49 protein-coding genes and 2 pseudogenes (1 of these 51 running past the window's edge) are annotated in these 55,907 nt (G+C 65.5%); 23 read left to right on the forward strand and 28 right to left on the reverse strand.

Going from position 1 to position 55,907, the window contains the following annotated elements; translation table 11 throughout:
* Nucleotides 1-163 precede the first annotated feature (163 nt).
* Nucleotides 164-1,222, reverse strand: coding sequence for a porin (locus tag ACLHZ1_RS15370; protein ID WP_427262788.1), 1,059 nt, complete (start codon nucleotides 1,220-1,222; stop codon nucleotides 164-166).
* Between the two features lie 248 nt (nucleotides 1,223-1,470).
* Between ACLHZ1_RS15370 and glpX the strand changes: the two genes are divergently transcribed.
* Together glpX and ACLHZ1_RS15380 are read left to right on the forward strand one after the other, a co-directional pair.
* Nucleotides 1,471-2,481 (forward strand): class II fructose-bisphosphatase, encoded by a 1,011-nt coding sequence (gene glpX, locus ACLHZ1_RS15375; RefSeq protein ID WP_427262789.1) that lies wholly within the window; start codon nucleotides 1,471-1,473, stop codon nucleotides 2,479-2,481.
* A 234-nt stretch (nucleotides 2,482-2,715) separates the two neighbouring features.
* Nucleotides 2,716-2,967: a YkgJ family cysteine cluster protein gene (locus ACLHZ1_RS15380; RefSeq protein WP_408796287.1), complete on the forward strand. Its 252-nt coding sequence runs from the start codon at nucleotides 2,716-2,718 to the stop codon at nucleotides 2,965-2,967.
* An 88-nt stretch (nucleotides 2,968-3,055) separates the two neighbouring features.
* Here the strand turns inward: ACLHZ1_RS15380 and ACLHZ1_RS15385 are convergent, their stop codons facing one another.
* The 4 genes from ACLHZ1_RS15385 to hemC are packed head-to-tail and all read right to left on the reverse strand — an operon-like array spanning nucleotide 3,056 to nucleotide 7,031.
* On the reverse strand, nucleotides 3,056-4,219 hold the full coding sequence (locus ACLHZ1_RS15385; RefSeq protein WP_427262790.1) for a heme biosynthesis HemY N-terminal domain-containing protein: 1,164 nt from the start codon (nucleotides 4,217-4,219) through the stop codon (nucleotides 3,056-3,058).
* A gap of 10 nt (nucleotides 4,220-4,229) precedes the next feature.
* A complete protein-coding gene (locus ACLHZ1_RS15390) occupies nucleotides 4,230-5,333 on the reverse strand; it encodes a uroporphyrinogen-III C-methyltransferase (protein ID WP_427262791.1) in 1,104 nt (367 codons plus the stop codon).
* Nucleotides 5,330-6,064, reverse strand: a complete 735-nt coding sequence (locus ACLHZ1_RS15395; protein WP_427262792.1) for a uroporphyrinogen-III synthase — start codon at nucleotides 6,062-6,064, stop codon at nucleotides 5,330-5,332. The genes ACLHZ1_RS15390 and ACLHZ1_RS15395 overlap by 4 nt, the downstream gene beginning before the upstream one ends.
* Before the next feature lie 37 nt (nucleotides 6,065-6,101).
* Nucleotides 6,102-7,031 carry a hydroxymethylbilane synthase gene (gene hemC / locus ACLHZ1_RS15400; protein WP_427262793.1) on the reverse strand — a complete coding sequence of 310 codons (930 nt, stop codon included), beginning with the start codon at nucleotides 7,029-7,031 and terminating at the stop codon, nucleotides 6,102-6,104.
* A 323-nt stretch (nucleotides 7,032-7,354) separates the two neighbouring features.
* On the opposite strand from hemC, the gene ACLHZ1_RS15405 reads away from it, so the two are divergent.
* On the forward strand, nucleotides 7,355-9,874 hold the full coding sequence (locus ACLHZ1_RS15405; RefSeq protein WP_427262794.1) for a class I adenylate cyclase: 2,520 nt from the start codon (nucleotides 7,355-7,357) through the stop codon (nucleotides 9,872-9,874).
* Nucleotides 9,875-9,940: 66 nt separating this feature from the next.
* Here ACLHZ1_RS15405 and ACLHZ1_RS15410 read toward each other — a convergent pair whose 3' ends face one another.
* Together ACLHZ1_RS15410 and cyaY are read right to left on the reverse strand one after the other, a co-directional pair.
* Nucleotides 9,941-10,594, reverse strand: a complete 654-nt coding sequence (locus tag ACLHZ1_RS15410) for an alpha/beta hydrolase (RefSeq protein WP_427262795.1) — start codon at nucleotides 10,592-10,594, stop codon at nucleotides 9,941-9,943.
* Nucleotides 10,591-10,905 (reverse strand): iron donor protein CyaY, encoded by a 315-nt coding sequence (gene cyaY, locus ACLHZ1_RS15415; RefSeq protein ID WP_042000644.1) that lies wholly within the window; start codon nucleotides 10,903-10,905, stop codon nucleotides 10,591-10,593. Before cyaY ends, ACLHZ1_RS15410 begins: the two co-directional genes overlap by 4 nt.
* Nucleotides 10,906-10,978: 73 nt before the next feature.
* On the opposite strand from cyaY, the gene lptM reads away from it, so the two are divergent.
* From lptM to ACLHZ1_RS15450, 7 genes are all read left to right on the forward strand, one after another.
* Entirely contained in the window at nucleotides 10,979-11,197 is a 219-nt protein-coding gene (gene lptM, locus ACLHZ1_RS15420; protein ID WP_408796269.1) for an LPS translocon maturation chaperone LptM, read from the forward strand.
* 18 nt (nucleotides 11,198-11,215) lie between these two features.
* A complete protein-coding gene (lysA, locus tag ACLHZ1_RS15425) occupies nucleotides 11,216-12,466 on the forward strand; it encodes a diaminopimelate decarboxylase (RefSeq protein ID WP_427262796.1) in 1,251 nt (416 codons plus the stop codon).
* Nucleotides 12,467-12,718: 252 nt separating this feature from the next.
* Nucleotides 12,719-13,549, forward strand: coding sequence for a diaminopimelate epimerase (dapF, locus tag ACLHZ1_RS15430; RefSeq protein WP_427262797.1), 831 nt, complete (start codon nucleotides 12,719-12,721; stop codon nucleotides 13,547-13,549).
* 175 nt (nucleotides 13,550-13,724) lie between these two features.
* Nucleotides 13,725-14,414 carry a DUF484 family protein gene (locus tag ACLHZ1_RS15435; RefSeq protein WP_427262798.1) on the forward strand — a complete coding sequence of 230 codons (690 nt, stop codon included), beginning with the start codon at nucleotides 13,725-13,727 and terminating at the stop codon, nucleotides 14,412-14,414.
* Nucleotides 14,398-15,357: a tyrosine recombinase XerC gene (gene xerC, locus ACLHZ1_RS15440; protein ID WP_427262799.1), complete on the forward strand. Its 960-nt coding sequence runs from the start codon at nucleotides 14,398-14,400 to the stop codon at nucleotides 15,355-15,357. The genes ACLHZ1_RS15435 and xerC overlap by 17 nt, the downstream gene beginning before the upstream one ends.
* A 2-nt stretch (nucleotides 15,358-15,359) precedes the next feature.
* On the forward strand, nucleotides 15,360-16,091 hold the full coding sequence (locus ACLHZ1_RS15445) for an HAD-IA family hydrolase (protein WP_427262800.1): 732 nt from the start codon (nucleotides 15,360-15,362) through the stop codon (nucleotides 16,089-16,091).
* A 61-nt stretch (nucleotides 16,092-16,152) separates the two neighbouring features.
* Nucleotides 16,153-16,566 carry a hypothetical protein gene (locus ACLHZ1_RS15450; RefSeq protein ID WP_427262801.1) on the forward strand — a complete coding sequence of 138 codons (414 nt, stop codon included), beginning with the start codon at nucleotides 16,153-16,155 and terminating at the stop codon, nucleotides 16,564-16,566.
* Between the two features lie 80 nt (nucleotides 16,567-16,646).
* On the opposite strand, the gene ACLHZ1_RS15455 is transcribed toward ACLHZ1_RS15450, so the two are convergent.
* The 5 genes from ACLHZ1_RS15455 to ACLHZ1_RS15475 all read right to left on the reverse strand — a co-directional run bounded on the left by ACLHZ1_RS15455 (nucleotide 16,647) and on the right by ACLHZ1_RS15475 (nucleotide 23,045).
* Nucleotides 16,647-17,423 (reverse strand): gamma-glutamyl-gamma-aminobutyrate hydrolase family protein, encoded by a 777-nt coding sequence (locus tag ACLHZ1_RS15455; protein WP_427262802.1) that lies wholly within the window; start codon nucleotides 17,421-17,423, stop codon nucleotides 16,647-16,649.
* Between the two features lie 350 nt (nucleotides 17,424-17,773).
* On the reverse strand, nucleotides 17,774-18,580 hold the full coding sequence (gene yidA, locus ACLHZ1_RS15460; RefSeq protein WP_408796253.1) for a sugar-phosphatase: 807 nt from the start codon (nucleotides 18,578-18,580) through the stop codon (nucleotides 17,774-17,776).
* A gap of 167 nt (nucleotides 18,581-18,747) precedes the next feature.
* Nucleotides 18,748-20,415 (reverse strand): DUF342 domain-containing protein, encoded by a 1,668-nt coding sequence (locus ACLHZ1_RS15465; protein WP_427262803.1) that lies wholly within the window; start codon nucleotides 20,413-20,415, stop codon nucleotides 18,748-18,750.
* A 238-nt stretch (nucleotides 20,416-20,653) separates the two neighbouring features.
* Nucleotides 20,654-21,799: a molybdopterin-binding protein gene (locus tag ACLHZ1_RS15470; protein ID WP_427262804.1), complete on the reverse strand. Its 1,146-nt coding sequence runs from the start codon at nucleotides 21,797-21,799 to the stop codon at nucleotides 20,654-20,656.
* Between the two features lie 16 nt (nucleotides 21,800-21,815).
* Nucleotides 21,816-23,045, reverse strand: a complete 1,230-nt coding sequence (locus tag ACLHZ1_RS15475; RefSeq protein WP_427262805.1) for an HD-GYP domain-containing protein — start codon at nucleotides 23,043-23,045, stop codon at nucleotides 21,816-21,818.
* Between the two features lie 142 nt (nucleotides 23,046-23,187).
* Between ACLHZ1_RS15475 and metA the strand changes: the two genes are divergently transcribed.
* Nucleotides 23,188-24,135 carry a homoserine O-succinyltransferase MetA gene (metA, locus tag ACLHZ1_RS15480; protein ID WP_427262806.1) on the forward strand — a complete coding sequence of 316 codons (948 nt, stop codon included), beginning with the start codon at nucleotides 23,188-23,190 and terminating at the stop codon, nucleotides 24,133-24,135.
* Between the two features lie 72 nt (nucleotides 24,136-24,207).
* On the opposite strand, the gene ACLHZ1_RS15485 is transcribed toward metA, so the two are convergent.
* On the reverse strand, nucleotides 24,208-25,485 hold the full coding sequence (locus ACLHZ1_RS15485) for a cation:proton antiporter (RefSeq protein WP_408796244.1): 1,278 nt from the start codon (nucleotides 25,483-25,485) through the stop codon (nucleotides 24,208-24,210).
* A 201-nt stretch (nucleotides 25,486-25,686) separates the two neighbouring features.
* Here ACLHZ1_RS15485 and metH point away from each other — a divergent pair, with 201 nt between their 5' ends.
* Both metH and rimK read left to right on the forward strand, forming a co-directional pair.
* Nucleotides 25,687-29,358, forward strand: a complete 3,672-nt coding sequence (metH, locus tag ACLHZ1_RS15490; protein ID WP_427262807.1) for a methionine synthase — start codon at nucleotides 25,687-25,689, stop codon at nucleotides 29,356-29,358.
* A 277-nt stretch (nucleotides 29,359-29,635) separates the two neighbouring features.
* Nucleotides 29,636-30,532, forward strand: coding sequence for a 30S ribosomal protein S6--L-glutamate ligase (gene rimK, locus ACLHZ1_RS15495; protein ID WP_042000693.1), 897 nt, complete (start codon nucleotides 29,636-29,638; stop codon nucleotides 30,530-30,532).
* 86 nt (nucleotides 30,533-30,618) lie between these two features.
* Here rimK and ACLHZ1_RS15500 read toward each other — a convergent pair whose 3' ends face one another.
* Nucleotides 30,619-32,058, reverse strand: coding sequence for a RimK family protein (locus ACLHZ1_RS15500; protein WP_427262808.1), 1,440 nt, complete (start codon nucleotides 32,056-32,058; stop codon nucleotides 30,619-30,621).
* Nucleotides 32,059-32,244: 186 nt separating this feature from the next.
* Between ACLHZ1_RS15500 and ACLHZ1_RS15505 the strand changes: the two genes are divergently transcribed.
* From ACLHZ1_RS15505 to ACLHZ1_RS15515, 3 genes are read left to right on the forward strand one after another with little or no spacing between them, the layout of a single operon-like run.
* On the forward strand, nucleotides 32,245-32,739 hold the full coding sequence (locus ACLHZ1_RS15505; RefSeq protein ID WP_427262809.1) for a GNAT family N-acetyltransferase: 495 nt from the start codon (nucleotides 32,245-32,247) through the stop codon (nucleotides 32,737-32,739).
* 32 nt (nucleotides 32,740-32,771) lie between these two features.
* A complete protein-coding gene (locus ACLHZ1_RS15510) occupies nucleotides 32,772-33,011 on the forward strand; it encodes a DUF3624 domain-containing protein (RefSeq protein ID WP_427262810.1) in 240 nt (79 codons plus the stop codon).
* 57 nt (nucleotides 33,012-33,068) lie between these two features.
* Nucleotides 33,069-33,815, forward strand: coding sequence for an SDR family oxidoreductase (locus ACLHZ1_RS15515; RefSeq protein ID WP_427262811.1), 747 nt, complete (start codon nucleotides 33,069-33,071; stop codon nucleotides 33,813-33,815).
* An 89-nt stretch (nucleotides 33,816-33,904) separates the two neighbouring features.
* On the opposite strand, the gene ACLHZ1_RS15520 is transcribed toward ACLHZ1_RS15515, so the two are convergent.
* The 4 genes and pseudogenes from ACLHZ1_RS15520 to ACLHZ1_RS15535 all read right to left on the reverse strand — a co-directional run bounded on the left by ACLHZ1_RS15520 (nucleotide 33,905) and on the right by ACLHZ1_RS15535 (nucleotide 36,983).
* Nucleotides 33,905-34,486, reverse strand: a complete 582-nt coding sequence (locus ACLHZ1_RS15520; protein WP_427262812.1) for a hypothetical protein — start codon at nucleotides 34,484-34,486, stop codon at nucleotides 33,905-33,907.
* Between the two features lie 197 nt (nucleotides 34,487-34,683).
* Nucleotides 34,684-35,310: a glutathione S-transferase family protein gene (locus ACLHZ1_RS15525; RefSeq protein ID WP_427262813.1), complete on the reverse strand. Its 627-nt coding sequence runs from the start codon at nucleotides 35,308-35,310 to the stop codon at nucleotides 34,684-34,686.
* Between the two features lie 102 nt (nucleotides 35,311-35,412).
* Nucleotides 35,413-36,668: pseudogene (locus ACLHZ1_RS15530) on the reverse strand (O-acetylhomoserine aminocarboxypropyltransferase/cysteine synthase family protein).
* 138 nt (nucleotides 36,669-36,806) lie between these two features.
* Complete coding sequence (locus ACLHZ1_RS15535) at nucleotides 36,807-36,983, reverse strand: hypothetical protein (protein ID WP_427262814.1); 177 nt, start codon at nucleotides 36,981-36,983, stop codon at nucleotides 36,807-36,809.
* Between the two features lie 100 nt (nucleotides 36,984-37,083).
* Here ACLHZ1_RS15535 and sgrR point away from each other — a divergent pair, with 100 nt between their 5' ends.
* From sgrR to ACLHZ1_RS15555, 4 genes are all read left to right on the forward strand, one after another.
* Nucleotides 37,084-38,778, forward strand: a complete 1,695-nt coding sequence (gene sgrR, locus ACLHZ1_RS15540; protein WP_427262815.1) for an HTH-type transcriptional regulator SgrR — start codon at nucleotides 37,084-37,086, stop codon at nucleotides 38,776-38,778.
* 153 nt (nucleotides 38,779-38,931) lie between these two features.
* Nucleotides 38,932-41,109: a catalase/peroxidase HPI gene (gene katG, locus ACLHZ1_RS15545; RefSeq protein WP_427262816.1), complete on the forward strand. Its 2,178-nt coding sequence runs from the start codon at nucleotides 38,932-38,934 to the stop codon at nucleotides 41,107-41,109.
* A gap of 161 nt (nucleotides 41,110-41,270) precedes the next feature.
* On the forward strand, nucleotides 41,271-41,666 hold the full coding sequence (locus ACLHZ1_RS15550) for an acyl-CoA thioesterase (protein WP_408796221.1): 396 nt from the start codon (nucleotides 41,271-41,273) through the stop codon (nucleotides 41,664-41,666).
* 33 nt (nucleotides 41,667-41,699) lie between these two features.
* Nucleotides 41,700-42,401, forward strand: a complete 702-nt coding sequence (locus ACLHZ1_RS15555; protein ID WP_427262817.1) for a hypothetical protein — start codon at nucleotides 41,700-41,702, stop codon at nucleotides 42,399-42,401.
* A gap of 265 nt (nucleotides 42,402-42,666) precedes the next feature.
* Here ACLHZ1_RS15555 and ACLHZ1_RS15560 read toward each other — a convergent pair whose 3' ends face one another.
* Nucleotides 42,667-43,413 (reverse strand): lipase secretion chaperone, encoded by a 747-nt coding sequence (locus ACLHZ1_RS15560; protein ID WP_427262818.1) that lies wholly within the window; start codon nucleotides 43,411-43,413, stop codon nucleotides 42,667-42,669.
* Nucleotides 43,410-44,321 (reverse strand): lipase family alpha/beta hydrolase, encoded by a 912-nt coding sequence (locus ACLHZ1_RS15565; protein WP_427262819.1) that lies wholly within the window; start codon nucleotides 44,319-44,321, stop codon nucleotides 43,410-43,412. The genes ACLHZ1_RS15560 and ACLHZ1_RS15565 overlap by 4 nt, the downstream gene beginning before the upstream one ends.
* A 214-nt stretch (nucleotides 44,322-44,535) precedes the next feature.
* Between ACLHZ1_RS15565 and ACLHZ1_RS15570 the strand changes: the two genes are divergently transcribed.
* Complete coding sequence (locus ACLHZ1_RS15570) at nucleotides 44,536-44,979, forward strand: DUF2753 family protein (protein ID WP_427262820.1); 444 nt, start codon at nucleotides 44,536-44,538, stop codon at nucleotides 44,977-44,979.
* Between the two features lie 17 nt (nucleotides 44,980-44,996).
* On the forward strand, nucleotides 44,997-45,614 hold the full coding sequence (locus ACLHZ1_RS15575) for a superoxide dismutase (RefSeq protein ID WP_427262821.1): 618 nt from the start codon (nucleotides 44,997-44,999) through the stop codon (nucleotides 45,612-45,614).
* A 72-nt stretch (nucleotides 45,615-45,686) separates the two neighbouring features.
* Here the strand turns inward: ACLHZ1_RS15575 and ACLHZ1_RS15580 are convergent.
* The 7 genes and pseudogenes from ACLHZ1_RS15580 to ACLHZ1_RS15610 form a co-directional block, all read right to left on the reverse strand.
* Nucleotides 45,687-46,451 (reverse strand): annotated as a pseudogene (locus ACLHZ1_RS15580) (SanA/YdcF family protein); the annotation flags it as partial.
* Nucleotides 46,452-46,659: 208 nt separating this feature from the next.
* Complete coding sequence (locus ACLHZ1_RS15585) at nucleotides 46,660-48,054, reverse strand: AMP-binding protein (RefSeq protein ID WP_427262822.1); 1,395 nt, start codon at nucleotides 48,052-48,054, stop codon at nucleotides 46,660-46,662.
* Nucleotides 48,047-48,976, reverse strand: a complete 930-nt coding sequence (gene menC, locus ACLHZ1_RS15590; protein ID WP_427262823.1) for an o-succinylbenzoate synthase — start codon at nucleotides 48,974-48,976, stop codon at nucleotides 48,047-48,049. Before menC ends, ACLHZ1_RS15585 begins: the two co-directional genes overlap by 8 nt.
* On the reverse strand, nucleotides 48,976-49,836 hold the full coding sequence (gene menB, locus ACLHZ1_RS15595) for a 1,4-dihydroxy-2-naphthoyl-CoA synthase (RefSeq protein WP_427262824.1): 861 nt from the start codon (nucleotides 49,834-49,836) through the stop codon (nucleotides 48,976-48,978). Before menB ends, menC begins: the two co-directional genes overlap by 1 nt.
* A gap of 84 nt (nucleotides 49,837-49,920) precedes the next feature.
* Nucleotides 49,921-50,673, reverse strand: coding sequence for a 2-succinyl-6-hydroxy-2,4-cyclohexadiene-1-carboxylate synthase (gene menH / locus ACLHZ1_RS15600; RefSeq protein ID WP_427262825.1), 753 nt, complete (start codon nucleotides 50,671-50,673; stop codon nucleotides 49,921-49,923).
* A gap of 183 nt (nucleotides 50,674-50,856) precedes the next feature.
* A complete protein-coding gene (gene menD, locus ACLHZ1_RS15605; protein WP_427262826.1) occupies nucleotides 50,857-52,587 on the reverse strand; it encodes a 2-succinyl-5-enolpyruvyl-6-hydroxy-3-cyclohexene-1-carboxylic-acid synthase in 1,731 nt (576 codons plus the stop codon).
* 30 nt (nucleotides 52,588-52,617) lie between these two features.
* Complete coding sequence (locus ACLHZ1_RS15610; RefSeq protein WP_427262827.1) at nucleotides 52,618-53,949, reverse strand: isochorismate synthase; 1,332 nt, start codon at nucleotides 53,947-53,949, stop codon at nucleotides 52,618-52,620.
* 209 nt (nucleotides 53,950-54,158) lie between these two features.
* On the opposite strand from ACLHZ1_RS15610, the gene ACLHZ1_RS15615 reads away from it, so the two are divergent.
* Nucleotides 54,159-55,064: a 1,4-dihydroxy-2-naphthoate polyprenyltransferase gene (locus tag ACLHZ1_RS15615; RefSeq protein WP_427262828.1), complete on the forward strand. Its 906-nt coding sequence runs from the start codon at nucleotides 54,159-54,161 to the stop codon at nucleotides 55,062-55,064.
* A 72-nt stretch (nucleotides 55,065-55,136) separates the two neighbouring features.
* Here the strand turns inward: ACLHZ1_RS15615 and ACLHZ1_RS15620 are convergent, their stop codons facing one another.
* On the reverse strand, nucleotides 55,137-55,907 hold the 3' portion of the coding sequence (locus ACLHZ1_RS15620; protein WP_427262829.1) for a sensor histidine kinase. The gene runs 462 nt beyond the window's last position; the window shows 771 of its 1,233 coding nt (coding positions 463-1,233); its start codon lies beyond the right edge, outside the window — the gene reads right to left on this strand; the stop codon is at nucleotides 55,137-55,139.

Genomic DNA, 55,907 nt, shown 5'->3' on the forward strand with positions numbered 1-55,907 from the left:
GCACCGTCATGACCGTTGAGATAGTGAAGAACGACCTGACGTTTGAAGTCGGTCGAGTATTTTTGCTTTCCCATAGAAACGAAGAACCCCTACTCGTTGGGTGTCCAACTTTCGGGGTTCACTTCACGATGGGCGGTCTTGTCGTTTCTGGGCCGGGTCTGACTTAGAAGTCGTAGCGGGCGGCCAGTTGGAAGTCGTCCTTGTTGGCGACGGCCTGGTCCGACTGGCTGTCCAGGTTGTTGATGCGGTACTCGCCGATCACCCGGAAGTTGCTGTTGAACTTGTACTGGGCGCCCAGGGTGTAGTAGTCGATGGAGTCGACGTCATCCTTGCCCTTCTGCTCGATCTCCTGCTTGTTCCACAGGGCCATCAGGCCGATGCCGTTGCTAAAGTTGTAACCCAGGGCGGCTTCCCAACCCGTGTGGTCCTTGTCGGTCCCCAGGAAGTCGCTGCCGTCGGCATAACTCAGGGCGGCGTAGACGGCCTTGTCGTCATACTTGGCGGAGATGAGCCACAGCTTGGCGTCCTTCTCGCCATCCTCCTGGCGCAGGCCGACGTTGTAGGCGGTACCGAGGGAGAGGTTGAACGGGAAGGTGTAGGCGACGGCGGCGCCGTAGGCCGGATCGCTGTCCTTGCTGCCCTCGTCTTCGGTGTCGCCACCATCGAACTTGTAGCTGGTATCGATCTGGAAGCCGTTGAACAGGCCCGAGTATTTCAGCACGGAACCGGCGCGGTTGGTGGCGAAGGTGTCGGTCTTGGCGCCCAGCGCCTCGTTGCCGTAGCCATCGGAGAGGGAGACATCGGTCCAGTCAGCCAGGAAGCCCGGGGCCCCTTTCTGGCGGCCGAAGGTGACATTGCCCCAGTCGGCGCCCACCCCGGCGAAGGCCAGGCGGGTACGCATGTTGTCCGAGTTGTCACTGATGGTCTTCTCGCTGTCGTTGACGTACAGCTGCAGCTCGTACTGGGCCAGCGCCTTGAGGTTGCTGTTGATCTGGCTGTCGACCTTGGCACCGAAGCGGACGAACTGGTTCGCACCCTGCTTGCCGCTGTAGTCGTTCTTGATGTCACCGTTGTCATCCAGCTCCTTCTTGTCACCGAAGAAGTGGCCGGCATAGATGCGGCCATAGAGGTCGAGCTTGGTGGTGTCATTCTTGAAAACTTCGACGGCCTGGGCCTGGAAGGCGGCGGTCATTGCCAGCGCTACTACTGTCAGCTTTTTCATCTTAATCCCTTGTGTTGCAAGCTTTTGCTGTAAAAGACGGGGCTATGCTAGGGAGGCTGGATGACGGCTGCGTGACTGAAAAATGAAGTCTAAATGGTGGTTGTGTGTCGGTTTGGTGACAGGGCGGAAGGGGGGATGTTGGCTGGCCGGGCGGTAAAAATACGGCAACCGCGCAGTTTTGCGCGCAAAGGTTTGCCCTTGTGGTAGAATGCCGCCCGTTTTTCGAGCTCCAATAGGTTGGATTAGCGATGAGACGTGAACTGGCAATCGAATTTTCCCGAGTGACGGAAGCGGCTGCACTGGCTGGCTACAAGTGGCTCGGACGTGGTGACAAGAATATCGCCGATGGTGCGGCCGTGGCGGCCATGCGTCATATCCTCAACCAGATCGATATCAATGGCGAGATAGTGATCGGCGAGGGTGAGATCGACGAGGCTCCCATGCTCTACATCGGGGAGCAGGTGGGCACGGGCCAGGGGGATGCGGTAGACATCGCTGTCGACCCGATCGAGGGAACCCGCATGACGGCCATGGGCCAGTCCAATGCCCTGGCCGTGCTGGCCGTCGGCGACAAGGGCTCCTTCCTCAAGGCCCCCGACATGTACATGGAAAAGCTGATCGTGGGTCCCAAGGCCAAGGGCGTGATCGACCTGAGCCTGGGATTGGAGCTGAACCTCAAGGCCGTGGCCAAGGCGCTCGGCAAGCCGCTCTCCCGCCTGACCGTCATCACCCTGGCCAAGCCGCGTCATGACAAGGCAATCAAGGAGATGCAGGGGCTGGGGGTGCGGGTGTTCGCCATTCCCGACGGTGACGTCGCCGCGTCCATCCTCACCTGTCTGCCGGACAGCGAAGTCGACATGCTCTATGGCATCGGTGGCGCACCGGAAGGGGTCATCTCGGCGGCGGTGATCCGCGCCCTGGACGGCGACATGCAGGCTCGCCTCATGCCTCGCCACCAGGTCAAGGGGGACGATGCCAATGCCCGTGCCCTGGGGGAGCAGGAGATAGCCCGTTGCATCGATCTGGGTATCGACGTCACCAGGGTGCTCAAGCTGGAAGACTTGGCCAAGAACGACAACGTCATCTTCTCGGCGACTGGCATCACCAAGGGCGACCTGCTGGAAGGCATCAGCAGCGATGGCGTCATGGCGACCACAGAGACCCTGTTGATCCGTGGCAAGTCCAGAACCATCCGCCGCATCAAGTCCATCCATTACCTGGATCGCAAGGACGAGGTCATTCGCGACATCATCCTCTGATCCCGCTGATTGACGCGCGCGTGAGACAAGCCCGGCCCTGTGCCGGGCTTGTTGTTTTCAGGGGGAGTGAGTGCTGGCGTCATTCAGGCTCCGGCGCGCGAGGCCGGGCCGTGAGCGACCTCAACGGTGAGCGGTTGCGCGATAACTTGCCTGATGACGGGGGCAGCCGAGATAGTGGTAAGCCGTTGCCGGGCGCTGGGGTAGACTGGGCTTCCCCCTTGGATGGACGTCGTCATGGAATGTCGCTCCGGCTGCGCAGCCTGCTGCATCGCCCCCAGTATCAGCAGTGCCATCCCCGGCATGCCCCAGGGCAAGCCCGCCGGCGTGCCCTGTGTTCAACTCGACGAGCGGCTGGGTTGCCGCCTGTTTGGCCTGCCGGAGCGACCGGCCGTGTGCGGCGGCTTTCGCCCCATGGTGGACGTGTGCGGCAGCCACAGAGGGGAGGCCATCTGGCTGCTCGGTGAATGGGAGCGACTAACCTCCTGAGGACGCCATTGTCCTGGCCCACACCGGCGCCATATGAAAAGAGGCCGCAATCGCGGCCTCTTTTCGTGTCGGTCGTGTCGGCTGGGGACTAGATGCCGGCGAGTTGCAGTGCCTGGCGATAGTACTCGTTGGCCTTGTTGGTGAGGCGGCGCTTGTCCATCAGCTGGCCCATGGCGTGGCAGAGGGCGGCGCTCGGCGCCTTGGCGAGCTCCTGCTCCAGCAGCTGCTGAGCCTCGTCCAGCTGGCCGGCCAGCAGGCAGACTTGGGCGAGGGCCGCCTGGGCGCCGGGTTTGTCCTGCATCTTGCCAAGCAGGGTCAGCAGCGGCTGATAATCATCCAGGCGCAGCCGGGGCAGCTCGGCCAGCAGCTCGGGATGAGCCTCTTTGCGCAGGGCGTCGAGCCAGAGCCGGGCGGCGGCCTGGTCCCCTTGCAGGGTCTGCAGCTGGCGGCCATAGCCGAGCAGCAGCTCGGGATCCTGACGCAGCTTCTTGGGCATGGCCTGCCAGATGGCGGCCAGCTTGTCGGCGTCGCCCGCGCCTTGCTGCAGGCGGCCGATCCAGGCCTGATGGGTCAGCGCCTCCTCCTCCTTGGGGGTGAGCCTGCCGACCTTGTGCAGTATGGGGATCAGCTCCAGCAGGGCCGGCCAGTCCTGGCGGGCGAGCTGCACCTGGCGCAACTGATCCAGCACCATGGGATGGCGGGGATTGAGGGCCCGCAGGGATTCCAGGGTGGCGAGGGCGCTCTCGTACTGGCCCTGCTCTATCTGCAGCTGGGTCTGGGTCAGGGTCAGAGCCAGCTCGGCCTTGGGATGCTCCTCCTGGGCCTGTTGCAGGTAGTGATCCCGGCGACGCTCATCCCCCCTGGCCTGGGCCGCCTTGGCGGCGGAGAGGTAGTTGAGCAGGGGGGTCTCGCTGTTGCGGGCCCCCTTCACCATCAGCTTCTCCGCCTGGCCATACTGGCCCTCGGCGAAGGCCAGGGTCGCGGCCACCGTCTGCTGGTTGGCCTTGCGGCGTCGACGGGAGCCATACCAGCCGAGGGTTCTGCGGCGCAGCCCGAATACCCGCGCCAGCAGCCACTCCACGGCCAACAGCAGGCCGTAAAATAGGATGGCGAGGATGACGGCGCTGGTCACGGAGGATTCCACCGTGTAGTTGCCAAGGGAGATCATCACATAACCCTTGTTGCCCGATGCCTCGGGGCCGAAGGCCAGGCCCGCCACCATGACGGCAACCAGAATAATCAAACGGATCATGGGACTCTCCTCAGTTACCGGTCGCGATGCGTTGCAGGCGCTCGGTCAAGACCTGCTCGAGCAGGGCCTGGGAGCTGAACTTGTCCGGGTAGTCGAACTGGATCTGCTCGCCCTTGAGCTTGTCGAGCTCGCCCAGCAGGTAGCGGGTCGCGCTGTTGTCGGTGTCGAAGTACTGGCCGAGCCAGCGCTGCGCCTTGTCGATGCTGTCTTCGTAGAGTCCCTGCTGTTCGCGGTAGACGGCGAGCTGGGCCTGCAGCAGCTTGGTCTTGAGGTTCTCGCGCAGGTAGATCTCCTGCTGGGGCGAGATGAGCGCCTCGACCGCGCCATCCCGGCGGCGAATGGTGATGAAGTTCTCGGTGAACCTGACCCAGTTCTTCTTCAGGTTGCTCTCCCACTCGTCCGGATTGCTGCTGACGGCCTGGCTCTGCTGCTCCTGGGCGGCGGGCATGGTGACGTTGGAGAGGGGCAGGAGTTCTATCTGATCTTCGAGGGCGGCCAGCTTGAGGGTCAGCCCCTCGCGGTCGATGCGCGGCATCGCCTTGAGCCGGGTGATGTCCTCGGCCAGGGATTTGCGAATGGGCATCAGGCTGGGATCGTTGAGGGCCTTGATGCGCTCGTCGGCGTTGCCGAGCAGGGTGATGGCGGAGACGAGATCGTGTTCCAGCCAGAGCTTGCGGCCCGCCATGCGCACCAGATACTCGGATTCGGCCAGCATCCAGTCATTGGGACGCTTGTCGTTGAGGTCCAGCACCCGGTTCTGCAAGCCTTTGAACTCCTCTTGCAGGGCCTGCTGCACCTTGCCCAGTTCACCGAGCCGGGCACGCTCTTCGCTGCCGCTGTTGGCGAGGCGATCGCTGACCTGGGTCAGTTGCTGCTTGAGTTGCCCCAGCTCGGCCTGTTGCGCCAGGGCGCCCTGATGACCGTGATAGTAGAGACCCCCGGTCAGCCCCAGGGCGATCAGGATGGCAAGCCCCCCCATGAGCACGCCGGCGCGGCCCTTGCTCTGGGCCGGTTGCTGTGGCTGAGCGGCGGCCTGGCTGGCAGCGTGAGTGGCCAGGGTGGCGGCCTCCTGGCCTGACGCGTCGCTCGTTTGCACGTCTTGTTGTTCTGTCATCGCATCTTCCTCTGTTCCAGGGCGGCCAGCAGGGCCGGATTGGCTGCCCCCTGGGCAATCGTGATATGGAGAAAACCCAACCCTTCGGCCATCTCGGCCACCCGGGCACTGGGGACCACCAACTGGCAGCCGTGCAGCCAGGGGTGTCGAGCATCCGGTACCAGCGTCTGTAGACGCTGCAACAACTCCCCGCTGGTGACGAGCAGGCTGTCGACCCCGGCCTGTTGCCACTCCTGGGTCAGCGCCGCGCCATCCTGCTCGGGGTAGTGGCGTTCATAGGTGCAACAATAGTGCACCAGAGCCCCCCTCGAGGCCAGCGTTTGGGCGATGAGATCCCGGCCGCCGTTGCCGCGCAAGATGAGCACGTTTTTGCCCGCCACCCCTTGCAGGGCGGGCAGGGCCAGCAGGCCTTCGCTGCGGGGATCGGACGGGCAGAGGGCCCTGATGCCGCGTTCGGCGAAGGCCGCCGCACTGGCATCCCCCACCGCAAGGTAGTCAATATTTGGCCAGGTCTGACCAGTTTGCAACAGAAAATGATCAGCAAAAAGCACGGCATGGACGCTGACGGCGATGACGATATCCGCCTGGGCCAGCAGGGCGGGCAGCCGTTCGAGTTCGTTGCCCGGGCCCAGGGTGAGCAGGGTGCAGGGGTGGGGGTCGTGGCCATGGCGGCGCAGCAAGCGTGCCAGCTCCGCGCCTTGCCCGGCGGGGCGAACCACCAGGGGCTTCACCGGGAGATCCCCCTCTCGCAGAGGCCGCCCGGCGTCGTCATGCCTGATAGACCTCGGCCAGTATCTGGTCGGCACCGGCGGCGAGCAGGCGTTCGGCCAGCTGCTGGCCCAGGGCCTCTCCCTGGGCGAGGGGGCCGCGGATCTCGTCACGCAGCACCCGGCTGCCGTCCGGGCTGCCCACCAGGCCACGCAGCCAGACCTCGTCCCCCTGCACCAGGGCGTAGGCACCGATCGGTACCTGACATCCCCCTTGCAGGGCGCGGTTCATGGCGCGCTCGGTCAGCACCCGGGCCCGGGTCTCGGCGTGTTCCAGCGGCGCCAGCAGGGCGTGCAGCTCGTGGTCGTCGTCGCGACACTCGATGCCGACCGCCCCCTGACCATTGGCGGGCAGGCTCTGCTCGGGCTCGATGAAGGCGCGGATCCGCTCCGCCATCTCCAGGCGCAGCAGGCCGGCCGCCGCCAGTATGATGGCGTCATAGTCGCCGGCATCGAGCTTGGCGAGGCGGGTGTTGACGTTGCCACGCAGGTCGCGCACCACCAGGTCCGGCCGGGCGGCGCGCAGCTGGCACTGACGGCGCAGGCTGGAGGTGCCGACCACGGCGCCCTGGGGCAGGTCGGCCACGTTGGCGAAGCGGTTGGAGACGAAGGCATCGCGGGGGTCTTCCCGCTCGCAGATGGTTCTCAGTCCCAATCCTGCCGGAAATTCAACCGGCACGTCTTTCATGGAGTGAACGGCGATATCTGCCCGGCCTTCCAGCATGGCGGTTTCCAACTCTTTGACGAACAGCCCTTTTCCGCCGACTTTGGCCAGAGGGGTATCCAAAATCTTGTCACCCTGGGTGCTCATGGGCAGCAGCTCGACGACGAGCTGTGGGTGCAGGGCCTCGAGCCGCTCTTTGACGAAGTTGGCCTGCCACAGGGCCAGTGGGCTCTTGCGTGTGGCGATTCTCAGGGTACGGGCTGCCATATCAATCAGTTGTTTCATATTTAGAAGGGAAATGATCTTACCACCCTTTGCAGGGGCTTTCATGGCGTGGGCCGCAAAAGCGGGATTCTGGCAAAAAATGAAGGGAAAAAGGGGTTTTCTCTCGGTCCACGCTGAATGTTAACTGAATGATTTAAAAGTATTTATTTATTTTCTGCTGATACTGTTAAACTGACGGTCACAAATAATCCAGCTATTCGCTGTGGGCTTGTTTACCACCGCAGTTAGCATTGTTAACATGATCACACTTTCTTGACGTTTCACCGTTTTGGTGCGTCAATTGCAACCCCCATATAGGCAGGTCATTGCTGGCACAACTCGATGTGCTCGTGTCGCGTTATGACGAGATCAATCGTCTCAAGACGCAGCGGGCGCTAGGTCTAATGAGTCGCTACGGGCAGCAGGTGTTTCACCTGCTGCCCGTCATGCTGCACTTCAATCATCCCCTCCTGCCCGGTTATGTGGCGGGGGATGTGCCCCATGGGATCTGGAGTTTCAAGGCCGATGGCGTGCAGCAAGCCTTCATCGAAGACCTGTGCCAGAACGCCAACTGCCAGGGGGGGCTGGCGACCACGGATCGGGCTATCCAGGGGCTCTACTCCATGGGCAGCACCTCCTCCATCGGTCAGTGCTGCCACTCGGATCTCGACATCTGGGTCTGCCATGTGGCCGGCCTCTCGCCGGATCGGCTGGCCCTGCTGGATCAGAAGTGCCAGCAACTCTCCAAGTGGGCCGAACAGCGGGGGGTGGATCTCAACTTCTTCCTCATCCCCGAAGACAAGTTCCGCCAGCACAACGATGCCCAGATGCAGGGAGAGAGCTGCGGCAGTGCCCAGCACCTCTTGCTGCTCGACGAGTTCTACCGCAGCGCCATGCACATCGCGGGCAAGCGGCTGCTCTGGTACCTGGTGCCCCGTGAATACGATGAACGTTACGACGAGTATGTGACCGGCCTGTTTGCGAGCGGTCAGCTCAGTCAGGATGACTGGCTCGATCTGGGCAGCTTCAACCGCATTCCGGCCGAGGAGTATTTCGGTTCGGCGCTCTGGCAGCTCTACAAGGGCATCGACTCCCCCTACAAGGCGGTGCTCAAATCGGTGCTGATGGAGGCTTACTCCCACGAGTACCCCAACACCCGGCTGCTCTCCTTCATCAGCCGCGACTGGTTCCAGCAAAACGAGGGCATGAGCTTTCGTCAGGACAACTATTGCCTGATGCTGGACAAGGTGACCAACTACCTCAAGTCCATCGGTGACATGGCGCGACTGGACCTGGTGCGCCGCTGCTTCTACCTCAAGGTGTGTGACGGCCTGAGTCATCCCAACCAGGAGGGGTCGCCCCAGTGGCGGCGGGAGCAGCTGGCGCAGCTGGTGGACTACTGGGGCTGGAGCCCGGCGCGGCTCCATCATCTGGATCATCGCCAGGAGTGGAAGGTGGAGCAGGTCAAGGTGGCCTATGCCGAGCTGCTCGAGGCCCTGATGCAGAGCTATCGCAACCTGATCCAGTTCGCCCGGCGCAACAACATCAGCGAGTCCATCAACCCGGAAGACATCGGCATACTGTCGCGCAAGCTCTATGCCGCGTTCGAGAGCCTGCCGGGCAAGGTGCAGCGCATCAACCTCAAGATAGCGCCGGATCTGAGCGAGCCGGATCTCAGCCTGGTGCAGGTGCCTCATGGGCGGCTCAATCGTGCCGGCTGGTACCTCTACAAGCAGTCCCTGGAGCCGGCGGACATCATAGGGCGGGCGCCGCTCGAGCATAACAGCTACATCAGCAAGCTGGTGGCCTGGGCCTATTTCAACGATCTGCTCACGCCCCAGTCCCGGGTGCACCTGTTCAACCAGGGCTCGGATCTGCATATCGACAACCTGCATCAGTTCTGTCGCGATCTGGCCGGCTGCTTCCCGATCAAGTATCCCCGCGCCACCAACCTCGCCCTGAGCCGCCCCTGCGAGATCCGCCAGCTCTCCATCTACCTCAACCTGGAGGTGGATCCCACCAGTCACTGGGTCGGACAGGTGATCGAGTTCGATGCCAACAGCGCGGACGTCTTCTCGTTTGGTCGCAACCTGGAGTGTCTGGTGGGGTCGGTGGATCTGGTCTATCGCAACTCCTGGAGCGAGATCCGCACCCTGCATTTTCGCGGTGACGAGGCCGTGGTCGATGCCCTCACCACCATACTCGGCAAGATGCACCAGGATGCGGCGGCCCCCGAGACCATCGCCGTGTTCTGTTACAGCCAGCACTTCCGCTCCCTGGTGCGCTCCCGCTTCCAGCAGCTGGTGGCCGAGTGCATCGAGCTGCGTCTGGCCCGGGACAAGCAGCAGCTGGTCAAGACGCTGGTCCTCGGCAAGGAGAAGTACGGCATCTTCTTCGAGCGGCGCGGGGTCTCGGTCAAGAAGCTGGAGAATGCCATCGACTTCTACCGGCACATCTCCCACAACAAGCTGGATCACCTGCCGCTGCGCCTCGACAAGACCCACAGCCAGCACCTGCCCGGCATCGTCGATGCCTACGCCAGCGAAGGCCTGGTGCAGTTCTTCTTCGATACCCGCAATGCGGGCACCAACATCTATATCCTGGACGAAGCGAACCGGGTGGAGATCTACCAGCACTTCGCCGGCAACAAGGATGAGCTGGTGGCCGGGGTCAACCGCTTCTACACCTCGAGCCACGAGCGGTTCGGTGACGATGGTCAGCCCGTCAACTTCAACCTGCCCCAGTACTACGAGATAGTGGAGAAGGGGGAAGCGCTGGAGGTGATCCCCTATCGCAGCCAGGGGCTGGGGCGCGAGCCCCAGAGCCCGGCGCGGGAAGTGGGCTGAACCAGCCACCATGATATGAAGAGGGCCTGCAATGCAGGCCCTCTCGCTGTTGCGAACGTCGCCGGGTCAGGGCAGGAGGCGCGCCAGCAGCCAGGCGCGGATATCCGCCAGCTGGGGCCGGCAGATCTCGTGGCGCATCGGGTATTCGTGCCACGCGAGGGCCAGGCCCGCCGCCTCCAGCCGCTGCTTGGCATCCCACCCCATGGAGAGGGGCACCACGTCGTCATAGATGCCGTGCATGTAGCAGATGGGCAGGGCGCGGGCGGCCTCGCTCATCTCCTCGACCAGCCTATCCGGCGCCGCCAGGTAGGTGGACATGCAGAGCAGGCCCGCCAGGGTGGCCGGATAACTCAGGGCGGTGAAGGAGGCGATCACGCCCCCCTGGGAGAAGCCGGCCAGGACGATGTTGCCCGGGGCAAAGCCTTCGGCCACCAGTTGACTCAGCAGGGCGGCGATACGAGTCGCGGACTCGCGGACATGGGCTTCCACGGCGCGATCCGCCGGGTCGTCGAAGCTTCTGATGTCGTACCAGCCGCGCATCTTGCAGCCCATGTTGATGGTGATGGGGCGCTCGGGGGCATCGGGCAGCAGGTGGCGGATGGGCAGGTCGGCGGGCAAGGCCAGCGCCTCCACCAGGGGGGCCAGCCCGGCGCCGGAGTCCCCCAGGCCATGGAGCCAGATCACGGCATGGCGGGCGCCAGCGGGATGGATGTCAATCATGGAAAGCGCACGTCCTCGCCGGACTGCTGGGTGCAGGCGCGCGCGAGCAGGGCCTTGAGCTCGTGGCCGAAGCGGTTGTCTATCCAGGTGTCCCCTTGCAGCTCGAAGTGGAAGCCGTTCTCCCGGGTGGCGACCCAGATCTGGTGCAGGGGCTCTTGCTTGTTGAGGATGACCTTGGTCTTGTTCTCGAACACCAGGGTCAGCACGCCGCCCGCCCGCTCACAATCGATATCCGGGTAGTTCGCGTCTATGCGGTCTTCCACAGACTGGAAAAAGGTGTCTACCAGGGCGTGATACTCGTGATCCTTCATCGGTTTATCCTGTTGCTTTTAACAATGTGAGTGCGATTATAGAGGGCCAAAAAATTTTTCGCAGCGAACCATTATGATTACTCAACTCGTCCGGTGCCTGTCTGCCGCGCTTCTCTCTCTCGCCCTGGTCGCCTGTGGCCTGAAAGGTCCTCTCTATATGCCGCCTGCCGAGCAGCCGCAGGAGCAAGAGGCCCAGCCAGCCCAGGCGCCGACCGACTCGTCGGATGGCCAGCAGAGCGCACCCCAGACCCCGGCCGAGTCGACCCCAGAGGCTGCGCCGCACTCGTCATAATTTGGAAGGAACCGCCCCTTGGATCACTTTAACTACAATGCCGCCGGTCAGCTGCAGGCCGAACAGACCTCGCTGCAGCAACTGGCCGAGCAGCACGGCACCCCGCTCTACGTCTACTCCCGCGCCACCCTGGAGCGCCACTGGCATGCCTTCGATCAGGCGGCGGGGGACATACCCCACCTGGTCTGCTACGCGGTCAAGGCCAACTCCAACATCGCCATCCTGAACCTGCTGGCCCGCCTGGGCTCCGGTTTTGACATCGTCTCCGGCGGCGAGCTGTCGCGGGTGCTGGCGGCGGGCGGGGATCCGGCCAAGGTGGTCTTCTCCGGCGTGGCCAAGAGTGAGGCCGAGATGCGCCTCGCGCTGGAGAAAGAGATCCTCTGCTTCAATCTGGAGTCCGAAGCCGAGCTGGAGCGTCTCAACCGGGTCGCCGCCAGCATGGGCAAGGTGGCCCCCATCTCGGTGCGGGTCAACCCGGACATCGATGCCGGCACCCACCCCTACATCTCAACCGGACTCAAACAGAACAAGTTTGGCATCCCCATCGAGCAGGCACCCGCCATCTATCGCAAGGCGGCCGCCATGGCCAACATCGCCATCAAGGGGGTGGATTGCCATATCGGTTCTCAACTGACTGAATTGAATCCCTTTATGGAGGCGGCGGACAAGCTGCTGCGGCTGATCGACGAGCTGGCCGGTGAAGGCATCCATATCCATCACCTGGACGTGGGCGGCGGCCTCGGGGTCAACTATGGCGCCGAGCAGCCGCCGCACCCGACCGAATACGCCGAGGCGCTCAAGGCCAAGCTGGCGGGCCGCGACCTGACCCTGCTGTTCGAGCCGGGGCGTGCCATCGTCGCCAACGCCGGCGTGCTGCTGACCCGGGTCGAGTACCTCAAGCCGGGCGAGACCCGCAACTTCGCGTTGATCGACGCCGGCATGAACGACCTGCTGCGCCCGTCTCTCTATGGCGCCTGGATGAACATCATAGAGGTGGACAGCCAGGCCGCTCACGCGCCGGCCCTCTACGACGTGGTGGGCCCGGTGTGCGAGACCGGCGACTTCCTCGGCAAGGAGCGCACCCTGGCCATTGCCGAGGGATCCTTGCTGGCGGTGCGTTCCGCCGGTGCCTATGGCTTTACCATGTCATCGAACTACAACACCCGTCCCCGCGCCGCCGAGGTGCTGGTGGACGGTGACCAGGCGTTCCTCATCCGCGAGCGTGAGCCGCTGGCCTCGCTCTGGCAGGGCGAACACCTGCTGCCGTGATCCGGGCAGGGGAGCGCGGGAGGGCGAGGGCTGCTCCGGCGCGTCCCTGTATTGAACGCGGGATATTGATTTTTCCAGGATGCATGGGGCCTCGGATAACGACTTCATGGTGGTGAGCGACCTTTATTGCGGCCTGAACAGCGCAGGGAAAAAAGATGTTGATTGATTTTTCCAGGATGCATGGGGCCTCGGATAACGACTTCATGGTGATGTACGACCTTTATTGCGGCCTGAACAGCGCAGGGAAAAAAGATGTTGATTGAATTTTCCAAGATGCATGGCCTGGGAAACGACTTCATGGTGGTGGATGGCGTCACCCAGAAGGTGTTCTTCAGCAACGACGTCATCAAGAAGCTGGCGGATCGCCACTTCGGGATAGGGTTCGACCAGCTGCTGCTGGTGGAGCCGCCCTATGATCCCGAGCTCGATTTTCACTACCGTATCTTCAATGCCGATGGCAGCGAGGTGGAGCAGTGCGGCAATGGCGCCCGTTGCTTCGCCCGCTTCGTGCGGCTCAAGGGGCTGATCAACCGGGACAGGATCTCGGTCAGCACGGCCCGTGGCCGCATTACCCTTCAGCTTGAGAACGAGGGGCAGGTCACGGTCAACATGGGGGTGCCCCAGTTCGAGCCGGGCAAGATCCCGTTTCGCGCCCAGAAGGCGGAGAAGACCTACCTGTTGCGGGCCCAGGAGCACACCGTCATGTGCGGCGCCGTCTCCATGGGCAATCCCCACTGCGTCATCGAGGTTCCCTCGGTGGATGATGCCCCGGTCGAGACTCTTGGCCCCATCATGGAGCGCCACGAGCGTTTCCCCGAGCGGGTCAACGTCGGCTTCATGGAGTTGGTGGATGCCACCCAGATCCGGCTGAGGGTGTTCGAGCGCGGGGTGGGGGAGACCCTGGCCTGCGGCACCGGGGCCTGCGCCGCCGCGGTGATCGGCATGAGCCAGGGCAAGCTCAAGGAGCGGGTGACCGTCTCCCTGCCCGGCGGCAAGCTGACCATCGCCTGGAAGGGGCCGGGTCAGCCGGTCTACATGACTGGCCCTGCCGAGCATGTGTTCGACGGCCAGATAGAGCTGTGAGGATCGGCGGCCCGGGCCGCCGTTCTTCTGCCCGGTGCGGGAGCCTATGCCCCCATCTGCAAACGCGACTGTATTTGACGCCCCGATAGGGTTCTAATAGGGGGCCTGGACCACAGGGTCCCCTGTGTCGGCACATCTGGCGCCCACAGGACCATCAAGACGGGATTGAACAAGCATGAGTGAAGCGAAACGGCAGGAGCATGAGGTCGATGAGGCCGAGGTGCTGGCATACCTAGCCCGTTACCCCGAATTTTTTCAACGACACGCGAGCCTGCTGGATCGGGTGCGCATCCCCCATGAGCGCAGGGGCAGCGTCTCCCTGGTGGAGCGCCAGCTCGAGCGCCAGCGCGACCGCATCGAGCGGCTGGAGCTGGAGATCACCGAGCTGATGAGCCTGGCCAGCGAGAACGAGCGGATCTTTCGCGTCTACACGGATCTCTATGGCGACATCCATGGCTGCCAGACCCTGGGCGAGCTGGTGAACGCCATGCGGCAGGCCTTCGTCGAGCGGCTGCGCCTGTCCGGGCTGCGGCTCTGGCTCAATCCCAGGCAGTGTCAGCCGGGGGAGGAAGGAGCGCGTTTCCTCGCGACGGGCAAGGGGATGGAGCAGCTGATGGGCCAGCGTCTGCCCGGCCAGGGCTTCTACTTCGGCCGCCTCAATCAGAGCGAACAGCAGCTGCTGTTCGGTCAGGGGGTACTGGTGGGCTCGGTGGCGCTGATGCGCCTGGGCGATCTGGGCCTGCTGGCCTTCGCCAGCCCGGATCCCGGTCACTTCACCCCCCACAACGACCCTCTGCTGCTCGGCCAGCTCGGCCGCCTGTTGCAGCTGCGGTTGCCGGCCTTGATCCGTGACGGCCAGCGCTGACGGGCTCGCCGGCCTGCCCCCCGCGTTGGCGCAGGATCTCGGCGATTTCATCGAATACCTGAGGGTGGAGCGCCAGCTGAGCGCCCACACCCGCAACCACTATCTGGCTCACCTCATCGCCATGACGGGCCAGCTGGTGACGCTGGGGCTGAGCCAGTGGTCCGGGCTCGAGGCGAGCCAGGTGCGCAGCCTGATGAGCCGGATGCACAAGGGGGGGCTGGCGCCCCGCTCGCTCGCCACCAAGCTCTCTGCCCTGCGCAGCTTCTGTGACTGGCAGGTGCGCCAGGGGCGACTGGCGGCGAACCCGGCGCGGGGCATCAGCACCCCCAAGCAGGGGCGTCCCCTGCCCAAGAACCTGGACGTGGACGAGATGTATCAGCTGCTCAACATCACCGACGAGCAGGATCCGCTGGCGGTGCGGGATCGCGCCATCATGGAGCTGATGTACTCCTCCGGCCTGCGGCTGGCGGAGCTGGTGGGGCTGGATCTGACCGATCTGCGCCTGGACGATCGCCAGCTGCGGGTGGTGGGCAAGGGCTCGCGGGAGCGGGTGCTGCCCATAGGGCGCATGGCGCTGGAGTGGCTGCACAAGTGGTTGGCCCTGCGCCCGGCCCTGGCCCCGGCCGAGGAGCCTGCCCTCTTCGTCTCCAGGCAGAGGCGGCGCCTCTCGGCCCGCTCGGTGCAGATGCGCCTCGATGGCTGGGGCGGCAAGCAGGCCCTCAACGCCCATGTGCATCCCCACAAGCTCAGGCACAGCTTCGCGACCCATATGCTGGAGTCGTCGGGGGATCTGCGGGCGGTGCAGGAGCTGCTCGGCCACGCCAACCTCTCCACCACCCAGATCTACACCCACCTCGACTTTCAGCACCTTGCCAAGGTCTATGATGGCGCCCACCCCAGGGCCAGGCGCCATGGCGTCGGCAAGGATGACGAACAGGAGTGAGCATGGTTTTTTTCCGCCGCTGGCAGCCGGTCAAGGCGATTTCCTTCGATCTCGATGACACCCTCTATGACAACGGTCCCAACATAGCGCGCGCCGAGGCCTGGATGCTGGCTCATCTGCGCAGCGAATACCTGGCGGGGGCCATGCTGGATGCCGAGCGCTGGCACGCCTGCAAGCGCCAGGTGCTGCTGGAGGATCCCGCCCTGCATCACGATGTCAGCCTGGCTCGCAGGATCAGCCTGGGGCGGGCACTGCGGGAAGGCGGCATGGACGCCGCCTCGGCCGAGCGTGCCGCCGCCGAGGTGTTTGCCGGCTTTCTGGCCGAGCGATCCGCCGTAGCGGTGCCCGCCAGCACCCATCGCCTGTTGGCGGCCCTGGCCCGGCGTTACCCCCTGGTGGCCATCACCAATGGCAACCTGGATCTGGCCCGGGCCGGGCTAGATGGCTACTTTCGCACCGTTTACCAGGCCGGCGCCGGCACCCTGATGAAGCCCGCCCCCGACATGTTCGTGGCGGCGGCCCGGGATCTCGGGCTGGCTCCCGCCGAAATATTGCACGTGGGAGACCATGAGCGCAGCGACGTGCTGGGGGCTCGCCGGCAGGGCTATCGCGTCGCCTGGCTCAATGAAGGCCAGGGTGACTGGCGCCGCCTCAGCCAGCTGCCGGATCTCATGTTGAGCAGGCTCGAAGAGCTGGACCCCCTGCTGCTTGGCCATGAGTGGGCGCCATCATGAGGCCGCAGATGCGCCGCGGCGGTGCCGCCACCCTGCTGCCCCGGCTGGACAGGAGGGGGAGATGCCGCGGCTGAGTCGTTACTGTCTGTTGGGATGCCTGGGTCTGCTGGCAGGCTGCGATCTGCTGACCGACCACTATAGGGTCGAATTCGGGGATGGATCCTGGCGCGAAATAGCCATCCCCCCCTTCTCCGATGAGGCTCGCTGGCGCGAGGGCTGCGCCACGGGGGAGATACTGACCGACCTCGTCCTGCCCCTCAAGCGCGGCAAGGAGGAGGAGGGCAGGCGGCCCCTGCTCATCGGCGGAGAGCGGTTCGAGCTCGACGACAACAACCTCTATCGCAGCAATGGCATGGTCTTTGGCCACTCCCCCGACCATATCCAGCGGGGGCTCAAGGGGCTGGATGCCTGCCGCGGCCTGCGACCGGTGCGCGGCGGCCTGCCCAAGCTCAAGGCCAGGGGCTTTGGCGAGTGAGGCCAGGGCCCTGAGGCAACAGGCAGACAGTCAAAGAGGGGCCCGCGGGCCCCTCTTTGGCTCTTGCCTCCTGGCGCCGGTCAGCGGCGGGCGGCTTGCCGTCGGCAGGCCTCGCCGAAGGCGGTGAAGATCTTGACCGAGTGAGGGTTTTCGCTGGCGTGCCACTCCGGGTGCCACTGCACCGCCAGGGTGAACTGGGGCAGGCTGGGGGCATGGATCGCCTCGATCACCCCGTCCTCGGCATGGGCCAGGGGGGCGAGCCCCTTGCCCAGGCGCCTGATGGCCTGACCATGGAGCGAGTTGACCGGGATGCGGCGGCTGCCCATCAGGTCGGCAAACCAGCTCCCCTCCACCAGCTCGACCATGTGGCTCTCGCCATACTGCAGCTCGGGCGGATCATCGGGATCCTCGCGATGATCATCGAAGCCGGGTTCGCTGTAGACCTTCTGATGTATGTCCCCTCCCAGGGCGACGTTGATCTCCTGCATGCCGCGACAGATACCGAGGATGGGCACGCCCTTGTCGATGGCGGCCCGCACCAGGGCGATGTCGAACAGATCCCGCTCCCTGTCCTGGGCCTTGTCCGGGGTCAGATTCTGCTGGCCATAGAGGGCGGGATCTATGTTGGATCCGGCGCCGCTCAGATAGACGCCATCGGCCAGGGAGAGATAGTGCTCGAGAGCCTCGGTGCCGCAGCAGGTGGGCACCAGCAGCGGGGTGCAGTCGCTGATCTCCACCAGGGGTTTGATGTACTTGTGGGTCATCACCTGATAGTCATGGCCGTTGCGGGCCTGGCTGCCCATGGTCATCAGAACCAGGGGCTTGCGGGTTGGGGCGGATGGGGTATGTGCAGACATAGATCACCTTGGCATTCCTTTGCGGTCCCGAGGGACCCTTGCGCCTTGGGCTCGCCCTGACCGATATCAGGGCCTGCCTCAAGGCAAGTTTAGGAGATCCCGGGCTCGCATCGGCTGATGTCAGGAGAAGGCGCGCAGCGGCGAGAGCCTGGATCCTGATTTCAGTCTGCCAAGGCCGTTAAATATGTCAAACAAAATGAGTGGTTTATGTTAATCAACATGGGGCGGATATGGCGTCATCGCCCGTTTGATGGGAAGAGTGGGGGCTAGTTCGGAGCTGTGGCTGGCTTGATGGGTGGATATATTAAACATCCGGCAGGTATCCTGCCGGATGGGGCTGGCCGTTGGGATCAGGCCAGCACGAAGGTTTCGATGACCCGGGCGACCCCGTCCTCATCGTTGCGGCTGGTGATGTGCTGGGCCAGGGCCTTGAGGGGGTCGGTGGCGTTGCCCATGGCGACGCCGAGGCCGGCGTATTCGATCATGTGGCTGTCGTTGCCCGCATCCCCTACGGCGATCACCTGGCTGGCATCCAGGCCCAGGTGCTCGGCCAGGGCGGCGACTCCACTCCCCTTGTGGCTCTGCTTGTTCATGATCTCGAGGAAGTAGGGGGCGCTCTGCACCACTGTGTAGTCCTGATAGAGCTGCGCCGGCAGGGCGGCGATGGCCCGGCTCAGCAGGGCGGGCTCGTCGATCATCATCACCTTGAGGATCGCCTCGTCCGGGGGCAGGGTGGCGAAGTCGACCAGGTTGACCGGCATGCCGGTCAGGCGGGACTCGTGCTCGGTGTAGTGGCTCAGGCGGGGGCTGATGAGGCCCTGGCGCACCGAGAAGCCGTGGACATTGACCCCATGCTGCTCGGCCAGACGCGCCACCAGGCTGGCATCGGCCCCGGTCAGCAGCTGGCTGCGGATCCGGGCGCCGTCGGCGACCCGTTGCACCATGGCGCCGTTGTAGCTGATCACATAATCTTCCGGCCCCGTCATCCCCAGCTCTTCCAGGTAGCGGGTCATGCCCTCCAGGGGACGACCGGAGGCCAGCACCACGGTCACGCCCCTGGCGCGGGCGGCGGTGATGGCAGCATGGGTGCGAGGGGAGATGGTGCCCTGGGGGGTGAGCAGAGTGCCATCCATATCCAATGCGATCAGTTTGTACATCGACTGTTACCTGCTTTGTGTGGCGTGCAAGGCTGGCAGTGTACCCAAGTTCGGGTCAGGGATCACGGCATGGCTGACCCGGCCCTCGAGGGATTGAGTGATGACTGGCCGTACGTCCTCCGGGGTGGCAAGACGCTCCGATCCTGCCTGAAGGGGCGTGGTATGACTTATTTGCGTCCTTCCAGAGGCTGCAACACTATCTGTTCCTGCTTGAAGGCGATACGAATGGGGCCATGGTCGATGTCGACCCGGTAGCTGCTGTTGGCCAGCTCCACCTCGACACCGGCATAGAGGCGCTGGGTGGCGGTGATCGCCATCTCGCCGAGCAGCTGCTGCAGGGCCTGCTGGGCCTCGTCCAGCTTGGCATCCAGCCCCTTGCTCTGGCCCAGGTATTGCTGGCGCAGGGTCTTGATCTTGTCCAGGGTCTCGGGATTGCGCTTCTCCCGCGGCAGCTGCAGCAGCTTGAGCAGCAGATCCTGCACCTTGAGCAGCTGATCGCGGCAGGCTTGCTTGCGCTGTTTGAGCTCCTGCTCCTGCTGCTTGTGGCTGAAGTAGCCGCCAAGGATCTGCAGCCGGGTATGGTTGGCGGCACTGGCGCCTATGCTGGGGGCCTGGATCTGGCGATTGGCGATGCTGATGCCGCCGAGCAGGGTGCCCTTGCGCATGGCGCTGTCGCCGACCAGCAGATCCTGACCGCTGCGGGTGTGGCAGTGGGTGAGCTGGGTCTGGATATGGATATTGCCCCCCGCCTCCAGCCTGGCGTACTGGGCATAGGCGGCGTGGATCTCCCCCTGGGCGCTGAGTCGGCACAGGGGCTCGTCATCCTCCGTCTTGCGGCCGATGACCCCGTGGCGCACCGTGATGGCGCCGCCGGACTCGACGTCGGCCCCCTCCACGAAGCCACCGATCACCACGTCGCCACTGGCCCGGATCCGCATGCCGGCGAACACGTCGCCGCTGATGATGAGGGCCCCCTCGAACGTCACATGGCCGCTGCGGGCATCCACCTGCTTGAGGCTGAGCACATCATCGACCCGCATGCCCTGCTTCTCGAGGCAGGGGAGGCCGGGGCGGCTGGCGAGCAGCAGGTTGGGGTCGTCACTGGCTGTCTCGGTGCCGACCCCGGGTTCCATGGCCAGCTCCTTGCCCGGCTTGACCGGCAGGGTCTGGCCCGTGACCGTCAGGCCGGGTGAGCCCTGGGTCGCCGGGTGGCGGCGCATCAGCGGCTCCCCCGCCCGGACCGTCACCAGGGTACCGAGGTCGCGCAGATCCACCTTGCCGTTCTCCGTTTCCTGAGGCTTGAGGATGCGATCGGACGGGGTATCGACCAGGCGCTCGAAGCGGGTGTCCTGGCCGGCAATGGGGGCGATGCCGTAGGCGATGGCGGGCTGGATCAGGCTGCCGGGGGCTCCCTCCCGGGCGAGCCTGACGGCCTGCTCGAGCAGTATGCCCTGCACGCCGCTGTTCACTTCGCTCTCGCCGAGGGCCTGCTGCAAGGCGTCCAGGGTGAGCGGCTTGCCGCCCCAGTCGCAGGTGATCTGGGCCCGGGCCGTCATCTTGTCGCTGTCGATCAGTATCATCAGCCGGGCGTCCTGGCGCCTGGCGATGGGGACGGGATTGGGAGGGATGGGGGCGTCCGGCTTGGCCTGCAGGGCATTGAGCAGGCTGACCACCTGCTTGATCCCCTCGTGCAGGGGCTGATAGCGGCGACAGTTGGAGGCGAGCAGCAGGCTGAACACATCGGCTTCGCGCACCGGCTCGTCCAGCCCGGGCAGGATGCGCAGGCAGGCCAGCTCCATATCCGCCGACAACTGTAACCACTCTTTGCTTAACACTCAGGCTCCTGCTCAGTCCATCTGACTGGTTGCTCTATCAAATCCATGATACCTCCCTGTCGTTCCCCCGACACGGCGGTAAGGTGGGTCCAGTATCCTGATCATTCTTCTTGTCGGTCAATGATCTATGTCCAAATGGGTGATGACGGTTGAAGAAATCGCCATGGGGACAGGGTCAGGGAGGGGGGAGAGGGCATATGAGCCAGCGAGCCCATGCTGGCTCGCTGGCCGGGGCGACTCAGCCCAGGGGCTCGCTGCGGGTCAGGGTGAGGTAGTCGGCGATCACCGGTAGCCCCGTCAGGTGGCGGCGCAACATGTCCAGGGCGGCGAAGGCGAGGATGGCGCGGGCGCTCTCGGGATCCGGGTGGCTGACCCTCACCGTCTGGCCGACGCACTGGCCATCGATGCAGAGCCGAAGTGGCACCCCCTGGGGCCCCGCCATCCCTATGGTCAGGCTCGCCCCGCGCCCGTCCCCCAGGGGCTGGGCCGGCTCGTCGGCAGGCCGCTGGCTGAAGTGGGCCGTCAACCCGGAATGGGGATGGCAGAGGGCCAGCAAGGCGCCCCGGCTCTCCCCCTCGAACAGGGTCAGGGGCCTGTCCCCCAGCAGGGCGAGGATCTGCCGCGCCGGCTCCTCGTCTCCCTGACCAACCAGCCAGGGGGCTATCTGTGCGAGCAGGCGTGCCTGTGCCGCCTCCATGTCCTGGGGAGTGGCGCCCTGGCCGATCAGCTTGAGTTCGATGAGGGGCATGGCGGAGCGGTAGCCGAGGGTGATCCCGGCGGGCCAGGGGGCGCCATCGAGCCGATCGCTCAGGGCGGATTCCGAGATGCCGAAGCTGTAGAAGCGGCGCAGCGCCGTCTCTCCGGTGGCATGGTCTTCGCCCAGGCGGGGCAGGATCTGCTCCGTCACCATCTGCTTGAATTCAAACGGTACCCCAGGAGTGAAGGCGATGCGGCAGCTCCCCCGCCGCAGCAGGAAGCCGCAGGCGGTGCCGACCGGGTTGTCGAGGATCTCGCTGCCCGTGGGCAGCCAGGCCTGCTTGGCGTTGCTGGCGGGCATGGGGCGACCCCGGCTGGCGTAGCGGGCCGTTATGGTATCGAGCCAGCCGGGATGCAGGGTCAGGGGCGCGTCGAAGGCATCGGCCGCGGCCTGGGCGGTGAGATCGTCCGCCGTCGGGCCCAGGCCGCCGCACACCAGCACCAGGTCGGCGCGCTCGGCGCACTCGCGCAGCAGGGCGGTCAGCTCGGCGAGATCATCCCCCACCGTATGGCGGCGGCGTACCTGCCAGCCCTGATCCAGCAAGCGGGCGCTGAGCCAGGCGGCATTGGTATCGACCACCAGGCCGGTCACTATCTCGTCGCCTGTGCTGACGATTTCTATGTGCATGAAGACTCCTGCAGGGTCATTTGGTCTTGGGTTCGAAGTAGTAGCTGATGCGGGTGCGCGGATTCAGGTACTCGAATACGGCGGGGGGCAGGCGCCTGGGATGGATCACCTTGGCGATGGTGAGCCCGGCCCGATCCAGCGCGATGACGGCCGCCTCCTGGCGCGGGATGGCGGGATCGTAGACCAGCACGCTGGGGTGGAGCAGGCTGCTCCCCTTGACGGACATCACCAGGCCCAGCTGACCGCTGGAGAGCTGCACCACGCTGCCGGGGGGATAGATGCCGAGCAGGCGGATCAGCAGGGCCATGTTGTCCGGATTGAACTGGCCCTTGCGCTGCTTGTAGAGGCTGGAGAGGGCGGAGTAGGGCACCTTGCCGTGGCGGTGGCAGAGGTTGTCATATTCGTTGATGAGGGAGACCAGCTGGGTCATGGGATCGAGCTGCCCGGCCTTGAGTCCCTCCGGGCCGCTGCCGTCCAGGTATTCGTGATGGTGCAGCACTATGCCCTTGGCCTCGGCGGGGAAGGAGGCCGCCAGGTTGATGAGGTCCAGCCCGTAGCGGGGATGCTGGGCCAGCAGGTTCTGCTCCGGCCTGGTCAGGGGGGCGGGCTTGCGCAGGATCTGGCTCGGGATCTTCAGCTTGCCGATGTCGTGAAACAGGGCCCCCATGCCGACCAGGCGGATCTGCTCCGCGTTCATCTCGCACTCCTTGGCCAGCATCATGCTCAGCACGCTGACGTTGAGGGAGTGATAGTAGAGGGGATCTCCCTCCTCGCCGTCCCCCATCAGGTGCAGCACCAGTTCGTCCGCCGCCAGCAGCTGGCTGGCGATGGCATCGATCAGCTCCTTGGCGTCGTCGATGGCGTTGAGGGGGCGGGCCTGCACCTTGCTCATCAGGCTGCGTACCTGGCTCAAGGAGTGCTGAAACTGTTTCTCGCACTGTTGCAGGTCCCGGCGGTACTGCTGCAACCGGGCGATACGCTGCTCCTTGTCCTGTTCCATCTCCCTCTGCTGAGCCGGATCGGGCGCGGCCTCTCGGCTTGGCGAATCGGGGGGCAGGGGCGGGCAGTCGCTCTTCTCCGGGATGATGGTGACTCTGCCCAGCCCCAGATGGCGGATCAGGGCTATCTCTTCTTCGTTCTTGATCTTGAAGCTGGAAAACAGGAAGGGGTGAGCGCGCCAGCCCAGGGGCAGGGAGACATAGTTGCCGACTCGCAGCCTGTCTACTGAAATGGTGATACCGGCCATGGGGGTCGCAGTGAGGGACACGTGAGCCGTATGCTAGTCAATGGCGAGAGTGAATACAAAGGTATCGGATGACAGCCCGGACGCTTTATTATAGGCTTCTAGATGTCCAGACATTTTTACTGATGCAGTACAGGGAGTCAGCATGCCCATCAAGATCCCGGATCAGTTACCCGCCGCCGAAGTGCTGGGGCAGGAGAACATCTTCGTCATGACGGAATCCCGGGCCGTCACCCAGAACATACGCCCGCTGCGGGTGCTCATCCTCAATCTGATGCCCAAGAAGATAGAGACCGAGATCCAGCTGATGCGGATGCTCTCCAATTCGCCGCTGCAGGTGGATGTGGATCTGCTGCGCATCGACGATCGGGAATCCAAGAACACCCCCCAGGCCCATCTCGAGAACTTCTATCACGACTTCGAACAGGTGCGGGGCAACAACTACGACGGCATGATCATCACGGGGGCGCCCCTGGGCCGGGTGGAGTTCGAGGAGGTGGTCTACTGGGACAGGGTGGTCGAGATCATCGAATGGTCCCACGAGCACGTCACCTCCACCCTGTTCCTGTGCTGGGCGGTGCAGGCGGCGCTCAAGGCGCTGTATGGCATGGACAAGCAGACCCATGGCGAGAAGCTGTCCGGCATCTATCGCCACCACAGGCTCGATGAACACGAGCCCTTGCTGCGCGGCTTCGATGACGAGTTCGTGGCTCCCCACTCCCGCTATGCGGCCTTCGACGGCGACCTTATCCGCGCCCACACCGATCTGCAGATCTTCGCCGAGTCCGAGGAGGCCGGGGTCTATCTCGCCGCCACCAAGGATTGCCGCCAGGTGTTTGTCACCGGTCACCCCGAATACGATGTGCTGACCCTGGATGGGGAATACAGGCGGGATCTCGAGGCCGGGCTCGCCCCCGCCATTCCGGTCAACTACTATCCGGGCAATGACCCAGACCAGCCGCCACGGGCCAGCTGGCGCAGCCATGGCCATCTGCTGTTCGCCAACTGGCTCAACTACTACGTCTACCAGCTCACCAGCTACCGGCTGGAGGACATCGGCAAGGTGTTTACCTACGAGAAACCCAGGGACTGAGCCCGGCCATAGGGGGATCCCCTGCGAAAAAGCCGCCAGAGAGGCGGCTTCTTCGTTTTGCAGGGCGGCGGATCAGACGTCGCCGCTGGCCTTCTTGGCCCTCTCTATCATGGGGGTGATGGTCATCCCCTGTACCACGATGGAGAACATCACCACCGAGTAGGTCATCACCAGTATGACCTGGCGCAGATCGACGTCATGCCCCGGGATCATCATGACGCCGGACGGCAGCGCCAGCGCCATGGCCATGGCCAGACCGCCGCGCAGGCCGCCCCAGGTGAGGATGCGGATGGTGAAGCGGTTGTAGCTGCGGAACTTGCGAAAGGCGATGAAGGGCACGGAGACGCTGATGAAGCGGGCCGCCAGGCAGAGCGGCACGGCGATGACCAGCAGGATCCAGTCGCGCCAGGCGAGATCCAGCAGCACCAGGGCCAGACCGATCAGCAGGAACAGGAGGGCGTTGAGGAACTGATCCACCAGCTCCCAGAAGTGATCCAGGTGGTGGCGGCTCTGCTCGGAGAAGCCCGAATGGCGGGTCCAGTTGCCTATCATGATGCCGGTCACCACCATGGCCAGGGCGCCTGAGACCCCCAGCATGTTGGCAAGGGCGAAGCCGGCGGTCGGGATGCACAGTGTCAGCAGCAGCTCCAGGGAGCCATCGTCGGTGGCGCTGATCATCACGTGGGCGAGCAGCCCCAGCACGGCGCCGAACAGGATGCCGCCCAGGGCCTCATGCAGGAACAGGCCAGCCACGCTGGTGAAGGTGGGCTCGACGCCGCCGAAGGCCACGGCAAACACGGTGGCGAAGATCACCAGGCCGGTACCGTCGTTGAACAGGGATTCCCCCTCGATCTGGATGGCGATCTGGGGCGGGGCCTGCATCTTCTTGACGATGGCCAGCACGGCGATGGGGTCGGTGGGGGTGATCAGGGCACCGAACAGCAGGCAGTAGACCAGGGGCAGCTCCCAGCCCAGCAGCTTGGCGATGAACCAGAAGCCGTAGCCGATGAGGAAGGTGGAGAGCAGGGTGGCGAAGATGGCCAGTATGGTGATCTCCCACTTCTGGCTGCGCAAGGCCTTGAGGTTGATACCGATCCCGCCGGCGAACAGCAGGAAGCCCAGGATCCCCTTGAGCAGGAAGTCCTGGAAGTTGATGCTCTCCATGGTGGCGATGGCAAGGGGTTCCAGATTGAACCAGCCCAGTTTGCCAAACAGCACCATGAGTGCGGAGATCAGCATGGATCCGGCGGTGATGGCGATGGTGGTCTGGATCTTGATGACATACTGGTTGGCGAATGCGATAAAAATCGCCAACGCCGCCAAGAAGCAGAGTGTGTAATAGACGCTCATGATTATTTTTCTCGTTGGAGTGACAGCAAGCACGAGTCCGTAAAAGGACGGGCATAGGGTACTCCGCGGTGATAGTTTACTCACTACCTACTTTTGGGTATCGCTGACTGGTTTTAGACAGATAGACGGCTAGATTTCCATTTTTTTTCTTTGCTGTTAGGATAAAGCCACGCAGTTGCATGGATGTAAGAGGATCGAGCGGTGTCGACAACAAAGAAGAGTCTGCAGGCTTGCCTGCTTGAGCGGATCCTGATCATCGACGGTGCCATGGGCACCATGATCCAGGGTTACAAGCTGGGAGAGGCCGATTATCGTGGCGAGCGGTTCGCCGACTGGCATACGGATATCAAGGGTAACAACGATCTGCTGGTGCTGAGCCAGCCCGAGATCATCCGCGAGATCCACGATCAATATTGTGCCGCCGGGGCTGACATCCTCGAGACCAACACCTTCAACGCCACCCGTATCGCCATGGCCGATTACGAGATGGAGGCGCTCTCCGCCGAGATCAACCGGGAGGCGGCCCGTCTGGCCCGCGCCGTGGCGGACGAGTGGACGGCCAAGGATCCCGCCAGGCCGCGCTTCGTGGCAGGGGTGCTGGGCCCCACCAACCGCACCTGCTCCATCTCCCCTGACGTCAACGATCCGGGCAAGCGCAACGTCACCTATGACGAGCTGGTGGCCGCTTACACCGAATCCACCCACGCTCTTATCGAGGGGGGGGCCGACCTCATCCTGATCGAGACCATCTTCGATACCCTCAACGCCAAGGCCGCCGCCTTCGCGGTGGAAGGGGTGTTCGAGGCCCTGGGTTACAGCCTGCCGGTGATGATCTCCGGCACCATCACGGATGCCTCGGGCCGCACCCTCTCCGGTCAGACTACCGAGGCCTTCTACCATTCCCTGCGCCACGTGAAGCCTATTTCGTTCGGCCTCAACTGCGCGCTCGGCCCGGACGAGTTGCGCCAGTACGTGGCCGAGCTGTCGCGCATCAGCGAGACCTTTGTCAGCGCCCACCCCAACGCCGGTCTGCCCAATGCGTTCGGCGAGTACGATCTGGACGCGGGCGAGATGGCGGACCATATCCGCGAGTGGGCCCAGAGCGGCTTCCTCAACCTGGTGGGGGGCTGCTGCGGCACCACCCCGACCCATATCCGCGCCATGGCGGACGCCGTGGCGGGCATCAAGCCCCGCGCCCTGCCGGAGCTGCCGGTGGCCTGCCGCCTGTCGGGCCTCGAGCCCCTCATCATCACGGCGAAGTCCATGTTCGTGAACGTGGGGGAGCGCACCAACGTCACCGGTTCCGCCAAGTTCAAGCGCCTCATCAAGGAGGGGCTCTACGACGAGGCCCTGGATGTGGCCAAGCAGCAGGTCGAGAGCGGTGCCCAGATCATCGACATCAACATGGACGAGGGGATGCTGGACGCCGAGGCGGCCATGGTGCGCTTCCTGAACCTCATCGCCGGTGAGCCGGACATCGCCCGGGTGCCGGTGATGATCGACTCCTCCAAGTGGGAGGTGCTGGAGGCGGGCCTCAAGTGCGTGCAGGGCAAGCCTGTGGTCAACTCCATCTCCATGAAGGAGGGGGAGGCCAAGTTCATCGAACAGGCCAAACTGCTGCGCCGCTACGGTGCCGCCGTCATCGTGATGGCGTTCGACGAGGTGGGCCAGGCCGATACCCGTGCCCGCAAGTTCGAGATCTGCCAGCGTGCCTACCGGATCCTGGTAGATCAGGTCGGCTTCCCGCCGGAAGACATCATCTTCGACCCCAACATCTTCGCGGTGGCGACCGGCATCGACGAGCACAACAACTACGCGGTGGACTTCATCGAGGCGGTGAAGGACATCAAGGAGCACCTGCCCCACGCCATGATTTCCGGCGGCGTCTCCAACGTCTCCTTCTCCTTCCGTGGCAACGAGCCGGTGCGCGAAGCCATCCACGCCGTCTTCCTCTACCACGCCATCCGCAGCGGCATGGACATGGGCATCGTCAACGCCGGTCAGCTCGCCATCTACGAAGACATACCGGCGGAGCTGAAGGCCAAGGTCGAGGCCGTGGTACTGAACCTCAATGACAACGCCACCGAGGATCTGCTGGCCATCGCCGAGAAGTATCGCGGCGCCGGCGCCCAGGCGGAGGATCCCCGGGATCAGGAGTGGCGCAGCTGGCCGGTGGGCAAGCGGCTGGAGCATGCCCTGGTCAAGGGCATCACCGATTTTATCGAAGAGGACACCGAAGAGGCGCGGGCCGGGGCCGAGAAGCCGCTGCACGTGATCGAAGGGCCGCTGATGGACGGCATGAACGTGGTCGGCGACCTGTTTGGCGCCGGCAAGATGTTCCTGCCCCAGGTGGTCAAATCCGCCCGGGTGATGAAGCGGGCGGTGGCCTACCTGCAACCCTACATAGAGGCGGAGAAGTCCGGCGGCTCCAGCAACGGCAAAATCGTGATGGCCACCGTCAAGGGGGACGTGCACGACATCGGCAAGAACATCGTCGGCGTGGTGCTGCAGTGCAACAACTACGAGATCGTCGACCTCGGGGTCATGGTCTCCTGCGAGACCATCCTCAAGACGGCCCGCGAGGTAAATGCCGATATTATCGGATTGTCGGGCCTGATCACCCCGTCCCTCGACGAGATGGTGCATGTGGCGAAAGAGATGGAGCGCCAGGGCTTCAAGCTGCCGCTGCTGATCGGCGGCGCCACCACCTCCAAGGCCCACACCGCGGTCAAGATAGAGCAGAACTACTCCGAGCCCGTGGTCTATGTGTCGAACGCCTCCCGTGCGGTCGGGGTGGCCCAGAGCCTGCTGAACCCCGAGCTCAAGCCTGCGTTTGTCGCCCGCATCGACAAGGAGTACGAGATAGCGCGGGATCAGCATGCCCGCAAGCAGCCGAGATCCAAGCCGGTTTCCCTGGCTCACGCCCGCGCCAATCGCCAGCAGCTGGACTGGGTCGGCTATGAGCCCCCCAAGCCCCGGGAGCTTGGCGTGCAGACCTTCGAGGACGTGCCCGTCTCCGTGCTGCGCCCCTACATCGACTGGACGCCGTTTTTCCTGAGCTGGGAGCTGGCGGGCAAGTATCCGCGCATTCTCGAAGACGAGATCATCGGCGAGGAGGCGACCAAGCTGTTTGCCGATGCCAACGCCATGCTGGATCGGCTGGAGCAGGACAAGAGCGTGCGCTGCGCCGGCATCATAGGCCTGTTCCCGGCCAACGGGGTGGGGGACAGCATAGAGGTCTACTGCGACGAGTCCCGCACCCAGGTCATCAAGGTGCTGCACCACCTGCGTCAGCAGAGCGAGAAACAGGGCTTCCCGAACTACTGTCTGGCGGACTATGTGGCCCCCAAGGAGAGTGGCAAGCCGGACTGGATCGGCGCCTTCGCTGTCACCGGCGGCATCGGCGAGGAGGCCATAGCGCAAGCCTACAAGGCGGATCACGACGACTACAACGCCATCCTCATCCAGGCGGTGTGCGACCGTCTCGCCGAGGCCTTCGCCGAATACCTGCACGAGCAGGTGCGAAAGCGGCACTGGGGTTATGCCCCCGACGAAGCCCTCAGCAACGAGGAGCTTATTCGCGAGAACTATCAGGGCATCCGCCCGGCGCCCGGTTATCCGGCTTGCCCTGAGCACACCGAGAAGGGCAGCATCTGGGAGCTGCTGGGGGTGGAGCAGGCCATCGGCATGAAGCTCACCGAATCCTACGCCATGTGGCCGGGGGCGGCGGTGTCGGGCTGGTACTTCTCCCACCCCGACAGCAAATACTTCGCGGTGGCGCAGATCCAGCAAGATCAGGTGGAAGACTACGCCAGGCGCAAGGGGATGAGCCTGGCAGAAGCCGAGCGCTGGTTGGGACCCAACTTGAGCTGAGGTGTCTGCCGGCACAGGGGATGACCCCGAAAGAGGCCGCGCCTTGGCCGGGGATGGGCACCGACGGCACCCATATCCAGGCCCTTTTCAGCAGACGACAACGGCGGCCCCAGCATGGGGCCGCCGTTTTACATCCGGATGACAGCCGCCGGATTTGTGCGGGTTCTGCGTGGTTTGTCTTGTTGTCAGGATAAACAATTGGCGTTGTCATGGCGCTGTGGCACCTTATACTCTCCCGCCCCATCCTGCCCAGGCACTGCCTCCTAGCGGAATTGTCATGAAGATTGCTGTTTTATCCCGTGAGCCCAGAAACTACTCCACCCGTCGTCTGGTCGAGGTGGCGCGTGCCCGTGGTCATGAGGTCGAGGTGCTCGACACCCTGCGCTGTTACATGAATATCGCCTCCCACAACCCTTCCATCCATTACGAAGGGGTGGAGCTGGGGGACTATGACGCCGTGATCCCGCGTATCGGCGCCAGCATCACCTTCTATGGCACCGCCGTGCTGCGCCAGTTCGAGATGATGAGCACCATGGCCCTCAACAGCTCGGTGGCCATCAGTCGCTCCCGGGACAAGCTGAGGGCCATGCAGCTGCTGTCGCGCCACGGCATAGGCCTGCCCATCACCGGCTATGCCCACAGCACCCACGACGTGCCGGATCTCATCAAGATGGTGGGCGGGGCGCCCCTGGTGGTGAAGCTGTTGGAGGGGACTCAGGGGATAGGGGTGGTGCTGTGCGAGACCCACAAGGCGGCCGAGAGCGTGATCGAGGCCTTCATCCAGACCAACAACAACATACTGGTGCAGGAGTACATCCGCGAGGCCAACGGTGCCGACATCCGTTGCCTGGTGGTGAACGGCAAGGTGGTGGCGGCCATGCGTCGTCAGGCCCAGCCCGGGGAGTTTCGCTCCAACCTGCATCGGGGCGGGACCGCCGAAGCCATCAAGATCACCCCGGAAGAGCGGGCCACCGCGGTGCAGGCCGCCAAGATCATGGGGCTGGACGTGGCGGGAGTGGACATCTTGCGCAGCGCCCGGGGTCCCCTGGTGCTGGAGGTGAACTCCTCCCCCGGCCTGCAAGGGGTGGAAGCGGCCTCCGGCAAGGATGTGGCGGGCAAGATCATCGAGTTTCTCGAGCTCAAGGCGAGCCGCAAGCACAAGCCGGCGGAGTGAGCCAGGCCTGAGCGCCGTCATGGCGCCAGATGCAACAAGGGGAGCCCAGGCTCCCCTTGTTCGTCCGTGGGCGGCAGGATCCCGCCCTAGGAGAGGGCATGCTGCCCCCTGTCTTCCAGCCGCTGGCGAAAGGCGCGGGCCAGCCTGTCATAGAGATCCGGGCTCTCCTTGTCCTCCATGTCGCCCCGGATCCAGGGGTTGTCGATGATCTCGAGCAGCACGCAGCCCTGCCCCTGCTGGCGCAAGTCCACCCCGAACAGGCCGTTGCCGAGCTGATGCACGGCGCGGCGCGCCGTCTGCAACACCCGCTCCGGCACCTCGGTCAGCGGCAGGGCCTCGATCCGGCTCAGGTCGAGAGGGTGTTTGCGGCGGCGGATGCGGCTGCCGGGCTCGGGGCGATAGCGGCGGCAGGCAAACAGCGGCGAGCCGTCGAGCAGGGCGATGCGCCAGTCGAACTCGGCCGGGATCCGGCTCTGTACCAGCAGCAGGGCGGAGCGGCCCAGCCCCTCGTCCAGCAGGCGGGCGAGCTGGGTCTCGTCGCTCGCCATGGCCAGATCCCGCCCCTGAGCCCCGTCCGGGATCTTCACCATCAGCGGCAGGCCGAGGCGCTGCACCAGATCGGCCACCTGGTGGCGCCCGCTGCGGGTCACCACCATGGTGGGCGGCATGGGCACGCCGCTGCGCACCATCAGCTCGTAGAGGTAGAGCTTGTTGCTGCAGGCGAGGATGGCGCGGGCGCTGTCGATCAGCGGCATCTTGAGCTGCTCGGCGCGGCGGGCAAACTCGAAGGTGTAGTGGCCCACCGCCGTCTCCGACCTCAGCCAGAGGGCATCGAATTCCGGCAGTCGCTCGATGGCGGCGGGGGAGAGGATCTCGGCGCGGATCCCCTGGGCCGCCGCGGCCCGGGTGAAGCGGGCCAGGGCAAGGGCATCGCTGCTGGCGCGGCCATCATCCTGATCCGCCAGAATGGCGAGCTGATAGCGCGGCGCGGCGGGGTCCGCCTCGTCCCCGATCAGGGTGCGGACATGGTTCAGCATCAGGGCGCGCTCCCCCTCGCTGAGGGTCAGGGGGGAGAGGCTCTGCTGCTGGCGCACCGACCAGCCGTGACGGCCGCGCTTGAGGGTCAGCTCCTGGAGCGGCAATTGGCTCAGGCCGTAGTAGTAGCGGGCCAGCCCCGCCAGCTCGCTCTGTTCACACTGGCCGAAGATGGCGCGCACCCGGATCCTGTCCTCGCTCTGCTGGGCCAGCCAGCCCTGCAGCTTGCGCCACAGCTTGGCCGGGGGTTGCTGGGGCTGCAGCACGCTGATGGCCTGCAGGCCGGGCAGGCAGTGGTGCCCCCTGGCCTGGGCCAGCAGGGAGCAGTAGTAACCCGCGCTCAGGTGATCCAGGCTGCGGCAGAGGTTGATGATGCGACCGTGCCCCCCTGTGGTGGGCAGGCCATGTTGCAGATAGGTGCGGGCGGTCAGCAGATAATCGCCCTGGCAGGGCCAGTCACCCGGCTCCTCGACGATGACATAGGTACTCATTTTTTCGGACTCCACAGATAGGCTGCCGACATGGCAGTATCCCCTGTGGGCTTCGATGCACCGGCAAGCACGACCATGGCGCTAGGGGGGACAAGAGGTTACAGTGCCCATGTTCCGCTTTGGTAACTTGTGATACAAGTCTCATTGCTGATGCTGAAGATAAATAACTCAAACGAGGACTCTCCTGTGTTGACCGTGCGTGCCGCCCGTCTCGATGATCTGGGGGCCATCGTAAAACTGGAGCGCTACTGCTTCCCCCCCGAGGTCGCCTTCGGCCGCCAGCGCTGGCACTATCTGCTCTCCCATGCCAAGGGGCGAACCCTGTTGCTGCACGACGGCAGGGAGCAGCTGATGGGCTATCTCTGCCTGCTGGAGCACAAGGGCTGGGATCGCCTGGTGATCCAGACCCTGGCCATCCACTGGCGGGTGCGCAGGCAGGGCTGGGCCCGTCGCCTGCTCGAGCAGGTGATCGCCAATGGCAGGGAGCAGGGGTGGGGGGCGGTCCGGCTCGAGGTGGCCGACGGCAACGAGGAGGCATTGCCCCTCTATCGGCGGCTCGGCTTTCGGGCCCAGCAGCGGCTGCCCGACTACTATGGCCGGGACCAGCACGCCCATCGGCTGGTGCTGAGCCTGAAGGAGCCCGCCGCCAACGCGCGCTCGGAGGAGCGACATGAGTCGTGACGTCTTCCTCGCCAGCGCGATCCGGGGTCAGCATGAGTTGTGATGCCTGCCTTGCCAGCGCCATTCGGGCCAAGCTCGGGCGCTGCCCGCTCTGTGTCCTCCAGTGCCTGCTCATCGCCCTGGCGGGCTGGGGCCTCTGGTGGTGGTTCGGGGCTGACGGTTCGGTCAATGCCCTGACGGCGCTGCTGTTCGGCCTTGCCGGCTCCGGCCTGCTCGCCCTGCATCTGCTGGTCTTTGTCTGGCGCAAGAGCACGGGGCGCGAGCTGCAATGACGGCCTCGCCGTGAAATGAATTCAATCGACAACCTGATGACAGCCAAGGAGGCTCAGATGATTGCAATGGTAACGGGCGCATCGTCCGGATTTGGTGAGGCGATCAGCCGCGCCCTGGTCGCCGCCGGGCACAGGGTCATAGGCACGGGCCGCCGCGCCGAGCGGCTGGCCGGTCTGGCCGAGGAGCTGGGGGAGAGCTTCCTGCCCCTGGTGTTCGACGTGCAGGACAAGGCCGCCACCCGGGCCGCCATCGACGGCCTGCCCGCGGACTGGAGCCAGGTGGACTTGCTGGTCAACAACGCCGGTCTGGCCCTGGGCCTGGCCCCGGCGCACCAGTCCGAGCTGGAAGACTGGGAACAGATGATCGCCACCAACATCGGCGGCCTGACCCTGGTGACCCGATTGCTGCTGCCGGGCATGGTGGCGCGCAACCGTGGCCATGTGATCAACATCGGCTCCATCGCCGGTACCTATCCCTATCCGGGTGGCAACGTCTATGGCGCCACCAAGGCGTTCGTGAAGCAGTTCAGCCTCAATCTGCGCGCCGATCTGGCGGGCACGGCGGTGCGGGTCACCAACGTGGAGCCGGGTCTGTGCGGCGGCACCGAGTTTTCCAACGTGCGCTTCCACGGTGACGATGCCAAGGCGGCCTCCGTCTATCAGGGGGTGCAGGCCATCTCGCCGGAGGACATCGCCAATACCGTGCTCTGGATTGGCGAGCAGCCCGCCCACGTCAACATCAACAGCATAGAGATCATGCCGGTGGCCCAGACCTTCGGCCCGCTGCATATCAGCCGCGGCTGACTGCCGGTCTCGGCGCAATGACAAGAGGCACCTTGAGGGTGCCTCTTGTTTTGCCGGATGGATGAGGGCTGGTCTGCGGGTCGCCCCGCTTACGGCTTGGGCTCTATCCCTATGGCGATGGCCGTGGTCTGGACGGCCTTGATCTGATCCCCCTTGGCGATCAGGGCGAACTGGGCCGGATCATTCACCTTGAGGGTGAGGGTCTTGTCCACTCCCTTGACCCGTATGGTCTGCTGCGCCTTGTCCACATCGATGACGTCCGCATAGAGGGTCACCTGCATACCCGCTTCGGCCCCCGGTTGTTCACCGGCGGCCGCCTTGCTGCCATCGACCTCGACCAGACGTTTTCTCACCCCGGCGCTGCCCTTGAGCAGTTCCAGATCCAGCATTTGCAGGTAGCGCAGCGTCACCATATCCCCCACCTTGAGCTGCTCGAGATTGGTTACCCCGTCCCCGGCGACCAGGTCGAACGCCTTGCCTTCGGCATTTTTCAGGCTGACCTTGCGGCTCGCCATGTCGATGGCGGTGACGGTCGCCTCGGCCTTCACCTCTTCCGCCAGACTGACCTGACCCGGAGCGATCGCCACATTGGCGGTTACTTCGGCGGCCTGTAGCAGAGGGCTGGTGCAGAGAGTGAGCAAACCGGCGATCCATGCGTGTTTCAGTTTCATGATTGAGACCCTGTGGCTAGAGAGTTGCGCCCGGCGAGAGCGCCCAGATGACGAAACCCTGGTGGCGTCATTGTGATGGGAGGCGCTTGGTCACCCCTCCCTAGTCACACCATAGCAAAGCTACACCCGAGTACCTCATGCCAGGTGACGACCCCTCACCGTTTTGATAGCGGGCTCCCGTTTTTGGCCCCTGGGGATCAGGCGTCCCTGTCCAACTCGCGCTCCAGGGCCGCCGCCTTCTGGCGGGCCGGATGGGTGTTGAGCCGCTGCCAGTAGGCTTGCAGGTGCGGGAACTGGGCCAGCTGGCCGCCCTGGGCCAGCAGATCCACCAGGAAGGAGTTCAGGATATCGGCGCCGGTGAGGCGCTCTTCCACCAGATAGCGGCGAGTGCTCAAGACCGTATTGAGATAGCCCAGCACCTTGGCGCACTCCGCCTGGGCGTAGCCCGGCAGGAAGCCCATCGGGCTGCCATCTTTTCGCACGAACAGGTCGAGCAGCAGCGGCAGAATGCCTGAGCTCTCGGCGAAGTGGAGCCACTGCAGATACTCGGCATAGTCCGGGCTGTCCGTGGCCGGCGCCAACCGCTCCGGGGCGTGACGGGCTATCAGGTACTCGGTGATGGCGCCGGATTCGGCCAGCACCTTGCCGTCGAACTCAATGACCGGCGACTTGCCGAGGGGGTGAATGGCCTTGAGCTCGGGGGGCGCCAGGAAGGTGGCGGCGTCGCGCTGATACGCCTTGATCTGGTAGGGCAGGCCCAGCTCTTCGAGCAGCCAGATGATGCGTTGGGAGCGGGACTTGTTCAGGTGGTGCAGGACTATCATGGAAACCTCGATTCGGTGGCGGGATGGAGTGTACGAACGGGCGAGGTAAATGGTTCACCGGCAGAGAAAAAAAGAGCGGGCTGATGCCCGCTCTGCGCCGACTCAGGCCTCCAGCGCCTGATCCAGATCCGCCAGTATGTCCTCGATGGCCTCGATCCCCACCGACAGCCGGATCATCTCAGGTTTCACCCCGGCCTTGGCCTGCTCGGCCTCGCTCAGCTGGCGATGGGTGGTGGAGGCGGGGTGGCAGGCCAGGGACTTGGCATCGCCGATATTGACCAGCCGCTTGAAGATCTTCAGGGCATCGTAGAAGCGCACCCCCGCCTCGTAGCCCTCCTTCAGGCGGCCGAGGGGCGCCCGGCCATGTACTTCTCCGCCAGCGGATAGTGGGGGTGGCTCGGCAGACCGGCGTAGCTGACCCAGGCTACCTTGGGGTGAGCGTCAAGGTGATGGGGGACCCGCAGGGCGTTGTCCACGTGGCGCTCCATGCGCAGGCTCAGGGTCTCCAGCCCCTGCAGCAGCAGGAAGGCGTTCATGGGCGCCAGCGCCGCCCCCGTGTTGCGCAGGGGCACGGTGCGCACCCGGCCGATGAAGGCCGCCGGGCCGAAGGCCTCGGTATAGACCACCCCGTGATAGGAGGGTTCGGGCTGGGTGAGCTGGGGGAAGCGCTCAGGGTGATCCCCCCAGGGGAACTTGCCCGAGTCGACGATGACGCCGCCCAGGGAGTTGCCGTGGCCGCCCACGTACTTGGTCAGGCTGTGCACCACGATATCGGCGCCGTGCTCAATGGGCTTGCACAAGACAGGGGTGGCGACCGTGTTGTCGACAATCAGCGGCACGCCGCGGGCGTGGGCCACCCTGGCGAAGGCCGCCAGATCGACGATGTTGCCCGCCGGGTTGCCGATGCTCTCGCAGTAGACCGCCTTGGTCTTGTCGTCGATGAGGGCGGCGATGGCCTCGGCGCTGTCATCCTTGGCAAAACGCACCTCGACCCCGAAGCTCGGCAGCATGTGGGCGAACAGGGTGTAGGTGCCGCCGTAGAGCTGGGGGGTGGAGACGATGTTGTCACCGGCGGCGGTCAGCGCCTGGATGGCGTAGGTGATGGCGGCGGAACCCGCCGACACCACCAGCCCGGCGATCCCTCCCTCCAGCGCGGCCATCCGCTGCTCCAGCACGTCGTTGGTGGGGTTCATGATGCGGGTATAGATGTTGCCCGGCACCGCCAGGTTGAACAAGTCCGCCCCGTGCTGGGCGCTGTCGAACTCGTAGGCCACCGTCTGGTAGATGGGCACGGCCACCGCCTTGGTGGTGGGGTCGTTGGCAAAGCCGTGGTGCAGGGCCAGGGTCGCATCTTTCATCACACACTCCTTGTTGGACGTCGTCGCCATTATGGATGGATAGACGTCCAATCTAGCAGGCTCGGCGCCGATGTAAACCACCCAATCCGGCAACGCCCTGGCGCGCTCCCCGCCTCTCTTGCCCCGCAAGGGGCCCATTCAGAGGCGACGGCGATACTCCCTGTCGTCTATCTGGTGCATGTCCCACTGCATCAGGCGGTTGAGCTGGGTCATGGGATCCTCGATGAGGGGCAGCGGGCGTGGCAGGATCCGGCGGAAGTAGCGGCGTAGGGTCTGCTGGATCCGGTTCGGTTTGAGGGGGCTGGTCTGGCGCATGATGGGGCTCCTGTGCTGTGGCTCTCATGTTCGTCATCAGTATTGAGCTAAAATACGGAAGTAAAAACTGATGACTTGTAGCAACAGGATTTCCTCTTTTATGCCCAGCAGCCGTCTCTATCAACAATTTCAACGACTCGCCCAACAGCTTGGCTGCGATGAGCGGGAGGCCAGCCTCGCCGAGGTGGCGGACTTGCTCTGCTGCACCCCGCGCAACGCCCGCCTGCTGCTGCGCCGCATGCAGGATCAGGGCTGGCTGCGCTGGTCGGCGGAGGCGGGACGGGGGCGACGCTCCCGCCTCACCCTGCTGGACAATCAGGAGAGCCTGACCCGGCGCCGATTGCGGGAGCTGCTGAGCCAGGGCCAGCTGGCCCAGGCCATGGCCCTGGCGGGGGAGCGGCTGGATCTGCTGACCCCCCTGCTCTACGAGCAGCTCGGCCAGGCGACCCGGGAGGGGCGCCAGATCCTGCGGGTGCCCTACTACCGCCCCTTGCCCGGCCTGCTGCCCAGCGGGCCCCTGCGCCGATCCGAGGTCCACCTGGCGCGCCAGCTGTTCAATGGCCTCACCCGGCGAAATGAGGAAAATGGGGAAATCGAGGGGGACCTGGCCCACCACTGGGAGGCGCTCTCCCCCTGTCACTGGCGCTTCTATCTGCGTCCGGCGGTGCGCTTTCACCATGGCCGCGAGCTGGGGGTGGAAGATGTGATGGAGAGCCTGGCGGCCCTGGGGACGCGGCCGCTGTTTCGCCACCTGGCGGGGTTCGACAACCCCTGGCCCCGCACCCTGGATATCCGGCTCGCCAGCCCGGATCCCTGGCTGCCCCACCTGCTGGCCGAGCCGGTGGCCGCCATCCTGCCCCGGGAGCTCAAGGGGGAGGCGGGCTTCGCCCTGCGGCCGGTGGGGACAGGGCCCTATCGGGTGACCGCCAACGATCCCCTGCAACTGCGGTTGACCGCCTTCGACGACTACTTCGGGTTGCGGGCCCTGCTCGACGAGATCGATATCTGGATGCTGCCGGAGCTGGCGGATCGGCTGGAGAGCCATCTGAGGATAGGCAGCGACACCCCCGAGCTCGGCACCATGCGCGGCGAGTCCGAGCTCGAGTCCGGCTGCTACTTCCTGCTGCAGGACGACAGATCCCCCCGCTTGCAGGATCCGGCCCTGCGCCAGTGGCTGACCCGGCTGCTCAACCCCGTCGCCCTGATGGCCCGGGTCGCCCCCGAGCTGCAACGAGGCCTGACCGGCGCCGTCGGCCTGCTGCCCCACTGGCGTGAGCCACCGCTGCCGCACGGCCCCGAGCCCGCCACCCTGCCGACACGCCTGGTGCTGGCCTGTTTCAACCAGCACCTGGAGTTTGAGGAGTGCGCCAATGCCATGGCCAGCCTGCTGAAGGAGCAGGGGATCCGGCTCGAGGTGCGCACCCTGGACTACGGCCGCTGGGTGAGCGGCGCCGATGAGGACGTGGATCTCTGGCTCGGCACCCTCAACCTGGAACATGAGGGGCCGTTTGCCCCCTATGCCTGGCTGCAGGGCACCCCCTTGCTGCAGCAGGTATGGGGCGGGCAGCAGGCGCTCTGGCAGGGGTTGGCACAGTGGCGGGCAAGCGGCGCCGAGCCCGGCCCGCGCGCCCTGCTGGCCGAGGTGCAGCGCCAGGGCTGGTTCGTGCCCCTGTTTCACCACTGGCTGGAGCTGGAGAGCCGGGCCGGGGTGCACGGGGTGCGGATGACGGCCCTCGGCTGGTTCGATTTTCGCAGCGCCTGGCTAAGGCCCGAGTGGGAGAACCCGGCGGCTTGATGGCCGGGAGAGGGGCATCGCGACACCGAATGACGCCCTCGGCTATTGTGCTGTGCATCAAAAACGGCGAAGAGACTCAGGGATCACAGATAGCGTCATCGTCCTGTGCCATGCTGATTCTGGTTATGGAAAGCAGAGCAAGTGAGGAAAACAATGAGCAACAATTCAGAACGTTCCCAAGGAAAATGCCCTGTCATGCACGGAGGGACCACGGCCGCCGAGATGGCGAACATGGAGTGGTGGCCCAAGAGCCTGAATTTCGACATTCTCCACCAGCATGACACCAAGACCAACCCCCTGGGGCAGGACTTCAACTATCGCGACGCACTCAAGACCCTGGACGTGGATGCCCTCAAGCGGGATCTGCTGGCCCTGATGACCGACAGCCAGGATTGGTGGCCGGCAGACTGGGGCCACTACGGCGGCCTGATGATCCGCATGGCCTGGCATGCCGCCGGTACCTACCGCATCGCCGATGGCCGTGGCGGTGGCGGCACAGGCAACCAGCGTTTCGCGCCGCTCAACTCCTGGCCCGACAACGCCAACCTGGACAAGGCCCGTCGCCTGCTGTGGCCCATCAAGCAGAAGTACGGCAACAAGATCAGCTGGGCCGATCTCATCCTGCTGGCCGGCACCCTGGCCTATGAGTCCATGGGGCTCAAGACCTTCGGCTTCGCCTTTGGCCGCGAGGATATCTGGCACCCGGAGAAGGATATCTACTGGGGCGCGGAGAAGGAGTGGCTGGCGCCCACCAACAACCCCAACAGCCGCTACTCCGGGGAGCGGGATCTCGACAACCCGCTGGCGGCGGTGATGATGGGGCTGATCTACGTCAACCCGGAAGGGGTGGACGGCAATCCGGATCCCCTCAAGACCGCCCATGATATCCGGATCACCTTCGCCCGCATGGCGATGAACGATGAGGAGACGGTGGCCCTGACCGCCGGCGGCCACACCGTGGGCAAGACCCATGGCAACGGCGATGCCAAGCTGCTGGGTCCCGAACCCGAGGGGGCCGAGATCGAGGATCAGGGGCTCGGCTGGCTCAACAAGACCGGCCGCGGGATCGGCCGCAATACGGTCACCAGCGGCATAGAAGGGGCCTGGACCAGCCACCCCACCCGCTGGGACAACGGCTACTTCGACATGCTGTTCGGCCACGAGTGGACCCTGACCAAGAGCCCGGCCGGTGCCTGGCAGTGGGTGCCCATCGACATCAAGGAGGAGGACAAGCCGGTCGACGTGGAAGACCCGTCGATCCGCTGCACCCCCATCATGACGGACGCCGACATGGCCATGAAGGTGGACCCCGAGTACCGCAAGATAGCCGAGCGTTTTCGCGACGATCCCGCCTACTTCTCCGACACCTTCGCCCGTGCCTGGTTCAAGCTGACCCACAGGGACATGGGACCCAAGAGCCGCTACCTGGGGCCCTATGTGCCGGCTGAGGATCTGATCTGGCAGGATCCCGTGCCCGCGGGTCGGCGGGGCTATGACGTGCAGGCCCTCAAGGCGCAGATCCGCGGCTGCGGCCTCACCATAGGGGAGATGGTCGCCACCGCCTGGGACAGTGCCCGCACCTTCCGTGGCTCGGACATGCGCGGCGGCGCCAACGGCGCCCGCATCCGTCTGGCACCGCAAAAGGATTGGGAGGGCAATGAGCCGGCCCGGCTGGCCAAGGTGCTCAAGGTGCTCGAGCCCCTGGCCACCGCCAGCCAGGTGAGCCTGGCGGACGTGATCGTGCTGGCGGGCAACGTGGGCATCGAGCTGGCGGCCAAGGCGGCCGGCATCGAGCTGACGGTGCCCTTCAGCCCGGGCCGGGGCGATGCCAGCCAGCAGCAGACCGACATCGACTCTTTCGAACCCCTCGAGCCTCTGCACGACGGTTACCGCAACTGGCTCAAAAAGGACTATGTGGTCAGTGCGGAGGAGCTGATGCTGGATCGTACCCAGCTGATGGGGCTGACCGCCCATGAGATGACGGTGCTGGTGGGCGGGATGCGGGTGCTGGGCACCAACCATGGCGGCACCCGGCACGGGGTCTTCACCGACAGGGAAGGGGTCCTGACCAACGACTACTTCGTCAACCTGACCGACATGGGCAACGTCTGGCAGCCCAGCGGCAAGCAGAGCTACGAGGTGCGGGATCGCAAGAGCGGCGCCCTGAAGTGGACGGCGACCCGGATCGATCTGGTGTTCGGATCCAACTCTGTGCTGCGGGCCTACGCCGAGGTCTATGCCCAGCAGGATGGCCAGGAGAAGTTCGTGGCTGACTTCGTTGCCGCCTGGACCAAGGTGATGAACGCCGATCGCTTCGATCTCATCGGCTAAGGCCGGTACCCGGCGCCCCGCACAGCCCTCTGTGCGGGGCGTCTTTTTGTCCGGGCGCCGCCCTGGCACGCCATCCCTGTCCCTGGGCCCCGCAGATGGGGTAACATCCTGACTCGCTGATGATGGCCACGCGCCCGTTCACCCACCGACAAGGAGTCACCATGCTGGAGATGCAGATCCACCCCCGCTTTCAGGAGACGGATGCCCTGGGGCACATCAACAATACGGTGCCGGCCGTCTGGTTCGAGTCGGCCCGGGATCCCCTGTTTCGTCTCTTCTCCCCGGATCTGGACGTGGGGGACTGGCACCTGATCATCGCGGGCTACGCAGTGCAGTTCAAACGGGAGCTCTTCTATGGCCAGCCGGTCACCATCAAGACCGGGGTGAGCCGCATCGGCGCCAGCTCCTTCACCCTCTGGCAGGAGGCCTGGCAGGGGGGCGAACTGGCGGTGACCGGTGAGACCACCCTGATCCATTTCGATTATCAGACCCGTCAGTCCGTGCCCCTCGACGAAGGGCAACGGGATGGACTGCGAGCCTGGTTGCTCGAGCGTTAACTCAAGGCCTAAGGGCCACATCACAGGACACGTATGCGCAAGATCCTTCTCGCCGGAGCCCTGGGGCTCTGCTCTCTCTCTGCCCTGGCCACGCCCCTGGCACAGCAATTCTCCCTGATAGAGAAGGGGGCCGAATATGGCCTCGACACCCGGCTGATGAGCCATGACGGTGTGGACATCCAGGCCTGGGTCGACGGCGTGCCCGTCATCATCGCCGTGCCCATCCGCGACGAGCGGGGCCGGCTGGCCGGCGAGAGCCGTTACTACTTCAAGGGGGGCAAGCTGTTCGGGGTCAAGGAGCCCGCCGCCCAGTTCGCCTTCGACGATGACGGCACGCTGACCCGGTGGCTCGATGACAAGGGTGAGCCGGCGGAGTTCGTCAGCAAGATGAGCATGGCGCAGCGCGAAGCCTGGCTCACCAAGCGGGCCGCCGAGCTGAGCGCGCTGTTTGCACCCAGCCCGGCGGAGCAGAAAGCCGAGCGGGGCGGGGTCAAGCTGAAGGGGGCCGATCTCGCCCACTGGCTCTGCAACGGCAAGCTGATGGCCCTGACCGGCGGCGACAAGGTGATCTTCGAGCAGGAGAAGGTCAAGGCCACGGCAGAGGGGGTGGCGGGAGAGGTCTCCCTGCGCCGGGAGGCCGGGTGGCAGGATCTGAGCCTCAGGTGCGAGGTGCAGGGCACCCGGGTCACCCGCCTCACCTGGCAACCCTTGCCGGGGGCCAACAAGCCGCGCTGAGACGGGGCCAAGACATGACCAACACACGGGGCCCAAGGGCCCCGTGCTTGTTGCGACCCTAGCTGCATGGGGCGGCGCCGGATCCGGCGTGATGGGGGAGGCGCCATGACCAGGGGTCGGCAGCCGGGCCGGGTGGTCACAGCGGCGCTGATTGTCCCTGACGCAGCCGGGCCGGATGGTTATTGCTGCGCTGACTGCCCCTGGCGCAGCCGGGCCGGGTGGTCACTGCGACCCTGATTGCCCCTGACGCGGTCAGGTTGGGTGGTTATTGCGGCGCTGATTGCCCCTGGCGCAGCCGGGTCAGGGCCGCCACCCGGCGCCACTGGCTCTCGGGAAACCAGGCCGCCAGCAGTTGCTGGTTCGCCTCGGGGGCGGGATCCCCCTGGGCGGCGAGGGCCGCCAGGTAATCGCCGAGCCGCTGCTCGAATGCCTGCTGCTCCTGAGCCAGCTGCTGCAGGCGCCCCTGGGCCTCTGGCCCGACCCGCTCCAGCAGGGCGAGCCGCCGCTCCTCCGGGGGCAGGGCATCGATCCGTTGCAGATCCCCGATCAGGCGGCCGTTGCTCTCCGCCTCCTGGAACCAGTCCGGCTGCTCGGCGAGCCAGAGTGCCAGCGCCTCGCCAAGCTGGGCCCGCTCGGCGGGGGGCGCCTCGGCCAGGGCCTTGCGCCTCAAGGTCCACTGCTCCATCAGCCGCTCCTCGGCAAACAGCCTGGTTTGCTCCTCCGGGGTGAAGGCGAGGCGACGCAACTGGTCGCGAGCCTCGAACAGCCGGGTCAGGCTGGCAAGATCCGGCGCCCTGGGCAGGGGCAGCCTGGCCTCCTGCTCGAGGAAGTCCCGGTAGCGTGCCAGCAGGGGATCCTCGATGGGCTGGCCGCTGGCGAGGCGCTCCACCAACTGCTGGCGCAGGGTAGCGCCTGCGGGTTGGGCGTCGGCCGGGTCGCTACCCTGTTGGTACAGGGCGTGGCCGAGCAGGGCGCACAGCAGGCCCAGGGCCGCCAGGGCCAGGCCCCTCACAACCCCATCTCCTTGAGACGGTTCGCGTGCTGGCGGTAGAGGCTGACCGGATCCGTCTCGAACAGGTGATGGATGCCGAAGGACTGGTTCACCTCGTCCAGATGATTCATGCGGTAGTGGGTGCCGATCACCTTGCCGAGGTGGCTGCTGCACACCCCCACCAGGCCGTCATTGGCCTCGCCGAAGAAGGTCCCCGTGAGCACCAGGGCTGGATCCACCGGATCCAGGATATTGGTCAGGTTGCCACGCCCGCTCCAGGAGAAGTAGTAGACGCCGTTGTCGGCCAGGAGGGGCCCCTCGCCACAATGACGGCTTGGCAGCCCTTCCGGGTAGGCGGCGTTGAAGTTGACGGCCCCCGCGCTGGTGAGGGCATCCAGGGCGGCGGTGGGATCCTGGGGCAGATCGCTACCCCCCGAGAGCAGGGAGATGACCCCGGACAGGGCCGAGGCGGCCGCCGCCGCGAGGGCCTCCTCGGCCGAACCCGGGGTGACCCGCATCCGTACCCTGTCCGCTATCTCAGAGCCGAAGTGAACGCCGCCGACGCTGGTGGCCGAGGCGACCAGTTCGGGGGCGACCGAGGCCACGTAGCGAATGGTGGGGCCGCCGTGGGAGTGGCCGATGAGGTTCACCTTGTCGGCTCCTGTCACCGCCAGCACCTGCTGCACCTGGGCCAGCAGCTGCTCGCCGCGCAGCTCCGAGCTGGCGGTGGCGGAGACCTGGGCCACATAGACGCGGGCGCCATCCCGGCCAAGGGCCTGGGGGATCCCGTAGAAGTAATCCACCCCCAGCAACTTGTCGAAGCCAAGCAGGCCATGGACCAGCATGATGGGGTATCGGGTCTGGGTATAGCCGCTCGCCTGGCCCAGCAGGGGCAGGGTGCAGAGCAGCAGCAACCACCATCTCTTCATATCAGCATCCTTGTTGATAGGGTCATGGGTCACGGCCGGCATCATGCCAGCCTGCACAGCATGGCTGGCGAAGGGGCGCCGGGTTGTGGCGGGGATCACTAAACGACCAGGCGCGATCCCCGCTCCCCCATATGGGGTTGCCCGGGTCTGCTTGTCTGGGACCAATTAGTGTGAAATGATAATTAATATCATTCAGATTTGGGCGGGCGAGACGATGGCGAGACAGGACCCCATGGCGCAATGGCGGCACCATACCCGGCTGGCGAATCACCACTTCGCCGAAGGCAATCATCTGGCCGCCCTGCCCGGTTATCGCCAGGCCCTGTTGCTGGCCGAGCAGCAGCTGCTCGACTGGCAGGACGCGGACGAAGTGGTCGCCGCCCTGGTGGTCGCCAGCCACAACCTGGCCGACCTGCTGCTGGCCATGGGGGAGGCGAATGATGCCTGCACCCTGCTCTGCCAGGCCCACCAGCAACTGCTGCACCTCTCCGGCTCTCCCCACTGCCGCAGCGAGCTCAGGACGGCCGCCCTCAATCACAGTCGTCACACCCAGATGGAGCTGCTCGCCTTCCTGCGCAAGCGGGGGCCCAATGCCGCCATCCAGGCCTGCCTCGGACAGTGCGCCTGTCAGGAGCGTGCCGCTCACACCCTTCATTGAACCGCAAGGAGTTGCTTATGAATCATGTCCTGCCCGCCCTGCCCTATGGCTACGATGCACTCGAACCCCATCTGGATGTCCTCACCATGGAGATCCATTACAGCCGCCACCACCAGACCTATGTCAACGGCCTCAACGCCGCCCTGGCGGCGGCCCCCGAGTGGGCCGACACCCCCCTCGAGCAGCTGCTCGGCCAGATAGAGAGCCTGCCCGCCAGCCTGCAGGGGGCGGTGCGCAATCACGGCGGCGGCCACGCCAACCACTCCCTGTTCTGGCAGGTGATGAGCCCGCAGGGGGGCGGCCAGCCCCAGGGGGAACTGCTGGCAGCCATAGAGCGGGATTTGGGGGGATTCGACCCCTTCAAGCAGGCCTTCACCCAGGCGGCCCTGACCCGCTTTGGCAGCGGCTGGGCCTGGCTGGTGGTGACCCCGTCTGGCACCTTGCAGGTGGAGAGCAGCGCCAACCAGGACAGTCCCCTGATGCAGGGGCTGGTGCCCATCCTGGGGCTGGACGTCTGGGAGCACGCCTACTACCTCAAGTACCAGAACAAGCGCCCCGACTACATCGCCGCCTTCTATCAGGTGATCGACTGGGAACGGGTGGCGGACAACTACCGCCTGGCGCTGGCCGCCTGAGGCTGGCCCGCATAGCAAAAGACCCGCCTCGGCGGGTCTTTTCGTGTCAGGGAGGGCGGCTCACTCGACCTGGGTCGCCTGCGCCGCCGAGGGTTGGATCAGCACCTGTTCGCCACTGGCCAGGGGTTCGGTTGGCAGCGGCAGACAGGGCTGGCTCAGTCCCAGGGTGCTCAGGGGCTGGCAGGGGATGGGCTCGCCTATGTTGACCGGCTGGCCGAGGAACTTGGGGCCCTTGTCGAGGATATAGAGGTCGAGCACCCCCATCAGGCGGGCGAACACCTCGCGCACCCGGGTGCGTATGCCCTGATAGGCGCTGGGATCCTGGGCGTTGAAACCGACCGCCTCTATGCCGAAGTGGCGGGCGATGAAGATGGCGCGCTCGTTGTGAAACGCCTGGGAGACCACGGTGAACCGCTCCTGGCCGAACACCTCCCGGGCGCGCACGATGGAGTCCAGGGTGCGAAAACCGGCGTAGTCGCTGTAGATGGCCCTGGCCGGGATGCCCGCCTTGATCAGGGCGCGGCGCATCTGGCGCGGCTCATTGTATTGCAGGGTGGCGTTGTCGCCGGAGACCAGGATGTAGTCCACCTTGCCGTTGTTGTAGAGCTCGGTGGCTGCCCGGATCCGGGTCTGGAAGTAGTGGTTGGTACCGCCGCCTATCAGGTATTTGGAGGTGCCGAGCACCAGGGCGACCCGGTTGTAGGGCACCGCATCCACATCGTCATAGGTGTAGTGACGGCTCTCGGAGACGACCCACTCTCCATAGGCCAGCAACAGGGCGGCGGCACCCAGCAACAGGCAGAGGCAGATGAGCAGTGTCTTGCGAAGCTTGGTCATGGGCGGTCGGGATCTGGCTTGGCGTAGGGAGTGAGTGGCGGCCATTCTATTACATTTTGGCCCCTGCCGTCATGGGGGATGGCCGGCGCCATGGGGTCAGGAGCCAGGGGCTGTCGCAATCGAGCGAGTCTCACTCGGGCCTTTCGAGCGGAGCGGGAGGCCGTTTCCCCGACTTCCCCGCCCAAGGAGCCATGGCGGGCCGCCGGGATCAGGCACGCAGGTTGCGGGCGAGCAGGGTGCGGGAGGGTTTCAGGCTGCCGCCGAGATCCGGCCAGGGATGCCACTGATCCGGCACCATAAAGCCGGGCAGGACGGCGCGGATCCAGGCCGCCAGCTCGGCGTGGGGCACGGGCTCGCCGTGCCAGTCGATAAAGGCGGCGGGTCTCTGCCCCCACTCCTCGCTCGGCACCGGCACCACCAGGGCCTGGGCCACGGCGCCGTGATCCACCAGCCGCTGCTCTATGGTCTCGGGCTGGATGTTCTCCCCGCCCGAGATGAAGAGGTTGTCGAGCCGCCCCTCCACCACCAGCTCGCCTTCGGCGGTGAAATGGCCCTTGTCCCGGGTGTGGAACCAGCCCTCCTCATCCAGCGGCCGCACCAGTTCGCCGTCCTTGAAATAGCCGGCGAACAGGGTGTCACCGCGTACGCAGATCTCCCCCTGTTGAATGCAGACCTCCCGCCCTGGCAGCGGCCTGCCAACCAGACCCGCAGTGGTCGGCAGGCCGGTGCAGACCTGGCTGCCCATCTCGGAGAGGCCGTAGCTCACCTTGGGGGTGAACCCCATGGCGGTCAGCCGTTCGACCAGGGGCCCGGGGATGGCGGCGCCGCCGAGCAGCAGCTCCCGCAGCCGGGTGCGGCCGGGGTCGAACCCTTGCGCCAGTAGCCGCCAGAGCTGGGTCGGCACCAGGGAGAGGTGGGTGATGGGCTGGCATTCGAGGCGCTCCCTGAGGGGCTGGCTGCGATCGTCCAGCACCAGGCTGGCCCCCGCCAGGAAGACCCGAAACAGGATGGCGTAGCCGCCGACGTGAAACAGCGGCAGGGAGAGCAGCCAGCCGCAGGCCTCGTCCAGGGGGATCTGGCTGGCGGAGCCCCTGGCAGAGGCCAGGTGGTTGGCGAGGCGGTGGACCACCGCCTTGGGCGTGCCGCTGGAGCCCGAGGTGAGGATCATGTTGCTCGGCTGGGCCGGTTCAAGCGTCCAGGTTTCTTCACTTGCCGGCAGCTCGCCCGTGAAGTCGAGGATGAGGGCTTGCCAGTCGCCCGCCGGGATCTCCCCCGCCGACCAGAAGGCGCAGACATCCAGCTGTGCGGCCAGCTCGGCCTGTCTGGGAAGGGGGAAGGCGGGATTGAGGGGGCAGAAGACGAGGCCGCTGCGCACGCAGGCCCAGGCCAGCAACACGTCCTCCAGGGCGCCGCGCACCAGGGCCGCCAGCCGATCGCCCGGGGTCAGTCCCGCCTGCGCCAGCTGACGGCACAGGCCGTTGAGCCTGGCATCCAGCTGCCGGTAGTTGAGCGAGCCGTTGCCCTGGATGGCGGTGCGCTCGGGCGCCGTCTGTGCCCAGTGACGCACCGGGCAGCAGAGGGCGGGGGGGGCTTGGTCAGTCACTCAGGTACAGGGTCTCCAGGCAGGCGGGATCGGGCTGGCCATCGGCGCCGAGCAGATCGCTCGCCAGCCAGCGGCGGGTATCCAGGCCAGGGGCCTGCTCCGGCGCCCACTCCCCCGCGAGGCGGGCGAGCTGGCTCAGCCCGACCCCGGATTCGAAGCAGGAGGAGACGACCACCTTCAGTTTCAGCTCCCGGGCGCGGGCCACCAGGGCTTCGCTGTGAGCCAGGGAGCCGAGCAGGGTGGGTTTTAGCACCAGGGCCTTCAGCTGGGGGATGGGCTGCCAGGGCTTGCCCTGGGCCAGCAGCTCGTCGATGGCCACCGGCATGCCGGTACGCTCAGCCACGAAGGCGATGTCGTCGAACTCGGCGCAAGGATCTTCCAGGTATTCGATCCGGTTCGCGTCCAGGTGGCCGCAGAAGGCCCAGGCCTCCTCCCGGGTCCAGCCCTGGTTGGCATCCAGCACCAGCTTGAGGTTGGGCAGGCGATCGCACAGCAGGCGGATCAGCGCCAGCTCGTCGCGCATGGGGTAGCGGGCCACCTTCAGCTTGGCCTTGTCCGGGGTGTGGTGCAGCCAGTTCTTCCAGTGCTTGAGCAGCTCCTGGGGCGCGCCCTGGATGAGGGGATAGGGTTCGGGCAGGGGTGCCGTCTGCACGGGCCAGACCCGGCGCGCGCAGTCGAAGCCGAACTGCACCGAGGGAAGCGCAGGGGCCAGGGGTTGTCCCTTGGCCAGCCGCGCCAGGCAGGCGATGGCCTCGGCTTGTGCCTCGGCCAGGGTCTCTCTGGAGAAGCCAGGCAGGGGGGCTATCTCCCCCCAGCCGTCGTCGATGCGCACCAACAGGCCCTCCCGCGCCACCTCCACCTTGCCGTGGAAGGTCAGGGGTTGGGTAAAGGGCAGTTGGTAGCGATAGAGGGCGAGTGTCATCAGGGATTCCGCTTGTATTTGGAGAAGTCGGGGCGACGTTTCTCGTTGAAGGCGTTGCGTCCTTCCTGACCCTCTTCGGTCATGTAGAACAGCATGGTGGCATTGCCCGCCAGCTCCTGCAGACCGGCCTGGCCGTCGCAGTCGGCGTTCAGCGCCGCCTTCAGGCAGCGCAGCGCCATGGGGCTGTTTTGCAGCATCTCCCGGCACCAGCGCACGGTTTCCCGCTCCAGCTCCGCCAGGGGGACCACTGTATTGACCAGCCCCATGTCGAGCGCCTGCTGGGCATCGTACATGCGGCACAGGAACCAGATCTCCCGGGCCTTCTTCTGGCCGACGATGCGGGCCATGTAGGAGGCGCCCCAGCCGCCGTCGAAGGAGCCGACCTTGGGGCCGGTCTGGCCGAACTGGGCGTTGTCCGCGGCTATGGTGAGATCACACATCATGTGCAGCACGTGGCCGCCGCCGACCGCGTAGCCGGCCACCATGGCCACCACGGGCTTGGGACAGGTGCGAATGTCGCGCTGGAAGTCGAGCACGTTGAGGTGATGGGTGCCCTCATCGTCCTTGTAGCCGCCGTAGTCGCCGCGGATCTTCTGGTCGCCGCCGGCGCAGAACGCCTTCTCACCAAAACCGGTTAGTATGATGGTGCCGATATGATCGTCGTAACGGGCATCGGCCAGGGCCTGCAGCATCTCTTTCACGGTGCGGGGGCGGAAGGCGTTGCGCACCTGGGGGCGGTTGATGGTGATCTTGGCAATGCCATCCAGAGATTTGTGATAGAGGATATCCTCGTAGCCGGCGGAGCAATCTTGCCATTCGACAGGTGCGTAAAGTTCCGCTTCCGTCATTGCTTCAATCATGTGCACTCTCTTCATTTGGTGGATGTGATTGACCGCGCGTGCGCGGGCATCGGACAAATCATCCCGGGCTGGCGGCCTGCCGGCTCATGGGGCGCTCGCCAGCCACTCCCGCAGGAGCCGGGCAAACTGCTCGGGCTGGCTGGCGTGCAGGTTGTGGCCGCCATCCAGGGTCAAGTGATTGATATTGCAGCCTTGCTTCACCAGCTGGCAAGCAAGACCATGGAATTTGTGATCCCGGCTGCCGGAGATCCAGCTTACCGGCAACCGGGTTTTGCCAAGCCAGGGGACGAGATCCGGCTGCCTACCAAGGGAGGTGGCCCGCAGCATGGCGGCCAGGGCCCGACCCTCATTGCCAAGGCGGCTGGCGGCCTGGCGGCCACGGGCGGCCTCGTCCAGATCGGCGAACACCGGCTGGCGATACCAGTCTGCCAAGACCTGAGTCAGGGGTTCGCGCTCGAAGCGCCGGGCCCAGGCTTCGTCGTGTTCGAGGCGGGCGGCGCGCTCGGTCACCGCCAGACCCGGGTGGCAGTTCTCCAGCAAGAGCCCCTGCAAGCCGGCGGGGGACTGGCTGGCGTGATGGAGGGCGAGCCGTCCCCCCAGGGAATAGCCCGCCAGCCGGTAGCGCGTGATACCCCGCGCGGCCAACTCGCCGCAGAGCCAGTCATGGGCCTGCTCAAAGCCGCTTACCCTCAGCCCCTTGTTGCTGCCGTGGCCCGGCAGATCCAGGGCATGGCACTGGACACCCGGCAGGGCCTGGATGACAGGCCGCCAGTCATCGGCATCCCCCAGCAGGCCGTGCAGCAGCACCAGGGTGGGGTGGGCGCTGTCACCGGCCACGGATGCAGTCCCCTAGTGCTTTCAGAACCTCGGTGACCTCACGGTTGCCAGGCACCTTGATGGCCATGGCAGGCTCGAACGTCGACTCAGTGGCCACGGATGCTGTCTCCCAGCGCTTTCAGATCCTCGGTTACCCCATGGTTGCTGGATACCTTGATGTCAGTGTCAGGCTCTATCGTCGACTCAGTGGCCACGGATGCTGTCTCCCAGTGCCTTGAGATCCTCGGCCACCTCGTGACTCGGTACCTTGATTTCAATCAGGGTTACCCCTTTTTCCAGGGCCGCGGCGTAACTGTGCTCGAATTCGGCCAGGGTGGCGGGCGCCCGATAGCCAAGGCCGAACATGGCGGCGGCCTGGGCAAAGTCCAGGCCGTGGGGCAGGCGGTAGTAGCTCTCCAGCAGCTCCCCTCTGGGCACGGGCAACATGCGAAAGATGCTGCCGCCGTCGTTGTTGAGGATGATGACCACCAAGGGGGCCTGCGCCTTGGTGAGCAGGGCCAGGCTGTTGAGGTCGTGCAGGGCGCTGAGATCCCCGAGCAGCAGGGTGGTGGGCTCCTGGCTGGTCTGGGCGAAGCCGTAGGCGGTGGCGATCAGGCCATCGATGCCGGAGGCGCCGCGGTTGGTCATCAGCCGGCTGGGGCCCTTGCCCGGCTCGCCCAGCATGTCCATCAGCCGGGCCGGCATGCTGTTGCCGACAAACAGCTGGCCCTTGACCAGCTGGTTCAGGCGATGGCAGACCCCGAGCTCGGAGAAGCGCGCGCAGGCGCTGCGCACCCGTTGGCTGACGGGGAGCTGGCGCTGTGCCAGCCGGTGCCAGGGGGCGGCGGGCCCGGGCGTCTCATGGGCCTCGAGAAAGGCGCCGGGGAGGCAGAGCAGGCGGCGACGCAGCCGGTAATCGGGGTCGAGCCGGGCCGGTTGCGGGTCCACCAGCCAGTAATCCTGCCAGGGGTGCTGCTTGATGAAGTGGCCGAGCCGCTTGGAGATGAGGCGGGCGCCAAATTGCAGCAGCACCTCGGCCCGGGCCAGCTCGGCGCAGAAGGCGTCATCCTGCAGCGCCATGTCTTGATGGGTCAGGCTGCGGTGGTCGAAGTGGAGCTGGCTCTGCAGATCGGCCAGCAGGGGCCAGCCGAGGCGCTCCGCCAGCTCGGCCACCTGCTGCGCCTGGGCGGGATCCTCGATCCGCCCGGCGACCAGGACGCCGCGTCTGGCGCGAAACGCCGACCAGTCCGGCTGGGTCGGGCAGGGGGGCGGCGCGCTCTGCCAGGGGCTCCAGGGCTGGCCCGAGTGCAACCAGTCGCCGAGGGGGGCCAGGTAGTCGGCAAAGTCCAGGTACTCGGCGCCGGGGTAGAGGGGCTCGGGATACATGCAGTTGAAGTGCACAGGCCCCGGGGTCAGCGCCTGTCTGGCCAGGGCCTGATCCACCGAACTCAGCACGAAGGCGGCCGGGATGGCGGGGGTGGGACTCGGCAGATTCTGCTGGTGGACCGGGTAGCGGGCGAAGATCCCCTGCTGGTCGATGGCCTGGTTGGCGCCGTTGTCGATAAGCTCCGGGGGCCGGTCGGCGGAGAGGATGACGAGGGGCACCCCGGTGAGCTGGGCCTCGGCCAGCGCGGGCCAGAGGTTGGCCACCGCCGTGCCCGAGGTGGTGATGAGGGCGACCGGGCGGCCGCTCCCCTTGGCCAGCCCCAGGGCCATGAAGCCCAGGCCCCGCTCGTCGAAGTGCAGGTGGCGGCGAAAGCCCGGGTGGGCGGCGGCGGCCATGGTGAGCGGCGCGGAGCGGGAGCCGGCGGCCAGGGCGATGTCGCGCACCCCGAGGCGGTAGAGCTCTTCTAGCAGGAGAGAGGACCAGACGTGATTGAAGGTGGCGTGATGGCTGGCAAACGCGCGGTGCTCAGGCAGTTGACTGGCGGGCATAAGGCTCTCGCAGTGGGTCGATGAAAAACGCTATCCCAGCAGGGACAGGACGTTGGCTATCTTGTTGTCGAGTTCGGCCCACTCGGCGGCGGGCTCGGATCCCGCGACTATGCCGGCACCGGCGAACAGGGTGACGGCCCCGGGGTCGATGCGGGCGCTGCGGATGGCCACGCTGCACTCCGAGGTCTCCCGGCTCAGCATGCCGCAGGCACCGGCGTACCAGCCGCGATCATAGGGCTCGAACTCGCGGATGAAGGCCAGGGCCGATTCCCGTGGGGCCCCACCCACCGCAGGGGTGGGGTGCAGGGCCGCCAGCAGCTGCCAGTCGCACACCTCGGGATGGAGCTCGGCCTCGATGTCGCACTTGAGATGTTGCAGCAGCCGCAGCTTGAGGATCCTGGGCTCGGTCAGGGTGACGTCGTGGGCCAGGGGGGCGAGCCGGTGCAGTATGTCCGTGTGGACCAGGCGGTTCTCCAGCCGGTTCTTGCTGTCGCTCAGCAGCTCGGCGGCGAGCCTGGCATCGTGCGCCTCGTCGCCGCTACGGCGTATGGTGCCCGCCAGCGCCTCGCTGAACAGGTGGCGTCCCTCGCGGCGGTAGAGCCGCTCGGGGGAGCAGGCGATGAAGGCACGGTCCGGCTCGAACTGGAAGCCGAAGCGAAAGCACTGTTCGGCCCGCTCGGCCCAGCGGGCCAGCAGGCTCCAGGGATTGACGTCGGCCCCCTCGAGCCGGCTCGCCCGGGAGAGCACCACCTTGGGGGTGTGGGCCTGAAAGTCGGGGGCCGTGACCGTGGTGACCAGCTGTTGCCAGCCGGGCCTGGCCGGGTTGTCCCGGCGCTGCCACTGCTGAGGGGTGAGGGGAGGCAGGGGCGCCTCGGGCACCAGGGCCGCCAGGGCCTGGTGCCCGGCGGCCAGTTCGGCCTCCCGGTTGTGCTCGTCGAACCAGAGGTTGAGGCAGAGGCTGACACACTCCCCCCGGCGCACCAGCTCGATGCGCGGCAGCACGAACCGGCAGGGGCCAAAGCCCTGCCACTCGCTATCCCCTTGACCCCCTTGCTGCGCCTGATCGGGATCGAACGCCAGGCCGCCGAAATAGCGGGGGCTGTCCACCTGGCTGGCCTGGGTGTTGGCGCAGATGCGGGCGATGTGTGCGGGATCCGTCAGCTCGTGGATGCGGCCCAGGGCCACGTATTCGGGCCTCTCTTCCCCCCTAGCGTGCCAATAGATGCGTGGATACAGGGGCTGGGCGTTGAGCCAGCCGAGGAAGGAGTTCACCTCGCAGGCCACGCGCAGGCGCACGAAGCCCAGGGTCCGGTCATGACGCAGGGCGTCCAGCTGTTGCTTGATATGGGTCTGAGCCAACATGGATGTCGTATCCGAGCCGTGGGGTGACGGTCTGTGGGGCGGGGGCAGGCCGCGGGTTTATGCCAAAGGGCGATTATTCCTATATATTATCCGCCCATTCATCCCTGTAAATTGCCCAAGGGAGCCCGGCTCCCAGGTTGGCAAGTATACCCAAATCCGTTTCGATAACCCTTAACACGATCAATATCTGATTGTTTGGCCATCAAAATATGACAAATACCTTCTCTGTGTGGTTGCTGGCGGCGCGGTTGCGAACCCTGCCCCTGGCCTGCTCCTCCATCCTGCTGGGGTCGGGACTGGCCGCCAGCCGTGGCGCCTTCGACGGCGGCATCATGGCCCTCTCTCTGCTGACCGCCATCCTGTTGCAGATCCTCTCCAACCTGGCCAACGACTATGGGGATGCGGTCTCGGGGGCGGACAACGGCGAACGGATCGGGCCCCAGCGGGCCGTGGTCTCCGGCCTCATCACCCACCAGCAGATGTGCGTGGCCATGGGGCTGACCGCCCTGGCGGCCGTGGTGAGCGGCCTGGCCCTGCTGATCAGCGTCTTCGGCGACGCCTGGCTGCACCTCCTCGCCTTCGTGCTGCTCGGCGGCGCCGCCATCGTCGCGGCCATCACCTACACGGTGGGCAAGACCCCTTACGGCTATCGCGGCTTTGGCGACATCTCGGTGTTTCTCTTCTTCGGCCTGCTGGGGGTGCTCGGCTCCTACTACCTGTTCACCCAGACTCTGCAATGGGATCTGCTGCTGCCGGCCACCGCCTGCGGCCTGTTGGCCACCGCCGTGCTCAACATCAACAATGTGCGGGACATAGAGAGCGATGCCGCCAGCGGCAAGATCACCCTGGCGGTGCGCCTCGGCCGCAACCGCGCCATCGCCTATCACTGGGCCTTACTGGGGGCGGCGCTGCTGGCCACCATCGCCTTCCTGCTGATCCCGCCCGCGAGCCTCTGGCCCTGGATCTTCCTGCCCGCGCTCAAGCCCCTCACCGATGCCGCCCGCACCCTGCGCCTGAGCCAGGATGGCGAGGTGCTGACCGGCGCCCTCAAGAAGACCGCCATCAGCGCGTTTCTCTACAGTCTGCTGCTCTCCCTCGGTCTGGCCCTCTCCTGAGGCCGGACAGGAACGGCACAGAGGCGGCCCCCGGGCCGCCTCTGTGTTTTGTGGTCACGGGGTCGGCGCCCTTCAGGGCGCCGACCCCATCCGCAGGCTGGCGCGAAACACGCCCTGCTCCAGCCGGGTCTCTATCTGCCAGCCGAGCTTGGCACAGATGCGCTCTATGATGGTGAGGCCGCAGCCATAGCCCAGGATCTGATCCGGCGGCGCCGCCGTGGGGTTGCTGATGGTGAGCACCTGCCCCTGCAGCGCTATCTCGATGTGACCCTCGGCGTAGCTCAGGGCATTTTTCAACAGGTTGCCCAGCGCAATGGCGAGCAATGAGAGGGGGGCCCTGACCTCGCTCGCCTCATCCAGCGCGAGGCGGATGTCCAGGTTTTCGCGTTGCAGCAGGGGGGCGAGGCGGGCCAGCTCCTGCTGGATCAGGGGGGCTACCCGCTGGGGTGGCCGCTCCACCGCTTCCTTTCGCCCCAGCAGCAGGAAGGTTTCGGTGAGCAGGGCCATCTCGTCGCTGGCGGCGCGAATGCGGCTGGCGGCCCGGGCGGCGGGGGCGGGCAGCTCGTTCACCTTGCCGAGCAGGGCGGCGGAGCCCTGGATCACCATGTTGGGGGTGCGCAGCTCGTGGCTGGCGAAGCGACTGAACTCCTGCTCACGGGCGAACACGGCCGCCACCTCCTGCTTGCCCGCCAGCAGCGCCAGCTCTATCTCCCTCAGCTCCTGCCAGGGGGCGTCGGGGACGAAGTCCCCCTGATCCGGGGTGAGGTGGGCGACCCGCTGGTGCAGCTGCTCCAGTGGCCGGGTGATGTGGCGCACCAGCCAGACGCCGAAGCCGAGGGCCGC

It is taken from the genome of Aeromonas sobria (assembly GCF_050266975.1).
GTDB classification, from domain to species: Bacteria; Pseudomonadota; Gammaproteobacteria; order Enterobacterales; family Aeromonadaceae; genus Aeromonas; species Aeromonas sobria_B.

Bases quoted from the DNA above. Each gene is read 5' to 3' on its own strand.
- ACLHZ1_RS15575 (WP_427262821.1), top strand. From the start codon at position 44,997: ATGAATCATGTCCTGCCCGCCCTGCCCTATGGCTACGATGCACTCGAA.
- ACLHZ1_RS15525 (WP_427262813.1), bottom strand. From the start codon at position 35,310: ATGATAGTCCTGCACCACCTGAACAAGTCCCGCTCCCAACGCATCATC.
- ACLHZ1_RS15435 (WP_427262798.1), top strand. From the start codon at position 13,725: ATGAGTGAAGCGAAACGGCAGGAGCATGAGGTCGATGAGGCCGAGGTG.
- ACLHZ1_RS15380 (WP_408796287.1), top strand. From the start codon at position 2,716: ATGGAATGTCGCTCCGGCTGCGCAGCCTGCTGCATCGCCCCCAGTATC.
- hemC (WP_427262793.1), bottom strand. From the start codon at position 7,031: ATGGCAGCCCGTACCCTGAGAATCGCCACACGCAAGAGCCCACTGGCC.
- ACLHZ1_RS15485 (WP_408796244.1), bottom strand. From the start codon at position 25,485: ATGAGCGTCTATTACACACTCTGCTTCTTGGCGGCGTTGGCGATTTTT.
- glpX (WP_427262789.1), top strand. From the start codon at position 1,471: ATGAGACGTGAACTGGCAATCGAATTTTCCCGAGTGACGGAAGCGGCT.
- ACLHZ1_RS15555 (WP_427262817.1), top strand. From the start codon at position 41,700: ATGCGCAAGATCCTTCTCGCCGGAGCCCTGGGGCTCTGCTCTCTCTCT.
- menB (WP_427262824.1), bottom strand. From the start codon at position 49,836: ATGATTGAAGCAATGACGGAAGCGGAACTTTACGCACCTGTCGAATGG.
- sgrR (WP_427262815.1), top strand. From the start codon at position 37,084: ATGCCCAGCAGCCGTCTCTATCAACAATTTCAACGACTCGCCCAACAG.
- ACLHZ1_RS15500 (WP_427262808.1), bottom strand. From the start codon at position 32,058: ATGAGTACCTATGTCATCGTCGAGGAGCCGGGTGACTGGCCCTGCCAG.
- ACLHZ1_RS15470 (WP_427262804.1), bottom strand. From the start codon at position 21,799: ATGCACATAGAAATCGTCAGCACAGGCGACGAGATAGTGACCGGCCTG.
- ACLHZ1_RS15610 (WP_427262827.1), bottom strand. From the start codon at position 53,949: ATGTTGGCTCAGACCCATATCAAGCAACAGCTGGACGCCCTGCGTCAT.
- ACLHZ1_RS15370 (WP_427262788.1), bottom strand. From the start codon at position 1,222: ATGAAAAAGCTGACAGTAGTAGCGCTGGCAATGACCGCCGCCTTCCAG.
- ACLHZ1_RS15570 (WP_427262820.1), top strand. From the start codon at position 44,536: ATGGCGAGACAGGACCCCATGGCGCAATGGCGGCACCATACCCGGCTG.
- lptM (WP_408796269.1), top strand. From the start codon at position 10,979: ATGATTACTCAACTCGTCCGGTGCCTGTCTGCCGCGCTTCTCTCTCTC.
- menD (WP_427262826.1), bottom strand. From the start codon at position 52,587: ATGCCCGCCAGTCAACTGCCTGAGCACCGCGCGTTTGCCAGCCATCAC.
- ACLHZ1_RS15390 (WP_427262791.1), bottom strand. From the start codon at position 5,333: ATGACAGAACAACAAGACGTGCAAACGAGCGACGCGTCAGGCCAGGAG.
- ACLHZ1_RS15550 (WP_408796221.1), top strand. From the start codon at position 41,271: ATGCTGGAGATGCAGATCCACCCCCGCTTTCAGGAGACGGATGCCCTG.
- ACLHZ1_RS15615 (WP_427262828.1), top strand. From the start codon at position 54,159: ATGACAAATACCTTCTCTGTGTGGTTGCTGGCGGCGCGGTTGCGAACC.
- ACLHZ1_RS15515 (WP_427262811.1), top strand. From the start codon at position 33,069: ATGATTGCAATGGTAACGGGCGCATCGTCCGGATTTGGTGAGGCGATC.
- ACLHZ1_RS15510 (WP_427262810.1), top strand. From the start codon at position 32,772: ATGAGTTGTGATGCCTGCCTTGCCAGCGCCATTCGGGCCAAGCTCGGG.
- yidA (WP_408796253.1), bottom strand. From the start codon at position 18,580: ATGTACAAACTGATCGCATTGGATATGGATGGCACTCTGCTCACCCCC.
- menC (WP_427262823.1), bottom strand. From the start codon at position 48,976: ATGACACTCGCCCTCTATCGCTACCAACTGCCCTTTACCCAACCCCTG.
- dapF (WP_427262797.1), top strand. From the start codon at position 12,719: ATGTTGATTGAATTTTCCAAGATGCATGGCCTGGGAAACGACTTCATG.
- ACLHZ1_RS15445 (WP_427262800.1), top strand. From the start codon at position 15,360: ATGGTTTTTTTCCGCCGCTGGCAGCCGGTCAAGGCGATTTCCTTCGAT.
- ACLHZ1_RS15450 (WP_427262801.1), top strand. From the start codon at position 16,153: ATGCCGCGGCTGAGTCGTTACTGTCTGTTGGGATGCCTGGGTCTGCTG.
- ACLHZ1_RS15565 (WP_427262819.1), bottom strand. From the start codon at position 44,321: ATGAAGAGATGGTGGTTGCTGCTGCTCTGCACCCTGCCCCTGCTGGGC.
- ACLHZ1_RS15385 (WP_427262790.1), bottom strand. From the start codon at position 4,219: ATGATCCGTTTGATTATTCTGGTTGCCGTCATGGTGGCGGGCCTGGCC.
- rimK (WP_042000693.1), top strand. From the start codon at position 29,636: ATGAAGATTGCTGTTTTATCCCGTGAGCCCAGAAACTACTCCACCCGT.
- metA (WP_427262806.1), top strand. From the start codon at position 23,188: ATGCCCATCAAGATCCCGGATCAGTTACCCGCCGCCGAAGTGCTGGGG.
- cyaY (WP_042000644.1), bottom strand. From the start codon at position 10,905: ATGAAGGATCACGAGTATCACGCCCTGGTAGACACCTTTTTCCAGTCT.
- ACLHZ1_RS15475 (WP_427262805.1), bottom strand. From the start codon at position 23,045: ATGGCCGGTATCACCATTTCAGTAGACAGGCTGCGAGTCGGCAACTAT.
- ACLHZ1_RS15455 (WP_427262802.1), bottom strand. From the start codon at position 17,423: ATGTCTGCACATACCCCATCCGCCCCAACCCGCAAGCCCCTGGTTCTG.
- ACLHZ1_RS15520 (WP_427262812.1), bottom strand. From the start codon at position 34,486: ATGAAACTGAAACACGCATGGATCGCCGGTTTGCTCACTCTCTGCACC.
- katG (WP_427262816.1), top strand. From the start codon at position 38,932: ATGAGCAACAATTCAGAACGTTCCCAAGGAAAATGCCCTGTCATGCAC.
- ACLHZ1_RS15535 (WP_427262814.1), bottom strand. From the start codon at position 36,983: ATGCGCCAGACCAGCCCCCTCAAACCGAACCGGATCCAGCAGACCCTA.
- ACLHZ1_RS15410 (WP_427262795.1), bottom strand. From the start codon at position 10,594: ATGATTGACATCCATCCCGCTGGCGCCCGCCATGCCGTGATCTGGCTC.